We start from the raw sequence: 57,671 nt of genomic DNA on the forward strand, positions 1-57,671 counted from the left end.
GAAGGTGCTCATGGAAAATCCCCTAAATGTCTTGGTGGGAATTTAGGGGATTTTGGGGAATTTTGCAAAGGTCTCAGTTTGTATTCTCAGGGCGGCGAGTGTCGCCCTTTTACTTTTCTAAAAAGTGAAGCAAATTCCGTAACAACAAATGCTTCTAAATTTAAAAATCAAAAGGCCGTCTGAAACCATGTGTCAGAAATCCTAGATTTCATTTCACACCGTTTCAGACGGCCTGATTTAATACGCTACTACTTAAAACGATACTTTCAAACTGCCGTAGAAGGCACGGCCATGCTCGTTGTAAGTTTGTGCGCCGGCAGTTGTGCGATACAGTTTTTTGTCAAACAGATTGCTGATACCGCCACGGACGGCCACGCGTTTATTCCAGTTGTAGCCGGCATTGATGCCCCAAATGCCGTAAGAGCCGACTTGCGTTTGGTTATGTTCGGAAGACAACGCTGCCACGCCTGCACGCGGATTGCCGTTTTGCTCCAAACGGTTGACTGCCACGCCGCGCGGCTTGGTGCGACCGTAGTGGGTAAAGGTCAGGTTGGCATCGAAGCGTTCGTTCGGTGTCCAAGACAATGTGCTGTTGATGGTGTGTTTCGGCACCAAAGACAATGGATTGCCTTGATAATCTTCGGATTTGTGCATGTAAGTGAAATTGTTGCTCCACTTGAGTGTGTCATGCAACGGAATCACCAAGTTGCCTTCGATACCCGAAATAGTCGCTTTCGGCGTATTTTCCCATTGCAGGAGCCAGTTGCCGATATTGCTGGTAGCAATGAGCTGGTCGCCGATCACGATTTTATTGCGGTACGCATTATGGAAATAGGTTGCAGAAGCCTGCCAGCCGTTTTTGTTGAACTCAAGGCCAATCTCTTTATTGATACTGGTTTCAGGTTTCAAATTTCCGTTGCCCATGTAGTAGCAGCGGACACTGTTCGGCGCATTGAGCGGACATCCCTGACCGCGTGTGTACAGGATAAAGTCGGGATTGGTTTGATACAGGTTTGGCGCTTTGTACGCACGGGCAACACCGCCTTTAACCAACCAGTTTTCGCCGATTTGATGCGAGAAGTTCAAAGCTGGACTCCAGTTGCTGCCGCTGTCGCTGTTGTGGTCGAAGCGGATGGCTGGAATCAAATGGGTTTTGTCGGTCAATGAAATATTGTCTTCAACGTAGGCTGCCCAGTTACGTTGCGAAGCCTTGCCGCCGCGCGTTGCGGAGATACCGTTAAACGCATCGGTTTTACCTTGGTCTTTAAATCCCTGACTATTGGAAGCAGGATCGTCCAACTTACTGTCAGTAAATTCCGCACCGACCGTCAACACATTATCAACACCAAGTTTAAACGGAATATTTGCTTCGCTGCTAAAGCGCAGGTTTTTCAGACGGCTTTGAACAAAATCCAAGCCTGTATAGCTGCCTTCCGGACCGCCTGCCAAACCTTCAGGCAAGTGGCTGTTGACTGTACGCTCATAACTGATCACGTTTTTGGTATCACCCCATTCCCATGCGCCGTCATGCGTTAAAGAATAAGCGGAACGGTATAAGCGGGCAGTTTCGGCTTTGCTGTCGGCCAAAGAATTAACCAAAGCAGAACGCGGATTGCTGTTTTGCGTATCGCCGTTGTAGATATTGCCCTGACGGCTGTAACTGCTGTCTAAAATCAATGTTTGTGCAGGGCTGATTTTCCATTGCAGACGGCCTGCAATGTCTTTATTGCGTACGCCTTCGACACCGGCCGCGCTGTCATTACCGTGTCCGGCATTAATATCAGCAGCATCTGCATCCGTTTTATTTAAATTGCCGTAAATACGGAAGCCCAAAGTATCTTGGATAATTGGACCACTCAAATTGAATCCGATACGGCGGGTTGCACCCTCTTTGCTGTCTTGCGGTTGATTGGCGTAAAGATTGACTTGGCCTTTAAATTCTTTAGACACTTTTTTGGTAACAATATTGACCACGCCGCCCATCGCACCCGAGCCATAACGTGTTGCCGCCGGACCGCGCAAAACGGTAATGGATTCAATTTCCTCAACCGGTACCCAGTTACTGTCGCCACGCGTATTGCGTTCACCGCGCATACTGATGCGTTCGGACTGGCGCGAATTAACCGGCTTGCCATCAATCAAAATCAAAGTGTTTTCAGGACCCATACCGCGCAAGTCGATTTGGCGTTTGTTGCCACGCTGACCTGTTGCCGTATTGCCGGTCAGATTGACACCGGGCATGGTGCGGACAAATTCGGAAATATCATTGGCTGCAGGGCGTTTGTCGATGTCGTCTTTAGAAATACGTGATACACCGAGCGATTGCTGCAATTGCTTCTCGGCAGTAACGTAAACGGTATCGACTTCAGCCTGTTCAACTGCTTTCTCTTCAGCTGCGTGTGAGAATGCACTAATTAACGCCAAAGGCAAAATGGCGAGTGTGAATGTTTTCATTGCATCGTTTCTCTTGGTTTTGTTTGTTTAAAATCAAAATAAAAATTACTTGAGATTTTAAATAAACTTAACAGAGTTTTCAATGCAATTAAGAGTGATTTACAATTAAAAGTTAAATTGTGCTAATAGAAATAACAAAATACCAAACAAGTAAAAAGGCCGTCTGAAACAGTATGAAACGAAATCCGAGATTCCTATCATACCGTTCAGACGGCCTTATTCAAATTTTAATTATTTGCCTGCTGCTTTTTGCAAAAGGGCATACAACTCGTCTTTGAGTTTGAGTTTGGCTTTTTTCAGCTCCTCGATTTCTTCGGCGCCGCTGGTTACCACGTTATTCACCAAACCGGTAATTTTATCGTCCAGCTCGTTGTGCTCCTCAAACAAACGGGCAAAGTGTGCATCCTCTTGTTTCAGTTTAGAAATCAGATCGCGATATTCTGGAAACATTTTGTTTTCCTCTCTTGTTAATTAAATAAAAAAGTACTGCTGCCAAAAACTAGGACGAATTAATCTTTAGCTTCATTATAACAAACACGGGCGTTTTATCCAGTCTTTTTTAAGCCGAAACTGTTTTATGTCAAAATTAATAATATCACCATTAGCCATCGTCCCAATGGAAAGAAACAGGTTTCTAGACGGTTTGCCGACTTGGGCATACAATCGGGCTTATGCGTTTACACAATGGCCGAACCACCCTATTCCGTCACATCAACGGCATGGACGGACAATTTATCCTGCTTGAAAACCATCCTTCATGGATGCCGGTCAATGATGCCGATTTCAACCATGCTGCCCCCTTGCCCGACGGTTTGGCCGTGCACGAAGAATCATTTTATCCATTTGAAAAAATAGATACCGCCGAATCGGCAGACAATATCAAAATCTTCAGCGAAGAAGCTCTACGGTTGGAGAAAGAACGATTAAATGCAGTAGCCTTGGTAGAACTGGCAAAAAATCTTAAAGCCGCCCAAGCCGAATCCGATTTGGTCGCACTTCTGGAAAAAATGGATTTTCATTTAAAACAAGATGATATTTTCAAATAAACCCTTCAATCTCAGGCCGTCTGAAACCAAACACCCGACACAATTGTTGACAATGCAAGAAAAATAGTTCATCTTGAACCAATCCGCAGCACTCCATCCTATATTTTCAGCCCATCACAAAGGAATCGAGAACATGTTTTCAAAAAGCGTTACCCTCGCACAATATGACCCCGATTTAGCAGCAGCCATCGCCCAAGAAGACCAACGCCAGCAAGACCACGTCGAGCTGATCGCCTCTGAAAACTACGTCAGCTGTGCCGTTATGGAAGCCCAAGGTTCGCAATTGACCAACAAATATGCTGAAGGCTATCCTGGCAAACGCTACTACGGTGGCTGCGAATACGTTGATATTGTCGAACAATTGGCGATTGACCGCGCTAAAGAGTTGTTTGGCGCAGAATATGTCAATGTCCAACCGCACTCCGGCTCCCAAGCCAACCAAGCCGTGTACGCTTCTGTTTTGAAACCGGGCGACACCATTTTGGGCATGTCTCTGGCACACGGCGGCCACTTGACCCACGGTGCCAGCGTCAATATTTCCGGCAAACTCTACAACGCCATTACTTATGGTTTGGATGAAAACGAAGTTCTCGATTATGCCGAAGTAGAACGCTTGGCTCTTGAACACAAACCCAAAATGATTGTGGCCGGCGCATCTGCCTACGCGTTGCAAATCGACTGGGCAAAATTCCGCGAAATCGCCGATAAAGTCGGCGCATACCTCTTTGTCGACATGGCGCACTATGCCGGTCTGATTGCCGGCGGCGAATATCCTAACCCGGTGCCATTCTGCGACTTCGTGACCACCACCACCCACAAAACCCTGCGCGGCCCTCGCGGCGGTGTGATTTTGTGCCGTGACAATACCCACGAAAAAGCGCTGAACTCTTCCATCTTCCCAAGCCTGCAAGGTGGTCCGTTGATGCACGTTATTGCTGCCAAAGCCGTAGCGTTTAAAGAAGCGTTGCAACCTGAGTTCAAACAATACGCAAAACAAGTGAAAATCAATGCTGCCGCTATGGCGGAAGAGTTGGTTAAACGCGGTTTGCGCATCGTTTCCGGCCGTACCGAAAGCCACGTTTTCCTCGTTGACCTGCAACCGATGAAAATCACCGGCAAAGCCGCTGAAGCCGCTTTGGGCAAAGCTCACATTACCGTCAACAAAAACGCCATCCCGAATGATCCGGAAAAACCATTCGTTACTTCCGGCATCCGCATCGGCTCCGCCGCCATGACTACACGCGGCTTTAACGAAGCCGATGCGCGCGTATTGGCAAACTTGGTTGCTGACGTATTGGCCAACCCTGAAGACGAAGCCAATCTCGCCAAAGTCCGCGAACAAGTAACTGCTTTGTGCGATAAATATCCGGTTTACGGCGCATAAACATTTCGCCTTGGATAAAATAACAGGCCGTCTGAAACTTCAGACGGCCTTTTTTTATTTCAACTTTTCTTTTAAATTTCAAAACTGTTTGCTTTGCTGACTTTGCGTATCATGCCTGCCGCGACAGTATGGTTAGTGGCTTCGTCAATCAAAATAAACGCGCCTTGTGCATGGTTGTCTTCGTATGCGGCAGCAGCGAGCGGCTGCTGGGTTTTGAAGCTGACGCTGCCGATGTCGTTGAGCTTGAGCGTTTCGGCGGATTCGACGCGGCTAAGGGTGTTCACGTCCCAGACGTAGGCAATTTCGCTGATTTTTACGGGCGTGGTTTGGGTAGTGTGCTTCAGCAAATATTTGCGGCGCAGATTGAGCGGAATATCGTCAAACCAGCAAAGCGCGGCTTGAAATTGTTGTTCGGGAACAATGGCACTGTCGGCTGAAACAATGCTGTTGCCGCGTGAAACATCGATGTCTGCATCCAAAACGACAGTCAACACTTCCCCTGCCTCGGCAGATTCGGTTTTACCGTTTGCATTATAGATTTCGGCAACTTTGGCAACATGGCCGCTGGGCAGGACTTTAACTTCATCGCCCACTTTCAGACGGCCCGCTTCCAATCTGCCTTGATAGCCGCGGAAGTCGTCGCTGCTGCTGCCGTCTTGGCGCGCCACACGTTGTACGGGAAAATGCGTGGCTTGGTCGGCGGCATTTTGACGGTTGACGGGCAGGCTTTCGAGCAAAGGCAGAAGCGGTAAACCTTGATACCACGGGGTTTGGCTGCTGGCATTGACGATATTGTCGCCTTTTAAAGCGCTGATGGGCAGGAAGTGGATTTGTGCTTTGAGGCCAATTTGTTCCGCCAGTTTGCGGTAGGCCTCGGTAATGGTTTGATATTTGGCTTCGTCAAAGTCGAGCAGGTCGAGTTTGTTGACGGCGACAATGATATTGGGGCAGCCCAAGAGCTTCAAAATCGCGCTGTGGCGTTTGGTTTGCGGCAGAAGGACGGGCTCGCTGCCGGAAAAATCGACGCGCGTGGCATCGACTAAAATAATGGCGGCATCCGCAGTCGATGCGCCTGTAACCATATTGCGCGTGTATTGCTCGTGTCCCGGCGTGTCGGCGATGATGAATTTGCGTTTGGGCGTGGCGAAATAACGGTAGGCCACGTCAATGGTAATGCCTTGTTCGCGCTCGGCGGCAAGGCCGTCTGTCAGGCTGGCAAAATCAGGCGTTTCGCCGTTTTCAGCGGCACGGTTGAGCTTGTCAATCTGGTCGGTCAGTAAGGTTTTGCTGTCGTAGAGCAGGCGGCCGATGAGGGTGGATTTGCCGTCATCGACACTGCCGGCGGTAATGAAGCGCAAAAGCGGAGCGGAAGCTGCGGTCATGATTCTTTCCCATTTCTCGTGATTTCTCAAACTGACTGCTACTTTAAACAGGCCGTCTGAAAATGGGAAAGAATGTTTGGTTGTTAAAAAAGCTGTTTTCGTTATATCGCAAAGCTATGGGATATTGCTTCACACCATCTGTTTTCTCCGGGTCGCCAACCAACATACAATCGATCCTAAGCACACCATTCCCGCCCCCTGCCAAAACGTCATGGACAAAGGCGCGCTGATCAAAAACGAGGACACTACCGCAGACAATACCGGAATGAAATAAGATGCGCCCGCCAATACGGTCAGATTACCGCGCGAAATACCGATATTCCACACTGCATAGCCCAACCCCATGCAAGATGCAGCGGCAACGGCATAGCCGAGCGATACGGAATCAAAACTCAACGTATCCGCGCCGCTGAGAAAATACTCTATCCACAACAGCATCGACACCAGTGCAAAGAAGAAGCCGACGCTGCTGCCCTCTGCTTTCACCCGCGCCGTCAGCGTACAATATGCCGCCCAAAACACCGCATCCGCAAATGCCATGATGTAGCCGCCGGGATTGGTGCGGACATTGTGGTAGATGCCGGAAATCGACAAACCGACATCACCGCCCAGTACAGTGGCAATCCCCAAAAATGACAGCACAAAGCCGATGACTATCCACCATTTTGACGGCTGTTTGTTGAAATATACCGCCCCGACGATGGTAAACGTCGGCCACAAATAATTGACCATGCCGATTTCCACCGCCTGTCTCGCGTTTTGCGCGAAACCGACCGATAACGACAAACACAGTTCGCAGCCGACAAAAAACACGCTTGCCCAAAACAAATAGCTGCGGTTGTAATTGCGCAAATGCGGCCGGCCGAAAATCAGCCAAATCAATACAGTGGACAGGGTGTACATCATTGCCGCGCCGCCCACTGCCCCCATATGCAGGCTCAAAGAGCGTATCAGAGAAATGACGAAGCTCCACAAGGCAACGGCAAGCAGCCCGATGGCAGTGGCTTGTTTGGAGGAGATATTTTGAGATAAGAAATGAATCATGGCGTATGTGCTGAAGATGGTTTTATTAGGTTTATCGTAGTTTGAATATATCGTTTTTACATTAATTATTTTAACGGTTTCAAGGCCGTCTGAAAATGATTGTTTCAGACGGCCTTCTATTTGCAATTAGTCCTAAACATGACTATAATCCGCATCCAATTAGTCAATATTGAGACCAATTTATGAATCAGCTCGACCAACTCGGTATGCGCATTAGCCACATAGACAGCGCATTTGACCAACGGATTAAACAGCAAAACACCAACTACAACACCTTAGCCGTTCTCTATACCTTAGCCACCGAAGGCAGCCGCACTCAAAAATACATAGGCGAAGAATGGAGCCTGCCCAAGCAAACCGTTTCCGGCACATGCAAAACGCTGGCGGAACAAGGCTTGCTGACATTCCACGAAAGCGAACAAGACAAACGCGAACGTTTATTGTCACTGACCGAGCAAGGCAAGGAATCTGCCACACCATTGGTGCAAAACATGCAGGAATTCAGCAAACGAATATTTACCGCCTTCGGTGAAAAACGTGCAGCCCGACTGTTTGCCGATTTGGACGCGTTGGCCGAATTAATGGCGCAAACCCTCAATACTAAATAAGGAGGGCAACCATGTGGAAAATGTTGAAACACATCGGTCAAACACACCGCCGCAAACTCATCACAACCTTCTCTCTCGTCGGCTTGGATAATCTGCTCTTGCTGATATATCCCGTATTTGGCGGCTGGGCGATTAATGCCGTTATGGAAGGCAAAGTCTGGCAGGCAATGTTGTATGGTGTGGTGGTTTTATTGATGTGGCTGGTCGGCGCCGCCCGCCGAGTAGCCGATACGCGTACGTTTACCCAAATCTATACCGAAATCGCCGTCCCGGTCGTTTTGGAACAGCGCAAGCGAGAAGTACCGCATTCCGCCATTACCGCACGCGTCGCCCTATCGCGCGAGTTTGTCAGTTTTTTTGAAGAACACCTGCCCATTGCTGCTACTTCGCTGGTCTCCATCTTCGGTGCATGTATGATGTTGCTGATATTGGAATTTTGGGTGGGCGTATTGGCTGTCGCGATACTTGCCCTGTTTTTATGGTTGCTGTCGCGTTTTGCCACCATCAGCGAAAACCTATATTTCCGTTTAAACAACCGGCTTGAACGCGACAACCACCTTATCCGCGACGGCAACGAGCATCAGCTCTACTGCCACTACGGCTGGGTTGCCAAACTACGCGTGCTGATTTCCAACCGCGAAGCCTTAGGCTATCTCAGTATCGGCATGGCGATGAGCGTATTGTTCGGCTTCGCCTTTATACACATGACGCTTAAAGGCTATGGCAGCGCCGGCCATATCTATTCCGTCAGCACTTATTTATGGATGTTTGCAATGAGCTTGGACGACGTACCGCGCTTGGTCGAACAATACTCCAATCTAAAAGACATCGGACAACGTGTTGAACTCTCGGAAGAAAACAATCTTTCCAAGGCCATCTGAAACCTTAACACACTATCAGGACATATTATGAGTTGGTTTTATTTAATCTTAGCCGGTATGCTGGAAATCGGCTGGCCATTGGGCTTGAAGCTGGCACAACAAGAAGGCTACCGTTGGCATGGCTTTGCCGCCGCGCTTGCCTGCATCGTCGGCAGCGGATACCTCCTTTACCTTGCCCAAAAAAGTATTCCGATGGGTACAGCCTACGCCGTCTGGACAGGCATAGGTGCGGCAGGAGCTTTTTTGGTAGGCGTTGTATTTTTCAACGATGCCGCCAACATCGGCCGCTGGCTCGGCGCATTTCTCATCATCTCCGGCGTCGTAGTGATGAAACTCTCCAGCGGCAACTGAAAATCCCGTTTCTATCCAATCCAAGGCCGTCTGAACGAGCATGTTCAGACGGCCTAATACCTTCCCGAATATAACGAAATCATCTTAAATTAAAACCAAGCATTCTTTCCTTTTTTCAGACGGCCTGTTTAAAGTGGCGACTGTCCATTATTCAAACAATCGGTTATAGCCGTCCAACAAAGGAATCCAAATGAGCCAAGCCAATCCGCTTCCACCCGAACTTTCCGCCCAACTCTCCACACTATCCCCCACCCAACTTGCCTGGCTCTCCGGCTATTGCTGGGCGCAAAGCCAAGGCATATCCGGTATAGCAACCCAACCATCTGCCCTGCAAACAGCTGCCTCGACAGTCAGCCGCCGCGTATTAGTCCTCTCCGCCTCCCAAACCGGCAATGCCTGCAGCGTTGCCGAATCCTTACATGCCAAACTTCAAGCTGCCGGCGTAGAAGCCCGCCTCAGCAGTGCAGGCGATTTCAAAAGCAAAACCCTGCCCGACGAAGACATCGTGCTTTTAGTTACCTCCACCCAAGGCGAAGGCGAACCGCCCGAAGAAGCCCTGCCCCTGTACAAATTCATCTACGGCAAAAAGAAACCTGATCTCAGCAAACTGACCTTTGCCGTCTTAGGTCTTGGCGATTCCTCCTATCCCAACTTCTGCCAAGCAGGCAAAGACTTTGATGCCAAATTTGCCGAACTGGGCGCAGGCCGTCTGAACGACTTAGGCATTTGCGACTTAGAATTCCAAGCTGATGCCGACGCATGGATTGCCGCCGTCGTACCCAAAGTAGCCAAATTAACCGCCCAAGCAGCAAGCCCAAGTCCAACCGCTACACCAAACAGCTCAGCAACACCAAGTAGCGGCACCGTCTACACCAAAGAAAAACCCTACACAGCCACCCTATCCGTGCGCCAAAAAATCACCTCGCGCGACGCAGAGAAAGACGTCGAACACATCGAAATCGACCTCAGCGGCTCAGGTCTGCATTATCAGGCAGGTGACGCACTCGGCGTATGGCCGCTGAATGCCGCCGACCTCGTTCAAGAAATCCTCGACCTCAACCAACTGAACGGCAACGAAACCGTCCAACTTTCAGACGGCCGCGAAACCGACATCCGTACCGCCCTGACCGAATCTGCAGACATTACCCAAAACACACCTGCATTCGTCCAACAATACGCCGAATTAACAAACAACGAAGAACTCAAAATCATAGCCGCAGATAAAGCCCAACTAGACGCTTATCTCGCCGCCACACCGCCCGTTGGCGTATTTGCCGCCCATCTACACCCACTGGACGCACAAACCCTATACAGCCTATTCCGCCCACAAACCCCGCGCCTTTACTCCATCGCCTCCGCACAAGACGAAGTCGGTGAAGAAGTCCACCTTACCGTAGGCGTCGTCCGTTTCAACCACCACGACCACACCTACACCGGTACAGCTTCCGGCTACTTGGGCGAACGCCTCGAAGAAGGCAGCGAAGTCCGCGTCTTTGTCGAACCCAACCCCAACTTCCGCCTACCCCAAAACGGCGATACCCCCATCATCATGATCGGCGCAGGCACAGGCGTCGCCCCATTCCGCTCCTTTATGCAACAACGCGCAGCCAATGGCGACAGCGGCAAAAATTGGCTCTTCTTCGGCAACCAACGCCTGGCCGACGACTTCCTCTACCAACTCGAATGGAGCGAATGGCGCAAAGACGGCCTCCTCACCCGCGCCGACCTCGCATGGAGCCGACAAGGCGAACACAAAGTCTACGTCCAACACAAAATCACCGAACGCGCCGCCGAAGTTTGGAACTGGCTGCAACAAGGCGCACACATCTACGTCTGCGGCGACGCCGCCCGCATGGCACGCGATGTCGAAAACGCCCTGATCGAAGTCATCGAAACCCAAGGCAAACTCAGCCGTGACGAAGCCGAAGACTACCTCAACGACCTGCGCGAAGACAAACGCTACCAACGCGACGTTTATTGATTGGATAAACAAAAATAAAGGCCGTCTGAAAGCTGAATTTCAGACGGCCTTTTTAAAGAGCCTGCTCGGATTGTTATCAATTTGCCCGGTTTTGCATTATAATTGTGCAGATTTGACTCACTCGAAAGAAAATAAATTGGAAGGATTACAACAACTTGTAGATTTATTGGTGGGTTTTGTCGATTGGATATTGAAATTACTGGCATTCTTGTTTTAAACTACGTTCCATTCTTTTATACATTAAAGACGTATTTTCATCATGCAAACCGCGCAACGCTCTGCTACTTTCTTCTATTGGTACCACACAAACGTGCGGTACTTTTTTGCGCTTGTCTAAAACAGACCAAATTGAAAATACGCAAATTAGAGCCGCCTCATTTGAGCGGCTTTTTTTATACCCACCATGGCCGCTTAAATCCACCCATTTTTAAGAAATAAGGAATACAGCCATGACTGCCTCAACTAAAATCCACAGCCAAACCCAAATGTTACACACCTGCCGCATGGTCGTTGACAGCAACAGCCACCACAGCATGCTCAACATGCACACTTTGCCTGATTCGCCTGACAGCCTCATCAGCGAAGCCCTGATTCCGCAAGTGCGCACCATCGCGACTTTGATTGCCGCAGAGCGCCACGACTTCAATCAAAGCAGCCCCAACGTTTTTACTGATGAAGCGGATTTCTTCGCAGCGCGTATTTTGGTTTTGGGCGTACGCCGTTTCCATTTAGACATTACCCTGCTGCCTATGCTCAAGACTGCCAACAAACGCGCCGAAGCTTTCGCCAAACGCCATCACATGCCCTTCTCTCCCGCTGAAATGCAAATGTCCCTGCACACCCGCCGCCCTGCCAACCTGCTGATTATCGAAACCGAACACGAAATGCCTGCACTGGGCAATCTGGCAGCCAACAGCCGCGCATTTGCAGCGCAACTTTCCAATATTATTTTGTAAAACCACTTGAAAAACAGGGAAATGGTTTAATATTAGGCGAACACACTCCGCCGAAATCTCGGCAAAGACAAACCTCTCTCAGGAAAAACAATGAAAAAACTGATTGCCTTAGCCGCCCTTTCCACTTTTGCCCTCGCTGCCTGCAAAGACAATACCCAAGCGCAGCTTGAGCAGCAACAAAAACAAATCGAAGCATTGCAACAACAGTTGGCACAACAAGCAGGCCAACAAGAAGACAATACAGTTTACCAGCTCACGCCTGAAGCCGTGAAAGACACCATTCCTGCCGAGGCACAAGCCAACGGCAACAACGGCCAACCGGTAACCGGTACAGACGGTCAACAATACATCTACGACCAATCCACCGGCAGCTGGCTGCTGCAAAGCTTGGTGGGCGCGGCAGCCGGTGCATTTATCGGCAACGCATTGGCCAACAAATTCACACAGGCGCGCAATCAAAACAGCCCGATTGCCCGTCAAGCCCGTACTAACTATTATCAAACCGCACGTCCAAACGGACGCACCAGCCAACAGCTAAATACGCGCACCCTGCGTGCCCAACAGCAAAATGCGCAACAACAAAACGCTCAACAGCAACAGCGTTACCGCGAAACCGCGCGTCAGCCTTCCAACTACCGCCGCCCAAGCATGGGGCGAGGCTTTGGCCGCCGTCGCTGATTCGGTTTATACCCCATCTTTGATATAAACTCGCACAATATAAAAGGCCGTCTGAAAATCTGATTTTCAGACGGCCTTTAGCCCTTCTCTATTTTCTTATTGCAGACTTGTTGGGTTGTCTGTATGCATTATGCCCAGAAATCGCGAGGTGCATCTAATACAGGTTTGACGATACCGGTGCGGACGGCAAAATCGCCGAAGCCTTCATCATCGAGTCGGTTTTGCGCCCAATCGGCCACCCAGCCTTCGACAATTTCAAGGATTTCAGGTTCGGTAATGTTTTCTTTAAACAGGCGCGGGATGCGGGTACCTTCGCGGTTACCGCCTGCGTAAAGGTTGTAGCGACCGACTGCTTTACCGACCAAACCGATTTCCGCCAGCATGGCGCGACCGCAACCGTTGGGACAACCGGTTACGCGCAAAACGATGTATTCGTCTTCCAAGCCATATTTGGCGAACATTTCATCAATTTTATCGGAGAATGTCGGCAGGAAGCGTTCGGCCTCCGCCATCGCCAGCGGGCAAGTCGGCAAGGCAACGCAGGCCATTGAGTTCTCACGCTGGATGGTAATCGATTTGCTGATAAGGCCATGGTCTTTGGCGATTTTATCAATCGTGTCTTTCAATTCGGGCGGTACATTGGCAACCACCAGATTTTGGTTGGCAGTCAGACGGAAGTCGCCGGGATGGATTTTGGCAATTTCGCGGATGCCTGTTTTCAACGGTCTGCCGGGATAATCGAGCAGGCGGCCGTTTTCAATAAACAAAGTCAAATGCCAGTTGCCTTCATGCCCTTGTACCCAGCCGATATGGTCGCCGCGATGGGTGAATTTGTAAGGGCGGATGGGTTCAAATTTAATGCCCATGCGTCTTTCGACTTCTTCTTTGAACACATCCACACCGACGCGTTGCAGCGTATAGCGTGTACGCGCTGCTTTACGGTCGCTGCGGTTGCCCCAGTCGCGCTGGGTGCTGACGACGGCTTCGGCGGCGTTGAGGGTGTATTCCAGCGGTACGAAACCGAATTCGTAAGAAGTGTTCGGATAAGTTTTGGTATTACCGTGTTCACTGGATAAACCGCCACCGACCAATACATTGAAGCCCACCAACTTGCCGTTTTCTGCAATCGCCACGAAACCCAAGTCGTTTGAATGAATGTCCACATCGTTATCAGGCGGAATCACAACGGCGGTTTTGAATTTGCGCGGCAAATAGGTTTTACCCAAAATCGGCTCTACATCGTCGGCAATTTCTTTATTGCGCGGCTCGGTCGGCTCGGTCGTGAACACTTTTTCACCGTCCAGCCATACATCGGCATATGCCATGGTGCGCGGCAGAAGGTGCATACTGATGCGCGCCGCCCATTCATAGGCTTCTTGATGTAAAGTGCTTTGCACAGGATTGCTGGTACACAACACATTGCGGTTGACATCGCTGGCTGTGGCAATGGAATCCAAACCAAGTTTGTGCAATGCCTGATGCGCCTGTTTTAAATCGGTTTTCAGAATACCGTGGTATTGGAAGGTTTGACGGTTGGTCAGGCGGATGGAGCCGTAAATCGTGTTTTCACCGGCAAATTTGTCAATACCCAGCCACTGCTTCGGCGTAATGATGCCGCCGGGCAGACGGCAACGCAACATCATGTTTTTTAAGGGTTCAAGTTTTTGTTCGGTACGCTCGGCACGGATATCACGGTTGTCCTGTTCGTACATGCCGTGGAAGCGGATAAGCTGAAAGTTGTCGGCGGTAAAGCCGCCGGTAAAATCGTCTTTCAACTCTTCCTTAATCGTGCCATGCAGATAATCGCTGCGCTCTTTCAAGGCTTCGTTGCCGGACAAAGGCGTCTCAGGTAGCTTGGCTCGTGGGTCGGTTGTGGTAGCAGTCATTGAAGCACTCCTTATTTTTGGTATAGGCGTTACTTTAATGAGGCCGTCTGAAAATGAGAAAGAATGGTTTGTTTGTTTTAAAGACGATTTTGTTATATCGGTAAAATGCCGCACTTACCTATAGCTAATTTGAATTTACTATATTTATGTTCTGACTGATGAGCGTTGGCAGATTAGAAATAAATTGAACAGATGACTTACATCATTAGCCTGCATCAAGCCCGATTCTAATTAAACCCACTATAATCCATTATCTTCCACGGACTTAAACCGTAAAAATACAGCAAGCAAACTTTATGCCTCACTCCCTTATACGCACCTTCGCACAAACCTTTGGTTTTCCCTATACAGAAACGTTGCAGGAACTGTCCCCACTGGAAGATAACCGTCATCTGCATTTGGGTGCATTAGCAGATTTCTACCGCCATATGGACGGTACATGGCATTCCGACAATCCACTTGCCAATTATTGGCTGGAAATGGAAACTCTGTTTTTACATTGGGTAACTTATCCCAAGTTGCCCAACAGTTGGCACGATTGGGCCTTCGGCTGGGATAGGAAGACCAAGCAATATCTGCCTACACAAGGCTGGCGTGAAGAATGGGCGATATTTGGCATAATGTTCGACGATTCAATTCTTTTTGCCGATACTGCTGCCCCCGATAGTCCTGTTTATTGGCTGATAACAGGTTACGGTACGATAGAAAATCGCTGCCTTGTCGCACCTTCCATAGCAATACTAATGCAAACCTTATTGGCAATTTATGATTTTGAGTGCGAATGGCGGAAAGCAGGCGGAGAGTTTTACGATGAAGAAAGCTGCGACATACCTTCAGCACTATATTCTGCTCTGCATGATTTACTACAACGGGAATTGCCACCAGAATGCGCGGCAGGATTTGAAAAAGCGTTTTGGGGCTGATGCTGTAATTGCAATCTAGAAAACCTATTCTCTGGCCGTCTGAAATTTCGGCTTTAGGGAACAATTATTTAAAATAATATGATTGATTCGTTTGAAATATCAGTTTGAAAATGCTTGAAGGATTGATAGGCTGCTGAGATATAAAAAGGCCGTCTGAAAATCTGATTTTCAGACGGCCTTGATATTGGATGGGACAAACCGATTAGGCTTGTTTGTTCCAACGTTCGATAGATTCTTTGATGACTTGTTTCGCTTCTTCTACATCGCCCCAAGATTCAACTTTAGTGGTACCTGCTTTTTTCAGGTCTTTGTAGTGGTTGAAGTGGAACTCGATTTGTTTGATCAGTTGTTGCGGCAAATCGGCCAAAGTTTTGTAGGCGTTGCCGTTGTTGCGGTCGTCGGCTGGAACGCAGACGATTTTGTCGTCCACTTCGCCATCGTCAACGAATTTCATCACGCCGATAACGCGTGCTTCCAGGAAAATACCGGTTGCCAAAGGCTGCTCGGTCACCAGCAATACGTCCAATTCGTCGCCGTCTTCGTCCAAAGTTTGCGGAATGAAGCCGTAGTTGGTCGGTTTGGCAAAAATTGCCGGTTCAACGCGGTCGAGTTGGAAAGCGGCCAGTTTGCGGTTCCACTCGATTTTGTGGTTGCTGCCCGCTGGGATTTCGTTGACAACGTTGATGATGCCGCCGTCCACGTCGCCCGGGGTCAGGATTTTGTTGAAGTCTGCCATGATGGTTTCCTTTGGTTTTAAAGAGAGTCAAACGGCGAAAGTATAACAAACCCAAGGCCGTCTGAAAATGTGAAACTGTCGTATTCAGACGGCCTTTTTGGCATTCAGCCTTTTGACCAATTCTAAAATTGCGCGTTTATTGGAAGGGGAAAACACTTTTTCCGCCGCTTCTTCCGTGCCAAACCAACCGTAGGCAACGTGTTCGTCCGGTTGCAGGACGATGGGCGTATCGCGCGGAATTTGGGCGGAGAAGATGTGTTCGCGGTTTTCAAACACGCCTTTGGGATAGCGATGGCGCCAGTGATGATAGATTTCATAAACGGTGCTGTCGTGCCAGTTTTCCAGCTGTCCGTCTGCAAGGCGGATACCGGTTTCTTCCAATACTTCGCGCCATGCAGTTTCTTCGATGCGCTCGCCCTCTTCCAAGCTGCCGGTAACCGACTGCCAAAAACCTTGCGGCGCCGTGCGTTCAATCAGCAGGATATTGCCGTCTTTATCATACAAAACAACCAAAGCGGAAACGGGATACTTCAAAGGCTTACCGCTCATGACTTGTCCTTGCCGGTTTGGTTGGGGAGGCTGATTTTTTGTAGTAAGTAAGCCAAAAGGTTTTCCATGTATCACTCAAAAATAGGAAATTGATATTCAGACGGCCTTTGCCGGAAATCCGCAAAGGCCGTCTGAAATTATACCTGATTTAACTGCGCCAGTTTCCAAGACACCAGCTCTGCCGCTTCTTCCGGCGAGTTGGCCTTCAATCCTGCTTCGCCAAAATACGAAATTTTAGGTAAATCACACAAAAACTTATCGACGTCTTGCGCCGTCAAAAAGCGGCCGTGCAAATCAAATCCGACATTTAAAGCACGCCCTTTGATTTCCGCAACCCTGTCATGCAAATGGCCGTATAAGTGATACCAACCCTGATAGCAGCCGTCCCATTCCTGTATCGGATAGTGAAAGAGAACCAGCGTATTCTTAATTTCCGGCAATTTGAGTTTCAAATAGGGCCGTATGGACGACAGCAGCGGATGGCCGTCATGCTTGGTTTGGCTGCGGAAAAAATCGGCATGCTGCCGAATCACATGATCATGATTGCCGTAAATCAAGTGATGTTGCCCGTTCAAACGCGACAAAACTCGCTCCATCTGCTTATAGTCTTGGACAAAGGAAAAATCTCCCAAGTTGTACACCGTATCTTCAGGCGTAACGGTTTCATTCCATGTCTGGATTAAAAATTCATCCATCTGCTCCACGTTATCGAACGGTCGAAATTGCGGGCAGAATTTGGCGATGTTTTTATGTGAGAAATGTAGGTCTGATGTGAAGTAGGTTTTGCTCATACCATGCTTTCTGCGTTGCAGGCTTGAATCGTATCACGCGCGGGCGTATGCTGAGTAATGTTTATTGTGTGCTTCAAGGAGTTTTTATGCGTTTGGTTATTGCCGCGCCGGCCAACGGCGCAATATTGAAAGATACGCTCAAAACGCATCTGCAAAACGACACGCGCGTCAGCAGCTTGGTCGATTTATCCTCGCCAGAAGGAAGCTATCCGCAACTCTCGTTTGCCGCAGCCGAAGAAGTCGCGGCAGGACGCGCCGACCGTGCGCTATTGATTTGCGGCACCGGCGTGGGCACGGCAATTGCCGCCAATAAAGTGCGCGGCATACGGGCGGCAACGGCGCATGATTTACTCACGCTCCGTGGCTCGGTGGAAAACTATGATGCGCAGGTTTTGTGTATGGGGCAAAACGTCATTGCCGCTCCGGCCGCTTGTGCATTGGTCGATATCTGGTTGGATTTGCGCCACGACACAAGCAGCGGCTATGCACCTAAAGTCGGCGAAATTGAAACATACGAGCGCGGGAAATAAATACGCGTTGCTCCATATATTTTCAGACGGCCTTGTTACGTTTCGCTTTAGCAAAACCGGTAAGGCCGTCTGAAAATATTTAAATGCTTATTTTCCTTTTTTATTGCAAGGATGTCCTGCGCTGTTGTCGCAGACGCGTAAATTGCGCAAATGCATGACGGCATTGGTCAACTCGGCCTTCGTCGGCTCGTAACGGAAAGCATATTGCTTCACGTACAAAGCTTCGTTACCCTGTACGGCTTTTATCCAAGTAAATTCAGGTTTGCTGGTTTGCGGATTGTTGGCGCAAAACAACATCACCAAAGCGAATGGATAGCCGTTTTCTTCACCTGCCGTTATTGGGTTGACACTACTTTGCGGACAGGCATTCTGCCATGAGGCTGAAAGATTGCCGAAAAACTGCTCAACACCCGGTTTCATACCTGCCATGGATTGCAGCGTGACCATTTGCGTCCAGTCTTCCACAGTCTGTTTCTGCGGCACAAGTTCTATCAATGTCACACCATTTTGCGCGGTTTGATAGCCGACTTTGAAGCCTTTAGGCGGAGCGCCGAAAGACCCAAACTCCTCAGCCTGCGCAGTTTGAACAGCTAACGGAAGCATAGCGATGGCGAGCATCAGTTTCCTAACGATACTTGTTTTTTTCATTGTTTTTCCTTATTCACTAAAAGTATGGCAGATGAAACACTCCATCCGCCAGCGCTATACTAACACAAGCATATAGCATTTTTCAGACGGCCTTACAACTGTCTCAAAAATGCCTGAATAAACGCGATTTTATCCAATTCCGACATAGCATTGAATGCTTCCTGATGCTCGTGGATGTAGTCGATTAAAGGATAAAATTCTTCATCGACGTGGCGTTTGTCGAGTTTGCGGCCGATATTCCCCTCGTTGCTTCGTCCTAAAAACTTGGAAATCAGGTAATACGGCGATTTGAGTTTGAACAGCATTTCGCCGGTTTGAGCATCAAACACCATAAAGCCTTCGTGTTCCACGTTTTTCAGACGGCCTTTCAGCTCGCCGAATGTGATGTTTTTCAGCATTTCTGGACGGCGAACGCCGTATTGTTTGCCGATTTCGTCCAATTCGGCTTCAGTAAACTGACGGCCTGTTGCCACCTCAATGCAGCCGATTAAGGTCTCGCCCAATTCTTCGCGGATGATGTGCACGTCTTTCGCGTCTGTGATTTCAAACAAAAAAGTGTGATTCGGATAAGCGCGGAACAGGGTTTCGTATTGCGCGCAGTGTGCGGCGGTCATGTCTGCAAACGCGCTATCAAGCGAGCCGGTAGTCGAATACAGCACTTTGCCGTCAAACGAAGCGCCGTGAGACGGATGGCCGTCTGAAAGCGAGACGAAAGTACAGCAACCGAGGAAGCCGTTTACTTTTACCACCGCATCCACCAATCTCTCGTCGCCGATTCGGATCGGATAACGGCTGCCTTTGGCGATACGTTCCGAATAATTGAACACTTTTTTAAACGGGCGCACGATGATTCGATTATGCGCGTCGATAATCAAACCGCGCATTTCCAGCAAAGCATCATCAAAGCGGTTGTTATAGAACACGCTGCGTGCGTATTTCAACACGCGCAATTCAGGATAGCGCTTGGATGCTTTGGCAGTAAAGTTACGGCTGCCGTGTTGCAGATAGTGATCGGTCACAAAGGTTTGCTGCGCCTCATCAAACACCAGCGGCTTATGCTCGATAGCCTGCATCTGTTCGATTTTTTCTAACTGTTCCGCATTTGCCGGCTGCACGGCCTCGATGTGGATTTCGTTTGCCACTCGGTTTTGGTTTAACTTGATATACGCCGCCAACACGTCATGCTCTTTTACGCCGTGCAGGTTGGGATAGAAATTGTGCAGTCGATAAACTTCTGTTTCAAAACCGCTTTTCTCCGCCTGATCCAATAAATGACGGCAACGCGAAGCCTTTTGGTTGGTATTGGAATTAATGATCAAAATATTCCGATTCGGATTTTGGCGTCCAAGTCTCAAGGTTTCAGTCATCAAGGCATTACCGCGCTTCTGCGCCTTATCCACCGCTTCACCCGACCAACGATATTCACCGTATTCATCGGTAATGAACAAATCGTTTTCAATATGGACAACTTCTGCATCCGGATACTGCGCTTTAAATTCGGCGGCTTTTTGTTCGGCAAACGTCGATTTTCCCGAACCTTGATGGCCGCGGATTAAGATGAATTTTTGCATTTTGTTTCCTTATTCTTTTTCTCAGCTTGCCCTGCATAAATAGGCCGTCTGAAAAATATTTCTATCCTATTTTCAGACGGCCTTAGCTTCAGTTCACAGCTGCCAACGGCGTTTTCTCAATCTCTTCTACCCAGAAATCTGTACCCATACCTCGTTCGGCAAAGGAACCAATCAGGGAGAATACTTGGTCGGAGAAGCCGCCGATGTTCAAAATATCCTGACGGTTTCGTGCTTGAGCCGTAGTGTAGGGCTGGATATCCAGACAAACGAGTTTGGCTTCTGGGCAACGGCGTTTCAGAATATCCCACTCTTTCATCAGGCTGGTTGTGGCGCCCCATTGTTGGCTGTCATCTGCCCAACTTTCGTTGTCTGACACAATGACAACCAAATCCACGTCGGCTTTTTCACGGTTCAACATGGCAAGCGGTGCGCTGCAAGCCGTTCCGCCTCCGCCGATATTGGCGAGTTTTTCGGCGTTGGTCATGATGCTGTCGCGTGGGTTGAGCTTCACGTTTACCGTGATTTGTTCAAACGGTATCACGCGAGCTTGCGGATTCGTACGCAACATGGCGGCGGACACGAGCGCGGCAATGTCGATGCAGCGGGTTTTGCTGATTGCACTGCCGCGATAGCCTGTAACCGAGCTGTGCATAGAGCCGGAAACGTCCGGACAAACCACGACTTTGCCTTGTATGACCGGTACATTTTGTACGGCGGTTTCCATCGCGTCTTGCAGCGCTTCGCAGATTTCAAACGGCATTTGATTAGATGTTGCCTGATAGGCAGTCAGCAACTGATAAGGTAGAACACGGGCGCGGGCAATGGCGGTTTCGTCACGCAGTTTTTCTGCCACCATTTTGATGTTTTTGCTTTTAGCAAACACTTCGTGGCGCAGGAAAGTGTTCAGGTTTTGACGAACCTGCTGCCATGAACCGTTACAGGCAATTTGCGCCCAGTCGCCGCTGTTCAAGTCTAAAGCTGTAAGCATTTGGAAAGGAACGTTGGGCAATTCGCCTTCTCGGCTTTGTTTGTAGTCTTCAAAAGCGCGGGTAATGGGCGGCAATGCTTCGCGGTCGTAAGGTTTGCCGATCAGCCATGCAAACCATGCGGCACGCCATGCCTCTCGCGGTTTGGGGTGCACCATTTTGACCACGTCCGCCAGCGACGGCGAATTGCCGATGGCGGCGTTCAACAGTTGTTTTTCGGTGGCGGTCAAAAGCCAAGTCTGCATCAGTTTTTTCGGACGGTTGCCGAAGGATTTTCTGCCGACTGCGCCGCTGCGGATAATTTGTGCGAAGTTACGCAACATTTTACCGTTGTCCGCCACTTGATCGAATACGCGGGTGAGCATGTTCACATCTTTTTGCGCCAACACGGCAAGCAACAGCGCAGGCATATCTTTCATAAAACCTTTTTGACGGGCATATACGGCAGTTTTGGCGATGAACTCGGCATCCAGGTTTTCCGCCAATTTCAACACTTGGTCAAGCTGACTTTGGGCGTCGGCATAGTAGGTATTGTTCAGACAACCGGTAGCGGCAAGCTGGGCCAGCTGTTGTTTGGGTGTCAGCGTGTAGGCGATGCCGCCGGCTTCATTATGGGTATCGGTTTTAGTAAAACGGTTTTTAATCGATTGAAACAAGGTAGTATTAGCCATTTTCATTTTCTTTCATATTGTTGGTTTGAGGCCGTCTGAACTTGTTTTAGCCTTGTTTTTCAGACGGCCTTGAATGGGTGGCAGTGTGGCGGCTAAAGATGAAGAGAAGCGTTTTTAACTGAAAGCTAATGTATTCTCTTCCGGGCATCCGCCTACTGCCGTAGGGCGGCTAGTTTAATTAGGATCATTCGGGTTTGTAGCAAGCAAGGAATGTAATCCTAATGGCATTCGCCCATAAGGGGTGGCACATCTGGCAACGAAGAGTGAAGAAATTTTTACGCGCTCTATCCTCTGAGCTACTCTGCCATAGTTGGCGGCAGAGACGGGATTCGAACCCGCGACCTCGCGCTTAGCAGGCTGTAATTCCTCCGGCATTTGCCGTTTGCACCGAAAACGGTTTTTATATCAGCTCGTCCGAATATTTCAGACGGCCTCGAATGAGGGCAGCGTAGCAGATAAACATGAAGAGAAACGGTTTTAACGTGAAAGGTTAATGTACTCTCTTCAAGCATCAGCCTACTGCCGTATAAAGTAATATGGCACGCAACAAGTTTTTCAGGGAAACATGCCTTCGCTCTACCAGCTGAGCTACTCTGTTATTTTGGATAACAGAGGCAGGACTCGAACCTGCGACACAAGGGTATCCATGTTGTAGTTTCCCTAGGCATTTGCCTGCCATATTGGAAAAGGGTGGGCGACTAAATAAACAAGACGTTCAACGTCTATCAGACGAGACAGGATTCGAACCTGTTAATCCAAATGTAGTCTTGTTGGCATTCGCCCTGTAACCACACAGCAACTAAATTTACGGAAAATTTTTCTCCGGTAACTGTATTTCCCGAAGCATCTGCTGTATCGTTACATTCACAACATAGCCAACAGCGTGCCAAGAATAAAATTTTTATAAAAATAATTTTTAATTAATTGAATATAAAGGAAATATATTTTAAAGTAGCTTTTATCAGCAAGAAGCGTAGAATACTAAAAAAATATATTTATAGATAGTTATATAGAAAATAAAATATACAAGGATATATGATGAGATTCGATGATTTGGACAAACGCTTGCGACAATACGAAACCGCTTATGATTTTTGCGTACCACAGGAAAATTTTATTGTTGTACGCTTAGACGGGCGCGGTTTTACACGACTAACCAAGGAAATTTGGCAGTTTGAAGCCCCGTTCGACATTCGTTTCCGCGATTTGATGGCGCACACCGTCCGTCATTTGATGAAATGCGGCTTCAATGTGGCGTACGGCTATTCGGAAAGCGATGAAATTTCACTATTGCTGCGTCGAGACGACGATACGTTCAAACGCAAAACGCGCAAAATCATTTCGGTATTGGCTGGTGAAGCCAGCGCCGCCTTTTCCGTGGCGCACGGGCAGACCGCCGCTTTTGATGCCAGAGTTTGCGTTTTGCCGAACGAAAAACTGGTGGTCGATTATTTCCGTTGGCGGCACGAAGACTCATACCGCAACGCGCTCAACGCCCACTGCTATTGGATGCTGCGCAAGAAAGGAGAAAGCGCGTCCCGCGCTACAGATGCCGTCAGCAGCCTGACACGCGCGCAGAAACATGATTTGCTGTTTGAACACAATATCAATTTTAACGAATTGCCCGCATGGCAGAAACGTGGCTTCGGTGTGTATTTTCAGACGTCCTTAAAAGAAGGCTTTAATCCGAAAACTGACGAAACTGTACAAGTAAAACGCCAAATCCTGCATACGGATTTCGAGCTGCCGTTGGGCGATGATTACGGCGCGTTTGTCCTGGAAAAAATAATTTAAAGGCCGTCTGAAACATGAATACCAATCCCAAAAAACAAGTCGCCATCAGCTTTCTCGGTACAGTGCTGGATAAAGGTTTCGGTCAAGGGCGTTGGTTGAAATGGCGGCCAAATGTCGCCATGAATCAGCGTCAAGATTTTCATCTCGACCGTATGGAGCTGTTCTATGCGGAGAAATACCGTGATTTGGCAGATCATGTAAAAGCCGATATTCAAGATGTGTCGCCGCACACTGCCGTCAATCTCGTACCTATGGAGCTGGCAAACCCGTGGGATTTTTCCGAGGTTTACACCAAGCTGCACGACTGGGCAGCGGGCTATACATTTAATATTGAAGAAGAAACCTATCTCACCCACATCACTACGGGTACACACGTTGCCCAAATCTGCCTGTTTTTATTGGTGGAATCGCGTCAAATCCCCGGCGTACTGTTACAAACCGCTCCGCCCAAAAATCAAAGACGCAGTATGGAGGACGGCAATGTCGGCAGTTATGAAATCATCGATTTAGACTTGGCTCGTTACGACGTACTGGCAGAACGCCTTGCCGCCGTACGCGATGACGCAGTGCGCTACCTGAAAAGCGGCATCTCCACCCAAAACACTGCCTTCAACCGCATGATTGCCGAAATCGAACAAGTCGCACTCAATTCCCCTTCCCCCATTCTACTTTCCGGCCCCACAGGCGCAGGAAAATCCATGCTGGCACGCAGGATTTTTGAATTGAAAAAAGCACGCCATCTGATTAAAGGCACATTTGTCGATGTAAACTGCGCCACCCTTCGCGGTGACGGCGCAGCATCTGCCCTGTTCGGCCACAAAAAAGGTGCCTTTACCGGCGCCGCAGAAAAACGTGAAGGTTATCTGAAAACTGCTGACGGCGGTGTATTGTTTTTAGATGAAATTGGCGAATTGGGCTTAGACGAACAAGCCATGTTACTCAAAGCCATTGAAGAGAAACACTTTTATCCCGTCGGCAGCGACAGCGAAGTCAAAAGCGACTTCCAACTCATCGTCGGCACCAACCGCGACCTACGCCACGAAATTCGCGCCGGACGCTTCCGCGAAGACCTGTTCGCCCGAATCAACATCTGGAATTACCCACTGCCCGCACTTGCCGACCGTCGTGAAGACATCGAGCCCAACGTCGAACACCAGCTCGCCCTAGCCTCACAAGAACTCGGCCGAACCACCCGCTTCAACAAAGAAGCCTTAGCCGCCTACCTCGATTTCGCCCACTCAGACCAAGCACCATGGCGCGGCAACTTCCGCGACCTCGCCGCCAGCATCATGCGCCTGGCCACACTCGCGCCACAAGGCAGGATACAGGTAGAACAAGTCCAAGCTGAAATCGAACGCCTAAAATGGTTATGGTCGGAAGAACCCTTTTCAGACGGCCTCCTACATAAAAGGCTGTCTGAAAAAACACAAGACTATCCCGATAAAGTCGATTGGGACACATTGGATTTGTTCGACAAACTACAACTGCAACATGTCATCGACGAATGCCGCAAACATCCCAATATGGCCGCTGCCGGCCGTGCATTGTTCAACGTCTCCCGAACAGAAAGGGCAAAAGTTAATGACAGCGACCGATTGAGAAAGTATTTGCAACGGTTTGGACTGGAATGGGGGGATATTTAAATAAAGTGGGCAAGCTAGCTCATTTTAATCGCATTATTTTTCATCATTTATAAAAAATAAAAGGCATCAATCCGATGCCTTTTATTTTCGTTAACATGAAAAATTAACGTTCATACCAACGTTTGATCGATTCACGAATCACTCTTTGGTTTACTTCAAAAATGCCGCATGATAGGCAATATGCTCACCAATAAAACTGGCGATGAAGTAATAGCTATGATCGTAGCCTTTGTGAAAGCGCACATCGGCCGGTTGATTTGCCGCACGACAGGTTTCGATAAAATCTTCGGTACGCAATTGTATCGGCAAAAACTCATCTTCTAAGCCCTGATCAATACGCATACCTTGTACTTTATAGCCTTGTTGAATGAGCGAGTTGGCATCATATTGCTGCCATTTTTCGCGATCTTTTCCTAAATAGGCAGAAAAGACTTTTTCTCCCCAAGGCACAAGGCTTGGCGACAAAATGGGCGAAAAGGCAGAAACACTTTGATAACGTTCCTGGTTTCGCAGTGCCAATACCAATGCGCCGTGTCCGCCCATTGAATGTCCCATAATGGAACGTTTGCCGTTGGTAGGAAATTTTTCCTCAATCAGACTAGGCAACTCATTCAAAATATAATCATACATTTGATAATTCGTCGCCCAAGGCTGCTCGGTCGCATTAAGATAAAAACCCGCACCCTGCCCTAAATCGTAAGCCGCATCATTCGGCACTTGCTCTCCGCGAGGGCTGGTATCAGGGGCAATCACAATCACTTGATGTTCTGCCGCATAACGCTGAAAACCTGATTTGGTAATGAAATTTTGTTCCGTACAAGTCAAGCCGGAAAGCCAATAAATCACACCAAGCGGTCGATTCTCCTGATTATCCGGCAAATAGACGGCAAATTTCATTTCGCATTGAAGCGTTTGGGCGTAGTGTGCCCAAACTTGTTGCGAACCACCAAAAATTTGATGTTGTTCAATCAGTTTCATCGCGTACCTTAGTAATGAATAACAGCGCGGATCGATTTACCTTCGTGCATTAACTCAAAGGCTTCATTGATTTGATCCAGTGTCATTGTGTGAGTCACAAATGGTTCCAACTGGATGTCGCCTTTCATTGAATCTTCCACCATTTTCGGAAGTTCAGAGCGGCCTTTCACGCCACCAAATGCCGTGCCTTTCCAAACACGACCGGTTACCAACTGGAACGGACGAGTTGAAATTTCTTGTCCTGCACCCGCTACGCCGATGATAATGGATTGTCCCCAACCACGGTGTGCACTTTCTAATGCTTGACGCATTACGTTTACGTTGCCGATACATTCAAAGGTATGGTCAATGCCCCATTTATTGATGTCTAACAACACATCTTTGATCGGTTTATCGTAATCGTTCGGGTTTAAACAGTCAGTTGCACCAAAATGTTTTGCCAACTCGAATTTTGCGGGATTGGTATCAATGACGATAATGCGACCGGCTTTGGCTTGACGCGCACCTTGTACCACCGCCAAACCAATCGCGCCCAAGCCAAACACGGCAACAGAGTCGCCTTCTTGCACTTTTGCTGTGTTATGTACCGCACCAATACCTGTGGTAACACCGCAGCCGAGCAGACATACTTGTTCGTGGTTCGCTTCTGGGTTGATTTTCGCCAGTGAAACTTCGGCAACAACAGAATATTCACTGAAAGTCGAACAGCCCATATAGTGATAGATCGGCTGACCTTGATAAGAAAAACGCGTCGTGCCATCTGGCATTAAGCCTTTACCTTGCGTATCACGCACTGAGACGCATAAGTTGGTTTTACCTGAACGACAAAACTCACATTCGCCACATTCAGCGGTATAAAGAGGAATAACGTGATCACCTGGTTTTACGCTTGACACACCTTCGCCCACAGCAACGACCACACCCGCACCTTCATGCCCAAGCACCACAGGGAATACGCCTTCAGGATCGCTTCCTGATAACGTAAATGCATCAGTATGGCACACGCCCGTGTGAGTGTTACGAATTAACACCTCGCCTTTGCGCGGCATTTCTATGTCGATTTCCACAATTTGTAAGGGTTGATTTGGGGCGAATGCCACCGCCGCACGAGATTTGATGGTTAAGTTGGTTTGTTTAATTTCCATTATTTTTGCCTTTTAATTTATTAATAAAGTTATCTAGCCTAAGTAAGATAACCACAGGTTATACTTTGGAACCCACCCTGAAGCAAGCGTTTTTGCAATTTTGGCTCCGGCGGTAGTATGATGGACTGATGAGCCGCCATGCAAACGGTGGTCAAAGGTTTCGGAATATTTCCCTAAGTCATGAAGCTGTCCCGTCTGGCAGGCAATTTCCTGTGCACCGAATACCCGAGCAAACTCCGCCGCCATTTCGCCAACATTCACAGAATGGCTTTGCAAGGTTTGCCAACGTTCGTAAGGTAAGAGATTACCGAGTTTATCTTGCGCGGAATGGGCGTAGTAAATTAGGGGTTTCATATTGAAATTCTAAAAAATTCAAATTGATACAGATGCAATGATAATATGATATTAAATTTAATATGCAAATAGAAAAAATGCCGTCTGAAACTTTTTCAGACGGCATTGTTATCGATTAACCTTTATAACTTGCTTCTAATATCCTTCACAGCTTTCACTAAAGCTTCGGAAAGCAAAGGATCAAAAGAAGAGCGGTCTGCTTGGACGATATTTGAACATACAGCCCCTCTTCCTTACTCAGACATAAGATACGGTGGCAGAGTTTCAACACCCAGCCGGCTGGTTTAGACGACCTTGTGCCACTAAATGCCTTACTTTGTTTCAACACACAGCCGCCTGAAGGCGGCTGGGCATCGCCCTCTTTCTCGCCTGCGCCCTCTTGATGTTTCAACACACAGCCGCCTGAAGGCGGCTGGGGATAAAAGTTATCACAAGTAATTCAGAAATAATCGTTTCAACACACAGCCGCCTGAAGGCGGCTGGCATTTCTTCCATCAAATGCCTATCTTCCCTGCTTGTTTCAACACACAGCCGCCTGAAGGCGGCTGGTTAGTGGCATCACTTTTAAGCATCATCGGATGCTCAGTTTCAACACACAGCCGCCTGAAGGCGGCTGGATTGAGGACATTTTGCCGAAAAATTCAGGAAATAGTTTCAACACACAGCCGCCTGAAGGCGGCTGGAATAGTTGGGTAAAAGGAAGAAACAAAATTCCTGCTGTTTCAACACACAGCCGCCTGAAGGCGGCTGGTCGATTGTTCGGATGTCTCGGCCTTTAAAAACTGGTTTCAACACACAGCCGCCTGAAGGCGGCTGGGTTGCCAAAGGCTGGCTGCAAAAAATGCGCGAAGTTTCAACACACAGCCGCCCGAAGGCGGCTGGATTTGCCCATGTATTCTGCAATCGTATCAAGCAGTTTCAACACACAGCCGCCCGAAGGCGGCTGCAGTGCCAAACAGCCACTTTTGAAAACGTACAGGCAGTTTCAACACACAGCCGCCCGAAGGCGGCTGGATTAGCAGCGGAAACCCCCCGCCCTCCCATTTGCAGTTTCAACACACAGCCGCCCGAAGGCGGCTGCAAGAGCGTGGAGGATTTGGCGCGTGTTTACGAAGTTTCAACACACAGCCGCCCGAAGGCGGCTGATCATGCCCATCAGTGGTTTTGTAACCATTTCTTGTTTCAACACACAGCCGCCCGAAGGCGGCTGGCCTATATACTCTTGTTCCTGTTAGTCTATGGGTTGTTTCAACACACAGCCGCCCGAAGGCGGCTGAGCCTCTCTCAAAAGCCTTGCTCCATCAGGTTTCACAAACCTAATCTCGCTAAGCTCCCAAGAAAAGCGCGAACGCGAGTATAACACAGCCTTTTCCGTTACACTCGCATTCATAATATCCTGATTGTTAAAGAACAATCCCAATTCACCAACCCTGCCGCATTTTCATGAGAACCGCAGGTTGGCGATTCACACAATCAACGTATCCTTAAACACATCCAACGCCGGTTTTGCGCCGTGATGTTCTACTTTGCGCCGCCATTTGCTGCCCAGATGGTAAAAGCGCAGGCTGTCGGTTTCGGGGTTGTAGATTTTCAAGAGTTTGTCCTTTAAAACAACCCACTGGTCGGGCGCAATGTCGCATTCGAACACCGAATACTGCACGCGCACGCCGTAGTCCAGACACAATTTCGCCACGCGCCGCAGCCTTGCCGGTCCTTCCGCGTCTTCCAGCGAAATATCATAAGTAATCAGCATCAGCATTTTGTATTCCCATGTGCAGGCTGCTTTAGAGGTCGTCTGAAAACATCCAACCCGTTTTCAGACGACCTGCAAACCTATCTCATCAAAAACGGCGGGTATTCCGCCAAATCCCCGCGCAAGTGCCGCGCCAACAGCATTGCCTGAATATACGGCAGCAGCCCGATTTCCACTTCTTCGCCTAAAAACGGATGAACGATTTTCTCCTGCTTTTTCGCCTGCAAGGCTTGGAACAAGAGCTTACGTGCATCGGCTTTTAAGCTTACCGCGCCGCTTGCCTCGGTAACAAAATCCTGCGGTTTGATTTGCCCGCGGTTAATCAGCGACAGCACCAGCCTGTCCGCCCACCACGCGCGGAATTCTTCCAAAATATCCTGCGCCAGACTGTCGCGCCCCGGTCGGTCGGCGTGCAGAAAACCCACCTGTGGGTCAAGCCCCACGCCTTGCAGCGCGCCGCTGATGTCCTTGCCCAGAATGCTGTACACAAACGACAACAGCGCATTCACTCCGTCTCTGGGCGGACGGCGGTTGCGCCCGTCAAAAGAAAAGCCGCTTTTTTCGCTCAAAAGCTGCCCGAACACGCCGAAATAACGCGCCGCCGCATCGCCTTCAATGCCGCGCACCACGTCCAGCTCCGCCGCCCCCTTCAACTGCCGCAGCGAAATGTTTAAAGAATCGACCGCACTTTGAATCGCTGCATTCTCGCCGTAATTGCGAATCTGCCGCTGAAGCACCCGTTTACTCGCCTGAATCTTCGCCGCAATGATATTACGCGCAATCGGCACGGGATTTTGCTCCGACACCCGATACTGCACCCGACGCAGCAGCACATTGCCGCTCTGCCGCCCCTGAAGCCGCCCCAAGAAACGTCCGTTTTCAGTAAAAAACGCTAAATTCACATTATTTTCACCGCAAAACCCCAGCAGAAACGGCGACACCAGCACATTACCAAAACAGAAAATATGCCCGATGGAATGCACCGGCAACTGCGCCACTTTCTTGCGCTCCTGCTCCACCACCAGCGTCTCCCGCTCCTTATGCAGATAGCTACCTTGGGTGGTGATGTAGAGCGTGTTTTGCAGTTTGCGCATGGGGAAACTCCTTGGGGATTGAACGTACTTTGAGTGTGATAGTTGGGTCACCTGAAAATTATTGGTAGATTGGATTAGGGTGAACGCGATAACTCAACATAGTAATCTCTACAAATAAGACGATATTTTTTCAATGATTAACTCCGCCCTCTTATCAATAAATTTCTCAAACTCTTTCTCTAACCATAAACTTTCGTCATCTGGTATAAGATGAATTTTCACATACTGCTTTTTATCTTTAACATTATCTTTATTATTAATCCAATCATTAAATGAGCTTGAATTTTTATTCCCTCTATTTGTTGAATAATCTAATAGTTGATAATTTGAAATGCTATTAATCTTATCCCAAGAGTAGTTGTAGCTTTGCAAAATAAATTTTGGCATGATGTGATCAACATCATTAATTCTCAAGCTCTCTTTACGATCATATATTAAATAATAAACAAAAGAAGAATCTAAGTTATTTAAAGATTCTTTAGAGTAATTTAGCTCAAAGTTTAAGGGATGTTGAATGTAAACATCAAATAAATCTTTCACTGGAAATTCTTCATTTTTAAAATCTTTAATCACGCTGAGCAATTTCCTAATCCCTGTTTTATAAGATACCCAACCAGCTCCTCGGCTACGAAATACACCATTTAATAAAGAATGATACAACCAGTTTTTCATTGGAATATAATCAGAATTACCAGTTTCAAAATTATTAAAATATGATTTTATTTTATCTGACTCTAATTTTTTATGAAACAAATGATATGCAATAAAAAATAGTGGTATAAACGAACGACTGCCATCTTTATAATAATCATACAATTTTGAATGTTTTAAAAATTGTTTTGTTGCATATAAAGAAGATTCAATTTTTTCTTTATTAAGAATTGCAAAATTGGCATCACTATCTTCTATGTTAGCCATTTCTTTATTATGATTATCCTGCAGAATAAATATGAGTTTAATCAAATTATCTTGTGTGAGACCAATATCATCATATTGAGATAAAATCTCTCTTAGAAAGCCCTCCATCCTCCAATCAAAGCCTTTTAAAATAGAGGCAACTAAATCAAATGAAGATAATTTTGTACCACCATCATTTAGTCTTCTAAACAATTCCACAATACGCTGTCTATTTTCAAGATCCGGTCTGGTTTTATTGATATTTACAATAGAAACACCAAGACTATCCGATGAAATAATATTTTTATAAAACGCTTTAATATTCTTTTTGATGTGATCTCTTTCTAATTCATCTTTAACATCAAAATCATCAATTAATTCATCTGCAATTTGCTCTTCATCATTGGTATCTTTTAATTTGTTTAATAATGTACCAGCCTCATACCATAAGTGTCTTGATAGGCTCCTGCCATCATCTTTAGATGATGACGGTAATGAACTTTTGTCTTTTTCAAATTTAAACTCGTATTGAGATAAATAGTTACTATATAAATCAAAATATAAATATTTTCCATTTACACTACCCATTAATCCCATATAAAAAGTTTGTAACCGCTGTTGTCCATCAATGATAAAAAATTGAGTTTGTTCTAATTTATCAATTTCTTTACTATTAACCAGTTCGCCAGTTTTGCTGAATCGACGATAATTAAATAAAGGCATCTTACCTTTTTCTTCTTTTATGGCTATCACACCACTGAAACTATCTCCTTTTAATAAGGTGTCAAATAATAATTCCATTTTTTCTTCTGTCCACACCAAAGACCTTTGAATCACAGGTAAGACATATTTACCTTCATCAATTTCATTAATCACATCAGAAATACGGTATGTTTTCCAATTTGCCATATTAATTACCTCAAAAATAAAATAAATTCAGTTATTCTCTAACTCAAACAACCCCGCCACATATCCTACGCTCCTATCCCGTTTCCCCAGCAACTCCGGCTGGCAAATCTCCACTAGCGAGCAGGCTTTGCAGCGTTTGCCGTAGTCGGGCCGCGGGGTTTGGCCGCTGTTTAGGAGTTTGTGCACGGCGGCGATGGTGGTGAGTGTTTGGGCGCGCAGGTCGTCTGAAAAGACGATGGGGACGCGGTGGCGGGTTTGCATATACCACAGCGCCCCCTCAGAGACGGTCTGCCCCGTCATTTCTTCCAAGCACAAGCCTTGGGCGCAGAGTTGAATTTCGTCCATCGAGTCGGGTTTAGGCTTGCCGCGTTTGTATTCCACGGGTTTCAGACGACCTGTTTTTGTTTCCACTTCCACCAAATCCAACACGCCGCTGATGCCCAGTTTTTCCGCAGACACGTGCACCGTCCGCTCAAAACGCACGCCTTTGCGCGTTTCTGGCTCGCCCGAATCCACCCGCTCATGTAGCGCTTTGCCCTGCGCGGTCAAATAATTCTCCGCCCACGCCTGCTCGTTGTGAATCAAGGCACATTGGCGCGGACAGAAGGCGTAGTGTTGTAGTGCGGAAAGGGGAATCAGGCGCGTGTCCTGATTTTCCCCTTGGGTTTCGGTTAAAAGTGCGGTCATCTTTTTAAGTATTTTTTAAAGTAACTCTTCCACACTCACGCCATTTAGGCCGTCTGAAACCACGCTGATTTTGTAATCACCAAAACCGCTTGCGGGCGTACCTGATTCGCCGTTTACGCGTTCGACTTTCACGGCGTCAAACAATTTATGTGCAGGCTGGCTGCCGAGCGCACTGTCGTGTTTGAAGACAATCAGTTTGCGTGCTGCCATTTCGCCACGGGCGGCGGAGTGGTCGTGTTCAAACATCAGTTGCAGGGCTTGCCAGAGTTTGGCTAAGTCGTCGTCTGAAAAACCAGTTTTAGCGGCAAGGTTGGCGGAGATAAAGCCGTGCACACGGTAGAGCGCGTAAGAGACGATGTATTTGCGCCCCATAGTGCGTTCTTTTTCCAAGTCTTTTTCGTTGGTTACCGCCATGCGGGTGATGGAAACTTCCAGCGGCACAATCGGGTCGATGGATTGGGCAAACGCCAGTTGTACCGGGCCGCGCACTTGTCCGCTATTGACTTCGGTGGTCATCACGGCGCCAAAGGTGCGGATATCGAAGAAGTTTTTGCACATCCAAGCTGTAATGTCGCGGGCTTTGGCTTCGTCTTTTGGCAGTTTTTTGGCTTCAGATTCAATACCAAGTGCTTCATAAGCGCGTTTGTTTTGCAGGTTTAACACGCTTTTTTCTTTCACGTAGATTTCGTAACCGGCTTCGTTTTCGCTGCTGATTTCTACAAAATTACGAATTTTGCGTTTCAGGCAGACGTCAGTTACCAAGCCTTTGCTGGATTCAGGATCAAGACGCGGCATATTGCCCGCATCGGGATCACCGTTGGGGTTGCCGTTGGTGACATCAAAAAAGTAAACAAATTCATAGCGGTTTTGAATGGCAGACATTTTCTGGCTCCTTAGTTTTCAATGGTTTCAGCGGTTTCTTTTTTAGCAAAATAGCTTTGTTTTTGATGGTAATAGCCGATGGCGAAGCGGCCTTGCTCGTCAATGCTCAAATGGCGCGGAAAGGTTTCGGGCAGTTTGGCAATGATTTCGCCCAAATCTTTATCTAAATTCACCGCCATGCCCGCTTTGTCTTTACGCAAGCGCGATAAATGGTGTTTTGCACCCGATAAAAGGCGCGGAAAAACCGAAAACGGCACGGCGGATGCAGAGCCGTAATAGCGGTCGGCAATGCCTGCGTTTAGTTCGCCCAGCGCCTGATATTGGATGCGCTCCAACACGGCAAACAGCCGCCCTAAAAGATAGGCGCGATTCGGGCTTTCATTGTTCAAACTCATAGGAACTCCTTCTTCGATAAAACCTTTTCTAAAACGCCGCTCTAATACGGCTTTCATCATTGCCACGCGTAGACCGTTCACGTCGCCGTCGGCGCGGATTCGGGTAATCAGTTGCGACAGCAAACTCAAGGGATACGGCGTGCCGCAAATCACGGCGCGGGTCATTTCACCAGCCAATACGGGCGAGATGTTTTCGCTTTTGCCCAATACAGCAGTTTGCAATAAGAGTCGCCAAATAGACGGCGGCGTTTTCCACGCGCACGGCTTAAGGGCTAAATCTTGCCAATGCTGCGCCAAATTTTTCGCCAGCTGCCCAAACGTGGTATCCAGCCAAAACCGAACAGAAATCCGCGCGGCATTAGGGGCAAGCCCTAAGATATAAAAACGGGTATTGGCAGAAAGTTCGGGCGCAATTTCTTGCAGCGGACGACCTTTGCCGATCTGTTCCAATACGTTGAAAACTTTGGCGCTTTCTTGTTCGTCATCCGGCGGCGTGAACACTTGCGCGAAGAAGCCTTCGGCAGCTTGCGCGGTCGCGTTATCGTCCGCTTCCGCCCAAAAGACCGTGCTGGCGTCACCAATGGTCAAGCAGTGATTGTTTTCGCGGCGCAACAGATAATTCAGCGCGGTGGTGTAAGCAAACGCGGATTGTTCTGAAACGGGCGCATTTGCGCCTTGCTCTTTACCAAAAGAGGCAAAGGCTTCTTTATTGAACGAAATAATCGAACCGCCGGAGCTTTGCCCACCAAACACGCCTTTAATTGCAGGATGCAGCCGCGCAATCGGGGCGGTGTCGCCGCTAATCAAGCACAAGCCTTCGAGCGCTTCGTCGCTTTTCAGGCAGCCTGCCCACAAGGTTTGCGCGGCTTCGCGTTTATGGATAAGTGCGGTCGGTTTTTCAAGAGAAAATGCGATATTGGCATCTAGCATTTCGGCAGGCAGATTTTCGGCAGCAAAATGTGCAGGCTGCCAGTTTTGCAGAAAATGGCACAAGGCTTGCAAGCCTTCATCGTCGCTGTTTTGCAGTAAATCGAGATGGTATTGCTTAAAGGCGTCAAAGGTTTTTTCAGACGACGTAAACGGTTTTTCTTTTGCTGCAGCTTTGTTTTTATTGGCTTCCACGCCAAGCGAATAAGAAGTTTTATCCCACAGAAAAAATGGCTTGGGTGTAGTACCAGGGCGTTTGAAGGATTGAGGCACGCTCATCAGCTTCGGCTGCGGCTTTTTATCGGCAGTCAGATTCGGCACAGCAGTTTTCAGACGGCCTTCTTTATCCAACACCAAAATCCAGCCGATTTTTTCCTCGCTAAAGCCATAAGGCGGCACTTTCGGGTTGCCCATTTCATCGGTTTTCGCTGCCAAACGGCGGTAATAACGGGCCAGGGACGCAAGAATCATGCTTTCACCTCCTCGGCGTAAAACGGTGGCACATCAATCACGCCGTCTTTCATTTGTGCGCGGAAAAAATGCGGCGTGTTGCCGTGGTCAAAATCAATATCATGCAGCATCCAGCCCAAATCACGGTTTGCCTCGCTTGCCAATAAATCGGACGGCGGCAGCGACTCGCCTTCGTCAATCAACGCAAAATCGGCAGGAAATTCGCGCACGCCCAAACAAGGCTGCTGGAAACATTGCCCCTTTTTCGCACGGCGTTTGAACATCTCAACATGCTTGGTAACGGTCTCATCCGCTCCCGCTTTTGCAGTCAGCACCGCATGGGCTTCAATCACATACGCCACGTCTTTAAGCACCGTCGCCGCGCGCTGCTGGCGGTCGTCTTCAATCAGCGTATATAAATCGGCAACGCTCTTGCGCTTCATCGCCCCGCTGACCTTACCCGCCGAAATCTTGCCGCCCAACTCATTGCGTCGCACCGACTCAAACCGAATCGGCTTTAACACATAAATCCGGTCAATCACCCACCGAATCGCCGGCTTCCAATGCACCGCCGCCAAAATCCCGCGCGCCGCCGACGGTGTGATGACATCATAAGACACCCGCTCCACCTTCATCTCCGGACGGGTAAAACAGGCATAATCGCCCCAAATGTGTAGGCGGATTTGGTTCATTTGATTCTCCTTGTGGTTGGAAAGTGCGGTTTCAGACGACGTTTTATGGATTTTCATGTTCGTCTCAATTCTTTTGGAAGAAATTTATCTATCTCCTCAACAGAAAATGTCATATCTTCCATGTTTTTAAGGGCATCCTGTGCTTTTTTATAAGCTTTAAAATTTGTACTCGGTGCGCCGGAATAAATACTATGCAAATCTTCTAATAATTTATCCCTTTGTAAGCAAATTTCATCAAGTGATTGCTGCTTCATGTGAAGGGCAGTTAAAAGTGTCAGATATTTTTCACGAATAAGCCAAATTTCTGCGGCTACTTGACGATGTTTTTGTGCAATTGCTCCCAAGTCATAATCTTTTGTATAAGAATTAAGAACAAGTAGGATAGTGGATATTATTGCTACAATAACTTCGGCAAGTTTTTTATATTCAGGGCAAAATTCAAAAAGCATGGTAATTACTCCACCAGCAATAATTGCTGAAAGAATAATCTGTCCCCATTTTATACAAGAATTTTTTTTGATTAGAGCATCCGCATGCTTTTCATGTGTTTTATGAGTGTAAACTACTCGCCCATAACATTCTCGTAACTGCCCTTCTAAAATTTTTTCTTCATTAGTCATAATCACTTCCATCCGTAACAATTGGAACATGGATTCTATCTTTAGCTACAACCACGCCATTTTTAACGCAGTAGCATTCAACGATATGATCACCATAAAAATCTGTTTGTTCTTTTCTTTGTTTATACCCTTCATCTTTAAAGATTTGCCCTCGAATACAATCTCTTCTTTTAGCTTCTTCTCCTCTATTTAATACTTTCCAATAAATATCATAAGGTTCAGAAACTGAACATTCCACTATATGAAATAATAAGTTCTTTCTAGATTTTAGAGGAATTCTATGCAGCAAAGCATATCTGAGTAAAAATTTGCGAAAACCGTTTTGTTTTACTTCACAGTCAATCTTTAGATATTCACGAATATCAATCGGAAATTTATCTTCAATAAATTCTTCCGTATTCTTCCAACCCTGAGAATAACTTTTAGAAAGAGACTCCATTGCCATTTCAGTTTTTTTGGCAGGAAATGGTCGCCCATAAATTTTTTTCCATTTATCATTTCCACTGCTTTGATTTTCGGCATCAATAGCCTTCAAGCACAAGTCATAGGCTTTTTTTGCTTTCTTCTGAAATTTTTTCTTTACCTTGACTCTTTGTTTGCTACCCAATGCAGCATATTCTGTTTGTTCTGGTAATTCAGACAAGTATTTAAAAAAGTCTCTACTGAGCCAATCATAATAAGAAAAACTTTTATCATCATAATCATCTGTTGATTTCAAAAAATTATAAGCTAGCGTATCAATAAGTAGTCCTCCCATTGCTATACCATGTTTATTTTTCCAAGCTCGTGCCATTTTGCACAAACGCCGTAAATTCTGATTTTTATCTTTATCAGCAGAAGAAATTTCATCTATTTCTTCTCGTGGTTTGGTAATTTTCCAACTTCCTCCATTTTTAGTATCAGGATATTTAAAACTTCCATCCTCCTGCTCAAAAACAGGCTGAACCTCAATATAAAAGTTAGAAAAAGTTACAGTAACAACCAACCTATCAACACTAACATCCGTGCGTGAATAACGGTTTAATATAGCCTCTTTTGTATCAGAAAGTAGTTTGTATTGCCCATTTTGAGCATTGTTATAAGTATCCCAACTAGACTTGGGCATGATATACAACATATCTAAGTCAGAAATTCCATTAATACCTGTTTTCCGTCCAAACGATCCTACTTGTAAAGTATTCGCCGTTTCAGAATCTGAATCACGGAACTGTTTATTTAATGTTTTAGTTAATTCTGCATAACGATCACTTATTGTCTGTTTATTAGAAATCGCCAGGTTATCGATAAATTCTTCAAACATCTGTGAAATACTCATTTTGTTTCCTTTATGGTTAATATAATTTTATTAATATCTCAAAATACTGAATTTTCAGCTTTGATAAAAACGTTATCTTCCCAAGAAAGCCCAGCCACTTCATCATACAAATCCAGCCCAATCAGCGTATAAAACTGTTTGCCGAAGTTTTTCTCGTTAATCGGTTCGATACGCCCTGCTTTATACAAAGCAACGAGGGCTTTTTCGGGGATTTGGACGGTGTAGGGTTGCAGTTTGCGTAAGAGTCCGCCGATGTGGTCGGCGTGGTGCAGGCTGCTAATGAGGTTTTCGGCCTCGTTGTCAAACGGAATAATCAGCGGCTGCATATGGCTTTCGATCATGCGGAATTTGTCGGCGATGGTTTGGAATGGGAAATCGAGGCTTTGCCCTGTATCATTGTGCATTTTCAGAATTTTTTTATTGTCCAGTTCGCTGCCTTTTAATTGATAAAGCTCGGCGAAGTAGGCGGCGACGGCTTGGGTGGATAAGAGGTCGTCTGAAAACTCATCGGCAGTCAAGCGCATAACGGCGGCTTGGGTGGCAAGTTCAGGCGGGGCTTTCCATTGTTCTTCGGGCGCGAATATCCAGACAAAGCTGTTTTCAGACGGCCTTTTGCCTTCGCGGTTGCAGCGTCCTGCGGCTTGGGCAACACTGTCTAAACCTGCTTCGGCGCGCATCACCAGCGGGAAATCCACATCAACGCCGGCTTCAATTAAGGAGGTGGCGATGACGCGGCAAGGTTCGCCGTTTTTCAGACGGCCTCGGATCTCATCAAGCTTTTGGCTGCGGTGTTTGGCGCACATTAAGGTGGTCAGGTGGAATGTGCCGTCAAGGTGTTTGGCTTGGTCGTACAGGCTGCGGGCATGGCGGCGGTTATTGACGATAACGAGCATTTGCGGGTGTTCGGCAAATTTAGCGAGCAGGTCGGCGTCGGTTTGTGTGCCGATGTGTTGCACGGTGGTACGGCGTAGTTTATCGAAAAGTGCGGTCGGTTTTGGGGATATTTCGCGCACGTTTTCAAAGCCGCGATAGAAGCCGTTTTCGGCTTGCACGGCTGGCTGGGTGGCGGTGCACATGACGACGCTGCAGCGGTAGTTTTGCGCCAATTCTTTGATGGCTTGCATGATGGGTAGCAAAAGATTGAGCGGCAGCATTTGCGCTTCGTCGAGGATGATGACGGAGCCTGCGATGTTGTGCAGCTTGCGGCAGCGCGAGGAGCGGTCGGCAAAGAGGGATTCGAAGAATTGCACGGCGGTGGTCACGACAATCGGTGCATCCCAGTTTTCCGAGGCAAGGCGCAGTTTGTCTTTGGTGGCCTCATTTTGCAGTTTGCCGTCGTCGAAGGTGCTGTGGTGTTCCAACACGGCTTGTTCGCCCAATTCGCCAAAGGCTTTGCGGAATTCGGCGGCGTTTTGTTCGATGATGCTGGTGAACGGGATGACGTAAATTACGCGCCGCATTCCGTGTCGTTTGGCGTGTTCCAGCGCAAATGCCATGGAAGTGAAGGTTTTGCCGCCACCGGTCGGCACGGTGAGCGTGAACAGCCCTTGCGGTTGTGCCGCTTGTTCTACGGCGTAATCGAGAATTTCGCTGCGCAGGCGGTTTAAGGCAGCATTACGTTTTTCGGCTTCAGTTTGCTCCGAAGCTTGGGCGATACGCCGTCTGAAATCGTTGATAAATTGATTGAAATTGTGTTGTAAAGCGTTTAAATCAGGATAACCACCGCGCTCGCTGGCTTTGTTTTCTAGCTTTAGATAAAAGGCTTCGGTGTCGAGATAATCAGCATCCACCAAGCAAGAATAAAGCATTCGGGTGAAGAAGGCGTAGGAGAAAAAAGGATGATGTGCGTCGGCTTTGAGTGGCGGTGCGGAAAGGTTTTGAGGGAGTTTGATTTCTTGTTGCCACAGGTTATCGAGAGCGGGAATATCTGCGCCGAATTGCAAAGCTAGACGCTGCTTTAACGTACGGCGGTTATCGCCTTCACCACTCCCATTTGCCAGCCCTGCATGATGCCCCGCAATGCAAAATGCCATTAGCTTGCCAATCACATTTCCCCAGCGTTCGACTGCAATTTTGGCGCCGGCAGTAGCATGATCAACTGAAGGGCCACCATGTAATCGGCGGTTAAAGGCTTCCGAATATTTCCCTAAGTCATGAAGCTGCCCCGTCTGGCAGGCAATTTCCTGCGCACCGAATACCCGAGCAAACTCCGCCGCCATTTCCCCAACATTGACCGAATGGCTTTGTAAGGTTTGCCAATATTCGTAAGGCAAGAGATTACCGAGTTTATCTTGGGCGGAATGGGCGTAGTAAATTAGAGGTTTCATATTGAAATTCTAAAAAAATTCAAACTGATATCATGCAATGATAATATGATATTAAATTTAATATGTAAATAGAAAAAATGCCGTCTGAAACTTTTTCAGACGGCATTTTTTTTACTTATTAACCTTTATAACTTACTTCTAATATCCTCCACAGCTTTTACCAAAGCTTCGGAAAGCGAAGGATCAAAAGACGAGTGTCCTGCTTGGACGATTCTCAATTCTGCTTCAGGGAAGGCTTGCGAGAATTCCCACGCGCTTTGCATTGGGGTGCACAGATCGTAGCGGCCTTGGACGATGATGGTTGGGATATGGCGGATTTTGTCGATGTTTGCCAAGATGGCTTTATCACCCTGCAACCAGCCTTCGTTCACGAAGTAATGGTTTTCCATTCTTGCGATGGCAAGGGAGGCTTGCGGGTCTTCATCTACATCTTTAGGTTCAAACTGAATAAGGTAGCTTTCCCAGTCTGCCCATGATTTGGCCGCTTTTAAGCGCGTGGCTTCATCTTCGCTGAACAGCATTTCATGGTAGGCTTTAATTAGGGCTTGGCGTTTGTTTTCGGCTACAGGGGCAATGAATTTTTGCCATTGAGCCGGATAAATTTGGCTTACGCCGCCTGCTTCGTTCAGCCATGCCATTTCAGACGGCCTGCACAGGAAAATACCGCGCAAAACTAAGCCGCTGACGCGCTCGGGATGGGTTTCGGCATAAGTCAGCGACAAGGTGCTGCCCCATGAGCCGCCGAAAACCAGCCATTTTTGAATGCTGAGCATTTCGCGTACTTTTTCAATATCGGCAACCAAATCCCATGTGGTATTGTCTTCGATACAGGCATACGGTTTGGAGCGTCCGCAACCGCGTTGGTCGATAATAACGATGCGGAAATACTCTGGGTTGAAAAAGCCTCGACAGGCCGGTGATGCGCCTGCTCCGGGGCCGCCATGCAGGAAAATCACGGGATGGCCATCAGGATTTCCTGATTCTTCCCAGTAGATTTCGTGAATGTCGGATACGCGCAAAAGGCCGCTATTTCGTGGTTCTTGAATCGGATGCATGAGCTTTCTCCTTTGTCTGATGAATATATTGATTGTAACACTTTGCCTCCTGATTTTTCAGACGGCCTACATAGGTTTATCGCCACAAATGGCGTAAAATAGCACTTTTTTGACAGGATTATTTATGGCTGACAACAAACAAACACATGCTGCACCTGAAGGACAACTTTTATTGCGTACGGTAGCCATGCCGCGCGATACCAACCCTAATCAGGATATCTTCGGCGGCTGGATTATGTCACAAATGGATCTGGGCGGCGGTATTTTGGCGGCAGAAATCGCACAGGGACGCATTGTAACCGTGGCCGTTCAAGAAATGAATTTCATCAGACCGGTAAAGGTCGGCAACGTCGTGTGCTGCTACGGTCATTGCGTCCGCGTAGGCAATACTTCTTTGCAACTGAAAATCGAAGTATGGGTGAAGACTTTAATGAACGATATGGTAACGGAAGACCGCCAACTGGTCACCGAAGCCGTGTTCACTTACGTCGCCATCGATTCACAAGGCAATCCGCGCCCTATTCCTCGCGAAGGCAATGCAAAGCTGGCTCATTTGTAAGTTTAAAAATCAAAACAAGGCCGTCTGAAACCTCAACGTTCAGACGGCCTTTTTTCATACAGAAGCAAAATGTAATAATATTTCTTTTGAGCTAAAGCAAGGCGAAGTATCTGTTTTTTAGGTTTAATTCAGGCTGATTGATAAGACAAAGACCGTACACCGGCTCCCTATAGCACTGCCCTACCGCGACAGTTTGCGCCACTTTTGAAACGGCGTTTCCTCCTCAATCCACTTTAAGGAACATCATGGCTTCGCGCGATTTATACCCACAGGAAATTTTACAGGTTGTTCTCGATAAAAGCTGCGCCAAAGCACAATCCAGCATCCCCACACTGGCAATCTTGAGCGTTTTGGCCGGCGGATACATCGGCTTCGGTTATCTTGCCTATTTAAAAGTAGTCAGCGGCATTCCGCACGAATGGGGCGGTGTTGCCACTTTACTCGGCGCCGCCGTGTTCCCAATCGCCTTGATTTGCATCCTGCTTGGCGGAGGCGAGCTGGTAACCAGCAACATGATGATCATGTCTTTAGGCAAATTGGCCGGACGGATTTCCTCTAAAATGCTGCTGCGCAACTGGGTTATCGTCTGCATGGGCAATTTGGTGGGCACGCTGGCAATGGCGTTTTTCCTCGGATACTATGTCGGTATGATTGAAGGCAGCGTCGCAGAAAAAACCATTGCCGTAGCGGAAGCAAAAGTCCATATGGATTTCGGCCGCGCTTTTGTATCGGCAGTCGCATGTAACTGGATGGTCTGCATGGGCGCGTGGCTGCACTTTGCCGCTAAAAACACAACCGGACGAATGCTGGCCATTTGGTTCCCCGTCATGATTTTCGTATTAAACGGCTTCCAACACCTTGTCGCCAATATGTTCGTTATCCCAGCAGGTATTTTGGCAGGTGCAAACATCACTTGGGGACAGTTTTTCTTCAACATGATTCCCGTATTCCTGGGCAATGTCGTCGGTGGCGCATCCTTTGTCGGCGCATCGTATCTTTATACTTATAAAGACACACTGAAAGATAGTACCGAATAGCCCTGCTTTGAAAACAACAAAACCTGCTTTGAAAAAGCAGGTTTTATTTCAGACGGTATTGGTATTAAGTTTTAAAATCCATTCGGACACATTATCCAGATAAATCATCCAAACGAAAAAAGAGCCGTTTTTAAAACGGCTCTTTCCAATTCTTTGGTCGGAGTGAAAGGATTCGAACCTTCGACCCCTTGCACCCCATGCAAGTGCGCTACCAGACTGCGCCACACTCCGACTCGATAAGCCGTGAATTTTAGTTTCAAACGCTGATTTTGACAAGTGCTTTTTAAAAAGGGAAATTTACTCGTTTGAAAACATTTAAATTATTTGTAAGCAAAAAAAGGCCGTCTGAAATCGTTCAGACGGCCTCTGATTATTCAGTCAAATATCAAGCTTCAACCGGAATAATACCGATTTTTGCCTGCCATTGTTTTGGCGCAATGGCGTGAACCGATTCGCCGTTGCTATCCACCGCAACGGTAACAGGCATGTCTTTGACTTCAAATTCGTAAATCGCTTCCATACCCAATTCTGGGAACGCTAAGACTTTAGACGCTTTAATGGCTTTGGCAACCAGATATGCCGCGCCGCCGACAGCCATCAGGTAAACGGCTTTATTATCGGCTATGGCTTGACAAGTTGCTGCGCCGCGTTCGGATTTACCGATCATACCCAAGAGGCCGGTTTGTTCCAGCATTTGGCGGGTAAATTTATCCATACGGGTGGAAGTAGTCGGACCGGCCGGACCAACAACTTCGTCACGGACTGGATCAACCGGGCCGACGTAGTAAATCAGTTTGTTGGTGAAATCTACCGGCAATTCTTCGCCTTTGTTGAGCATATCAACCAAACGTTTGTGCGCGGCATCGCGGCCGGTCAGGATTTTACCGTTCAGCAACAATACGTCGCCGGTTTTCCATGTAGCCACTTCTTCTTTGGTCAGATTGTTGACATCGACACGTTTGCCGTTGTCAGGGCTGTAAGTCAGATCCGGCCAGTCTTCCAAAGACGGGGCTTCCAGTTTGGCCGGGCCTGAGCCGTCCAATTCAAATTCAATGTGGCGGGTAGCCGCGCAGTTTGGAATCATAGCAATCGGTTTGGAAGCCGCGTGGGTTGGGTAGTCAAGGATTTTGACATCTAGTACGGTACTCAAACCGCCCAAACCTTGTGCGCCGATGCCCAAGGCATTTACTTTTTTGTAGAGTTCCAAGCGCAGGGCTTCGGTTGTAGACAATTCTGCACCGGAATCGGCTTTTTCTTTGAGTTCCTGAATATCGATATGGCTCATCAGGCTTTCTTTGGCCATCAACACTGCTTTTTCAGGCGTACCGCCGATGCCGATACCCAAGATGCCCGGAGGACACCAGCCTGCACCCATTTGAGGAACAGTTTTCAATACCCAATCAACGATATTGTCTGAAGGGTTGAGCATGGCAACTTTGGTTTTGTTTTCAGAACCGCCGCCTTTGGCTGCGCAAGTGACTTCGACTTTGTCGCCTTTTACAATTTCCATATGTACAACGGCAGGGGTGTTGTCTTTGGTATTTTGACGTTTACCAGCCGGGTCGGCCAATACGGAGGCACGCAGTTTGTTGTCAGGATAGGTATATGCACGGCGTACGCCTTCGTTAACCATTTCCTGTACGCTCATCTCGGCATCCCACTGTACATCCATGCCCACTTTCAAGAATACGGTCGCAATACCGGTATCCTGACAAATCGGACGATGGCCTTCGGCACACATACGGCTATTGACCAAAATCTGCGCCATCGCATCTTTGGCGGCAGGGTTTTCTTCTTTTTGATAAGCCTTGTACAAAGCCTGAATGTAGTCTTTAGGATGGTAGTAGCTGATGAATTGGAAAGCATCGAAAATACTTTGGATAAAGTCTTCTTGCTTGATGACGGTCATGATTGTGTTCCTTTTCGGAGTCATGGTAGGGAGGGTTTGTTTATTTCTTAAGAGACCGATTTTTTCAGACGGCCTTCAATAGTGTAATAGTGCTTTCAAATGAATGACCCAGACAATATCATTTTCATACCTAATTGATTTAAATGAAATTTAATATCGCATTAAATCACTTGGTTATTGATAATCTATATCCACTGACCACTCACTTGCATAGAAATAAAATTACATTATTTTTAAATGATAATCTTATTCCAAGGCCGTCTGAAAATGCTTGCCTTAAGTATCTGAGAAAAATTTAGTATCCTGTATTTAAAAGGAAACTATCTAAATTTCAGACGGCCTTTTTTATTCTCCAATACAATACACAATTGTAAAATCCGTGTCATTTCCTCTCTCAATCTTCTTGACTGATATCAAACTTGTTTGATTTTCTGAAATTTTATAACAGTCTTTTCACTTGCTTGCCTATCAGAACATTATTCAATATATACAACAATCTATGCAAAATTAGCTGATATATAATAATGATTTTTACTAGTAAATATACGAATATTTTAAAATTTATAATAAAAAAGTAATTTTATTTTACTTTTAAAATCAAATTTTTGTAATAAATTTGTCTAAATAATAGACATATTTTGTTTGCAATCCTCCTTCTGTAAAACCTTAGGTTACCCCTATCATCAAAACCACTAAATTCTGATACACTTCGCCTTATATAGATAAACATTGATTTTAAAAGAATTTCTGAGCAAATCACTTGGATATTTTCCTCATACGCAATAAATGTAATAAAAATACAATTAATCAAATTACCCACTATTCCAACTTCCAATTTCACAGGAACAAACCATGAGTGAAAATTTGTTAACCCTGACCATAGACGGCCATGAAGTCAAAGCTTCCGCCGACTCGTCAATCATCCAAGCCTATGCCCGTTCAGGCAATGCGATTACTGCCAATGTCGGCTGTATGGGTCAAGGCGTATGCGGTTCCTGCCGCTGCATGATTCGTAAAGAAGGCGAGCGCGAAGTCACCACTGCACTGGCATGCGAGACCAAAGTCGAAGAAGGCATGCAGGTCAGCTTCTTGGACTACTTCATTCCCGAGCATATCCAATATTACGACGTGAGCGAGGTCGGCGACGGCTGGAACTGGCTGGACGACACCGCCAAAACCTTCCCTGAAGCGCAAAACTGCCGTCATTGCGGCGGCTGCAATCGCGCCTGTCCTAAAGGTTTGCAAGTGGAAAACGGCGTAGCGCAGGTAGTTTCCGGCGATTTCGGCGCGGCTGCGCTGACCTTCGACCAATGTGTGATGTGCAACCTCTGCACCCTCTCCTGCCCTGAACACATCCGTCCGAACCACTTGGGCTTGTTTGCCCGCCGTATGAAAGCGGCGCGTACGTTGCGCCCTGTGGATTTGATGCGCCGCCTGCGCGAAATCGACAGCGGCAAAATGAAAGTCGAATTTGAAGAGGAGTCAGTGTAATGGTTAACAAAATCCAAGGCATAGACTACGAAACCGCCCTTGCCAACCTGCGTGCGTCCTCATTGGAGTTGCGCGGCGATTTACCTGAAAAAAACGAATTACTGAGCCAATTTCATCCTGACTATCAGGCAAATGCGCGTGTAAAACTGCCTATCGGTCCAAACCAAGGCGATTACTGCCATCCTGATTTGGCCAAACTCTTAATCAGTCAGCCTCTGATTGACGACTATGATTTGTCAGGCGCTGAACATTTGAACACCGACGTGCTGGTTATCGGCGGCGGCGGTGCAGGTGCGGCAGCGGCGTTATCTGCGACCGAAGCAGGCGCGCGCGTGATTATGGCGAACAAGCTGCGTATCGGCGACAGCAATACCGTAATGGCAGAAGGCGGCATTCAGGCTGCTGTCGGCGCGGAAGACAGCTTGCAGCAGCACTTTGACGACACCATCAAAGGCGGCCACAACGCAGGCAAGAAAGAATTGGTGGCGCAAATGGTTACCGACGCGCCGTCCGCCATCCGCTGGCTGATCGGTTTGGGCATGACTTTCGACCTTGCCAAAGGCGCGGACAGCAACGGCATGTTGAGCCGCAAACGCGCAGGCGGTACGACCGTGCCGCGTATTTTGAGCTACCGCGACTTTACCGGCCTCGAAATGATGCGCGTACTGCGCGAGGCGGTCGAACTCGACGAAAACATCACCCAGCTCAACCGCCACCCAGCCATCGAATTATTGTCGGACGAACACGGCCGCTGCGTCGGTGCGATTTTGTACGATTTGGAAAAACGCTCTTTGGTGTTAGTTCACGCCAAAGCCGTGGTCTTGGCAACTGGCGGCAGCGGACGCCTGCATTTACAGGGTTTCGCCACTTCCAACCACTATGGTGCGACTGCAGACGGCCTAGTCATGGCTTACCGTATTGGCGCCAAACTGCGCGATGTTGATTCTTTCCAATACCACCCGACCGGCGTTGCCCATCCGCCACACTTAGCAGGTGCACTGATTTCCGAAGCCGTACGCTCTGCAGGCACCAAACTGGTCAACGGTTTGGGCGAACGTTTCGTTGACGAATTGCAACCGCGCGACGTTGTTGCCGCTGCGATTCTACGCGAATGCCGCGAAGGCCGCGGCGTGGTACGCGACGGACAAGTCGGCGTATTCCTCGACACCCCACGCCTGATTGCTAACGACCCTGACGTATTGAACCGTCTAGTAACACTCGGCCACGTTGCCCACAAATGCGGCATTGACCCTGCCGTTGAGCCGGTCATGATTCATCCGACCCTGCACTATCAAAACGGCGGTATCGAAATCAACGGTGACGGCGCAACCTGCGTCGAAGGCCTCTATTGCGCCGGCGAAGTAACCGGCGGTATTCACGGCCGCAACCGCCTGATGGGCAATGCACTTTTGGACATCATCAGCTTCGGCCGCCGTGTCGGTAAAGCCGCGGCAAATTGCGGACTGCCGCTGAAAAAAGTTCGCGGCGGTGTCGGACACGTCCACGACCTGCAACGCGAAATGACCCGCGCCGGTCTGACCAGCAACATCAAAGCCCCCGTTTTATATCCCGACTACGGCAAATTCGATTTGCGTGAACACGCCGGTTTGCAGGAGCAACAATCATGAATCAAGCCAATCAAAACTTACTGCATCCTTCCCGCCAAGTCGGCGCAGATTTAGCCGCTTGGCGCAAAGTCGGCGGCGGCGAAGGCCTGCTGGCTGCGCTTGCCGATCCTCAAAGCATCGTTTCCAAGCTGCAAGACGCCAATCTTTGCGGTATGGGCGGTGCAGGTTTCCCAACTTGGCTCAAATGGGAAGCCGCCGTTGCCGCACAAAGCAAAAATGGCGACAAATACGTCGTCTGCAATGCCAACGAAGACGAACCGGGTACGTTCAAAGACCGCGTACTGCTGGCAAATACGCCGCACCAAGTCATTGAAGGCGTCCTGATTGCCGCCGTTGCCTGCCGTGCCAATAAAGCGATTTTGTACGTCAACCCGCATCAAACCGAATCCATCGCTTCCATCACACCGGCCATCGAGCAATGGAAAAACAGCGATTTGTTTATCCGTATCGAAAACTACTTGGGCAAACCTTTGGACTTGCAACTGGTTGAAACTTCAGGCCGTTATATCGGTGGCGAAGAAACTGCCGTGATTTCATGGCTGGAAGGCGGTTTCCCCTTCCCCCGCCGCAAGCCGCCTTTCCCTGCCGAAAGCGGTGTCAACGGTGAGCCGACCCTTATCAACAACACCGAAACCTTCGCCAATATTCCGCAAATCCTTGCCAAAGGCGCGGAATGGTACAAATCTTTGGGTTTGGGCGATGCGGCCGGTACAAAACTCTACTCGCTCTCCGGCGACGTATTAAATCCGGGCCTTTACGAACTGCCGATGGGTACGACCCTGCAATCACTGATTTACGATCACGGCGGCGGTATGCTCGAAGGCCGTACGTTTAAAGCCGTATTTACCGGCGGCCCGTCCAATACGCTTTTGACCGTAAAAGATTTGGATGTGCCTTTGGACTTCGTGTCCGTACGCGAACGCAAATCCAGCCTCGGTACCGGCGCGATGATTGTGATTTCCGAAGGCACCAGCGTGGTGCGCAAAGTAGCCGAATATGTGGAATTTTTTGCGTCCAACTCATGCGGTCAATGTCCGCCGTGCAAAGGCGGCACGTTCCAACTTTCACGCCTGCTCAACCGCGTGGACACCGGCATCGGCACTTCAGACGACCTGCGTGCCTTGCAAAGCCTGTGCCAACTGCTGCCACGAAGCGGCCGTTGCGGTTTGATTGACGGCGCGGTTACCGTGTTGCAAAGCTCGCTGCGCACCTTCCCTGAAGAGTACGGCCTGCCGCAAGAACAGGAGTAAAACGGCATTGTTTTCAGACGGCCTGTTACTGTAAAGGCCGTCTGAAAAACGATACCTAACTCCCTTTCTCTTCTTTTAAGATTGAAGAGAAACCCAATAAGAAAAATACCTTCCGAACCTACCAAAATACGTTCAGACAGGCTTCAGCAACACTCAGGCCGTCTGAAAACAGATTTCCCAATACTTTAATCCTCAAATTAGGAGATTCGACATGGGCTTCAAGCCAATTCCTGCTGCGGTCGCACTTGTGCTGACGCTGCTTATCTGGTTCGTTATCCCCGTTCCTCAAGGCGTATCGCCTGACGCATGGCATCTTTTGGCATTGTTTGTCGGCATCATTGCCGGCATCATCGGCAAAGCCATGCCTATCGGCGCAATGGCGATTTTGGGCATTACCTTGGTTGCACTGACCGGCGTGACCAACGAAAAAGCTGCCGACGCAACCAAAGACGCTTTGAGCAGCCTCAACAACTCACTTATCTGGATGATCGGTATCGCCATCATCATCTCGCGCGGCCTGTTGAAAACTGGCTTGGGTATGCGTATCGGCTACCTTTTGATTTCCCTCTTCGGCAAACGCACGCTGGGCGTAGGTTACAGCTTGGCACTGGCCGACTTGGTCATCGGTCCGGTAACGCCAAGTAATACCGCGCGCGGCGGTGCAATCGTGCATCCGATTATGAAATCCATTGCCTTGAGCTTCGACTCCGACCCTGAAAAGGGTACGGAAGGCAAAATCGGTAAATACCTTTCACTGGTCAACTTCCACTCCAACGTAATTACCTGTCTGATTTTTATCACTGCCACCGCACCTAATCCACTGGTGGTCGAATTGGTTGCCAAAGCCACCAATGCACAAATCCAACTCTCTTGGGGCACTTGGTTCTTGGCAATGGTCGTACCCGGCCTGCTTGCTATGCTGCTGATGCCGCTGGTGCTGTACTTCCTGTATCCGCCTGAAATCAAACAAACCCCTAACGCCACTGCATTGGCAAAAGAGCATTTGGCTGCCATGGGGCCGATGAAGCGTGAAGAAAAAATCATGCTCGGGATTTTCCTGGTTCTGCTGCTGTTGTGGGCGGGTATTCCTGAAATGCTGTTCGGCGTGAAAGTTGACGCTACCGCCACCACCTTCCTCGGCTTGAGCCTGTGCCTGTTGACCGGCGTACTGACTTGGGACGACGCGCTGAAAGAAAAAAGCGCGTGGGATACCATTGTTTGGTTTGCTGCCTTGGTGATGATGGCAAACTTCCTCAACAAACTGGGCCTCATCAGCTGGTTGTCCGACTCCATGCAAAGCGGTATCGCCCACATGGGTTTGGGTTGGGAAGCCGGTTGCGCCCTGTTGATGCTGGCCTACCTCTACGCCCACTACGTTTTCGCCAGCGGTACGGCACACGTTACCGCCATGTTCGGCGCATTCTACGGCGCAGGCTTGGCCTTGGGCGCACCACCGATGCTGTTTGCCCTAGTTATGGCATCCGCTACCGGCATCATGATGTCGCTGACCCACTACGCCACCGGTTCTGCACCTGTCATTTACGGCTCAAACTACGTCAACATGACCGAATGGTGGAAAGCCGGCTTCATCATGAGCGTGGTCGAAATCCTGATTTTCAGCACTGTCGGCATCTTGTGGTGGAAAGCCTTGGGCTATTGGTAATTCTTTAGCCGATTGAAAAATCAGGCCGTCTGAAACTCCAATTTCAGACAGCCTTTTGTTACAATTTCATTTTTACCGAACACACTCGATTACCGTGAAAATACTTATTCTCGGCAGCGGCCAAGTCGGCTCGACCGTCGCCCAAAACCTCGCCTCCGTTCCCAGCAACGACGTTACCATCATCGACATCGACGAAAAAGCACTCAACCGCATCAGCAGCCGCCTCGATGTCCAAACCATCGTTGGCAACGGCGCATCGCCCTTTACCCTCGAACAGGCAGGTGCGGCGGACTCCGACCTCCTGCTTGCCCTGACCCGCAGTGACGAAACCAACATCGTTGCCTCCAAAATCGCCGCCGACCTATTCAACATCCCCGGCCGTATTGCACGCGTACGCTCAAGCGAATACCTCGAATATCCGGTTGCCGGCAGCGACAAACCCGAAGAAGGCAGCCTCAACATCTTCGGCATTACCGAAACCATCAGCCCCGAACAACTGGTTACCGAACAACTTGTCGGCCTGCTCAGCTACACCAGCGCATTGCAAGTACTCAGCTTTGCCAACGACCAAGTCCGCATGGTGATTGTTCAAGCTCGCAAAGGCGGTTTGCTGATCGACCGTGAAATTGCCGACATCAACCAACATCTCCCCGAAGGCGCGGACTGCCAAATCTGTGCCATATACCGCAACAACCGCCTTATTGTCCCCACGCCGCAAACCGTCATCATCGAAGGTGACGAGGTACTTTTTACCGCCGACATCAGCAGCGTTGAAGCCATCATGCGCGAATTGCGTCCGAAAGAAGCGCGTACCCGCCGCATCATGATCGCCGGTGGCGGCAACATCGGCTACCGCCTTGCCAAGCAGCTCGAGTCCAAATACGACATCAAAATCATCGAATACAAACCCCAGCGCGCCGAATGGCTGGCCGAAAATCTGGACAACACCCTCGTCCTGCAAGGTTCTGCCACCGACGAAACTCTGCTGGACGAAGAATACATCGACGAAATCGACGTCTTCTGCGCGTTGACCAACGACGACGAAAACAACATCATGTCCAGCCTGTTGGCGAAAAATCTTGGTGCCAAACGCGTAATCACCATCGTCAACCGCTCAAGCTACGTCGATTTGCTCGAAGGCAACAAAATCGATATCGTTGTTTCCCCTCATCTGATCACCATCGGCTCCATCCTCGCCCATATCCGCCGCGGCGACGTCGTTGCCGTCCATCCTTTGCGCCGCGGTACGGCCGAAGCCATTGAAGTGGTGGTACACGGCGATAAAAACACTTCCGCCATCGTCGGCCGCCGCATCAGCGGCATCAAATGGCCAAGCGACTGCTACATCGCCGCCATCGTCCGCGGCGCAACCGGCGAAGTCATCATGGGACACCACACCGAAACCATCTTGCAAGACGGCGACCACATTATCTTCTTCGTCTCACGCCGCCGCGTCCTGCCGGAGCTGGAAAAACTCATTCAAGTCAAAATGGGCTTTTTCGGTTAAACCCAAAATCCGTTTGCTTGAAGTCATAAAAAGGCCGTCTGAAAACCTTTTCAGACGGCCTTTATTTATTGTTTTATTTATGCTTTAGCAACGCTGTTTTTACGACCAAACCAAACAAAACCAATCGCACCCAATACAATCATCGGTACGCTCAACCATTGACCCATGGACAAACCCAAGGTCAACAGTCCGAGATAGTCGTCAGGCTGGCGGGCAAATTCGGCAATAAAGCGGAACAAACCGTAACCGCCCAAGAACAATGCCGCTGTTTGACCGGCCGGACGCGTTTTTTTCGAGAAAATCCAAACAATGATAAACAGGCAAATGCCTTCAAGGGCAAACTGGTAAAGCTGAGACGGATGGCGCGGCAGCATGCCGTATTGTTGCAGCCATTCGGCCCACAAAGGATTGTGCGCCGCAGCTTCCGCATCTTCGTAACGCGCTTGCGGGAAACCCATCGCCCAGAAAGCATTGAGTTCGGTCACGCGTCCCCAAAGTTCGCCGTTGATAAAGTTGCCGATACGGCCGGAAGCCAAGCCCAGCGGTACGAGCGGCGCAACGGTATCCATCAATTTCAAGATACTGATGTTGTGCTTGCGGCCAAACAGCCACATGGCAACGACCACGCCCAAGAAGCCGCCGTGAAACGACATACCGCCTTCCCATACTTTGAAAATATCCAACGGGTTGGCCAGATAGTCGGAAAATTTATAAAACAAAACGTAGCCGATACGGCCGCCCAAGATCACACCCAAGATACCCCAAGTCAGGAAATCGTCGAGTGTTTCTTTGGTAAACACAGAATTGCCCTGCGCGATACGGCGGCGGCCCAAAATCGTAAACAGGATAAAGCCGACAATATAGCTCAAGGCATACCAGCGGATGGCAAGCGGGCCGATGCTGATCAGCACCGGATCAAACTGGGGATGTATCATCATAATGTGTGTTCCTTATCTCAAAGGCCGTCTAAAAGCCTGAACTTTCAGACGGCCTGTATGCGGTGTCGGATGGTTTAACGCAAATCGTCAACCACATTCAAAATAGCAGACAACATTGCCTCGCCCAAGCGCAGCGAGCGTTGCCCGTTCCAGCCGAAATCGTCGTCCGGCAGGTTGGCATTGTCTTTAAACGGCATTTCCAAAGTATAGGCAAGGCAGTTGAAATGATTGCCGACCCAGTTGGTCGCCAAAGTCATGTTTGCCTGACCCGGCGCATCTTTGTCATAGCCGTAATCGTCTTGGAAATCGGGGCTGGCATTGAGCAACGCCAGTTTGAATTGATCTTCCAAGGCTTCGATGCGTTCGTTGTAATTCGGCACGCCTTCGGTACCGGCCACAAAGACAAACGGCAGGCCTTCATCGCCGTGAATATCCAAGAACAAATCCACGCCGGTTTCCATCATTTTTTCACGGACGGTAAAGACTTCGGGGCTTAGCTCCAAAGTCGGGTTTTCCCATTCGCGGTTGAGGTTGGCGCCGGCGGCATTGGTGCGCAGGTTGCCCAATACCGAACCGTCCGGATTCATATTCGGCACAATGTAGAAAGTCGCACGGTCAAGCAGCATGCGCGCGGTCGGATCTTGCGGATCAAGCAGACGGCCCAGCAAACCTTCGACAAACCATTCCGCCATGGTTTCGCCCGGATGTTGACGGGCGATAATCCAGACTTTCATGTCGCTTTCGACTTGGTTGCCGATGGTCAGAAGATTGATGTCGCGGCCTTGAACAGTGCTGCCCAAGTCGTCGATACGGCACAAACCGCTGCCCTGAGCATCGCCCAAAAGGTTCAAATGCTGCTCGTTGGAATAAGGCTCGAAATAAGCGTAGTAAACGCTGTTGGACAAAGGCGTATGATTGATGGTCAACACGCCGCTTTCGTAGCTGGTCGGCACGCGGAACCAATTTTGACGGTCGTAAGAAGCGCAAGCCTGATAGTCCTCCCAGCCCAAAGGATACGCAGCGTCCGCCGCATTTTCAAAATGCATCACGCAGTTTTGATAGGCCGCACCCTGCAAACGGAAGTAAAACCATTGGGCAAACTCCGAAGCATTGTCGGGACGCAGGGCGAGGCGGATATCGGCAGGGTTGCTCAAGTCTTTGACAACGACCGAACCGGCATCGAATTGGGTGCTGATTTTCATCATGGGTATCCTTAGTAATCGGCAAAGAGGCCGAAGCAAACCGTCATTTTACCGTTTGCATGAGGCTGGTTTCAACCATTTAACTGATTTAACAGGATTTCAAGCGTCTGGAAATATTGTTTCAGACGGCCTTTGGGATTAAGATAAAGGCCGAAATCATGAAACAAGGTTGAAACCATGACTCAGCAACAATCTGTCTCCTCTGCGATCAAAGCGCGCGTCCTTGCCGAATCTTTACCTTATATCCGCCGTTTTTCCGGCTCCATCATCGTCATCAAATACGGCGGCAACGCCATGACCGAACCTGCCTTAAAAGAGGGTTTCGCACGCGATGTCGTCCTGCTCAAACTGATCGGCCTGCATCCCGTCATCGTTCACGGCGGCGGCCCGCAAATCAATGAAATGTTGGAAAAAGTCGGCAAAAAAGGAGAGTTTGTTCAAGGCATGCGCGTGACCGACAGCGAAACCATGGACATTGTGGAAATGGTTTTGGGCGGACACGTCAATAAAGAAATCGTTTCCATGATTACCACCTTCGGCGGTCGCGCCGTCGGCATTACCGGCCGCGACAACCACTTCATCAAAGCGGAAAAACTCCTAATCGACACGCCCGAACAAAAAGGCGTGGACATCGGCCAAGTCGGCACAGTGGCCGATATCGACACCCGTTTGGTGGAAGGCTTGGTCGAACGCGGCTGCATTCCGGTCATCGCACCCATCGGCGTAGGTCAAAACGGCGAAGCGTTCAACATCAATGCTGACTTGGTTGCCGGCAAACTGGCGGAAAAACTTCAAGCCGAAAAACTGCTGATGATGACCAATATCCCCGGCGTACTGGATAAAGAAGGCAAATTATTGACCACCCTGACGCCAAGCCGCATTGACGAACTGATTGAAGACGGTACTCTGTACGGCGGTATGCTGCCTAAAATTGCCTCTGCCGTCGAAGCCGCCAAAAGCGGTGTCAAAGCCACACATATCATAGACGGCCGCGTTCCAAACGCCCTGCTCTTGGAAGTGCTGACCGATGACGGCGTAGGCTCGATGATTTTGGGAGCAGGCTAATCCGCTTTTCAGACGGCCTTATGCCTTATTTAATCAGCTTTTCACCCTAAAAAGGGTAAAAAATGTTACACTATACGACTTATGTTTGTTTGAGCGATATTGACGTGAAACAAACTTACAGTCGGTTTCATACCGACTCCGATGCCATACTTGGCAAAGACGGTATAATGTCTGCATTCATCAGACTTTGGCAATCATCCTTAAGGCCGTCTGAAGCGTAACAAAGCTACTTTTCTTTTACCATCCTATTTGGAGATATTCATGAGCGCAATCGTTGATATTTTTGCACGCGAAATTTTGGACTCCCGCGGCAACCCTACCGTAGAGTGTGACGTATTGTTGGAATCCGGCGTCATGGGACGCGCAGCCGTACCAAGCGGCGCATCAACCGGCCAAAAAGAAGCTTTGGAACTGCGTGACGGCGACAAATCCCGTTACTTGGGCAAAGGCGTATTGAAAGCCGTTGACCACGTCAACAACCAAATCGCGCAAGCCCTCATCGGTATCGATGCCAACGAACAATCTTATATCGACCAAATCATGATCGAATTGGACGGTACTGAAAACAAAGGCAACTTGGGCGCCAACGCCACTTTGGCCGTTTCTATGGCCGTAGCACGCGCGGCCGCTGAAGATTCAGGCCTGCCGCTGTACCGTTACTTGGGCGGCGCAGGCCCAATGGCTCTGCCGGTTCCGATGATGAACGTTATCAACGGCGGCGAACATGCCAACAACAGCCTGAACATCCAAGAATTCATGATCATGCCTGTCGGCGCAAAATCTTTCCGCGAAGCTCTGCGTTGCGGTGCCGAAATTTTCCACGCACTGAAAAAACTGTGTGACGGCAAAGGCTTCCCAACTACCGTTGGCGACGAAGGTGGTTTCGCACCCAACCTGAACAGCCACAAAGAAGCCCTGCAACTGATGGTGGAAGCCACAGAAGCCGCCGGCTACAAAGCAGGTGAAGACGTATTGTTCGCTCTGGACTGCGCATCCAGCGAATTCTACAAAGACGGCAAATACCACTTGGAAGCCGAAGGCCGCTCTTACACCAGCGCAGAATTTGCCGAATACTTGGAAGGCCTGGTTAACGAATTCCCAATCATTTCCATCGAAGACGGCATGGACGAAAACGACTGGGAAGGCTGGAAACTGCTGACCGAAAAATTGGGCAAAAAAGTTCAATTGGTCGGCGACGACTTGTTCGTAACCAATCCAAAAATCTTGGCTGAAGGCATCGAAAAAGGCGTGGCAAACGCATTGCTGGTTAAAGTCAACCAAATCGGTACATTGAGCGAAACCCTGCAAGCCGTCGACTTGGCCAAACGCAACCGCTACGCCAGCGTAATGAGCCACCGTTCCGGTGAAACCGAAGACAGCACCATTGCCGACTTGGCCGTTGCCACCAACTGCATGCAAATCAAAACCGGCTCCCTGTCCCGTTCTGAC

At 48.5% G+C, this 57,671-nt stretch carries 50 protein-coding genes, 1 tRNA gene, 1 pseudogene and 1 CRISPR repeat array (1 of these 53 running past the window's edge); of the genes and pseudogenes, 23 read left to right on the forward strand and 29 right to left on the reverse strand.

The genetic code is table 11. The annotated features are described in order from the left end of the window. On the forward strand, positions 1-183 hold a 183-nt coding region (locus ACTHS4_RS08170), incomplete at its 5' end, for a hypothetical protein (protein WP_440365698.1). Positions 184-252: 69 nt separating this feature from the next. Here the strand turns inward: ACTHS4_RS08170 and ACTHS4_RS08175 are convergent. Together ACTHS4_RS08175 and ACTHS4_RS08180 are read right to left on the reverse strand one after the other, a co-directional pair. Next, positions 253-2,454, reverse strand: a complete 2,202-nt coding sequence (locus ACTHS4_RS08175; protein ID WP_293198050.1) for a FepA family TonB-dependent siderophore receptor — start codon at positions 2,452-2,454, stop codon at positions 253-255. 231 nt (positions 2,455-2,685) lie between these two features. Next, entirely contained in the window at positions 2,686-2,904 is a 219-nt protein-coding gene (locus ACTHS4_RS08180) for a YdcH family protein (protein WP_003746288.1), read from the reverse strand. Between the two features lie 221 nt (positions 2,905-3,125). On the opposite strand from ACTHS4_RS08180, the gene ACTHS4_RS08185 reads away from it, so the two are divergent. After that, the gene (locus ACTHS4_RS08185; RefSeq protein WP_440365699.1) at positions 3,126-3,500 is read left to right on the forward strand and encodes a hypothetical protein; all 375 of its coding nucleotides are present in this window, start codon (positions 3,126-3,128) and stop codon (positions 3,498-3,500) included. Positions 3,501-3,633: 133 nt separating this feature from the next. Further along, entirely contained in the window at positions 3,634-4,884 is a 1,251-nt protein-coding gene (gene glyA, locus ACTHS4_RS08190; RefSeq protein ID WP_314512834.1) for a serine hydroxymethyltransferase, read from the forward strand. A 71-nt stretch (positions 4,885-4,955) separates the two neighbouring features. On the opposite strand, the gene ACTHS4_RS08195 is transcribed toward glyA, so the two are convergent. Then, positions 4,956-6,266: a sulfate adenylyltransferase subunit 1 gene (locus ACTHS4_RS08195; protein WP_440365700.1), complete on the reverse strand. Its 1,311-nt coding sequence runs from the start codon at positions 6,264-6,266 to the stop codon at positions 4,956-4,958. 129 nt (positions 6,267-6,395) lie between these two features. After that, positions 6,396-7,310 carry an aromatic amino acid DMT transporter YddG gene (gene yddG, locus ACTHS4_RS08200; protein WP_070827037.1) on the reverse strand — a complete coding sequence of 305 codons (915 nt, stop codon included), beginning with the start codon at positions 7,308-7,310 and terminating at the stop codon, positions 6,396-6,398. A gap of 182 nt (positions 7,311-7,492) precedes the next feature. On the opposite strand from yddG, the gene ACTHS4_RS08205 reads away from it, so the two are divergent. The 6 genes from ACTHS4_RS08205 (at position 7,493) to ACTHS4_RS08230 (ending at position 12,765) form a co-directional block, all read left to right on the forward strand. Beyond that, positions 7,493-7,918, forward strand: a complete 426-nt coding sequence (locus tag ACTHS4_RS08205) for a MarR family winged helix-turn-helix transcriptional regulator (RefSeq protein ID WP_440365701.1) — start codon at positions 7,493-7,495, stop codon at positions 7,916-7,918. A gap of 11 nt (positions 7,919-7,929) precedes the next feature. Further along, complete coding sequence (locus ACTHS4_RS08210; protein WP_070826887.1) at positions 7,930-8,799, forward strand: ABC transporter six-transmembrane domain-containing protein; 870 nt, start codon at positions 7,930-7,932, stop codon at positions 8,797-8,799. 27 nt (positions 8,800-8,826) lie between these two features. Beyond that, positions 8,827-9,150: a DMT family transporter gene (locus ACTHS4_RS08215; protein ID WP_070826885.1), complete on the forward strand. Its 324-nt coding sequence runs from the start codon at positions 8,827-8,829 to the stop codon at positions 9,148-9,150. Positions 9,151-9,340: 190 nt separating this feature from the next. After that, a complete protein-coding gene (locus ACTHS4_RS08220) occupies positions 9,341-11,131 on the forward strand; it encodes an assimilatory sulfite reductase (NADPH) flavoprotein subunit (RefSeq protein ID WP_070826884.1) in 1,791 nt (596 codons plus the stop codon). A gap of 449 nt (positions 11,132-11,580) precedes the next feature. Then, on the forward strand, positions 11,581-12,087 hold the full coding sequence (locus ACTHS4_RS08225; protein ID WP_003685697.1) for a hypothetical protein: 507 nt from the start codon (positions 11,581-11,583) through the stop codon (positions 12,085-12,087). Between the two features lie 90 nt (positions 12,088-12,177). Further along, positions 12,178-12,765, forward strand: a complete 588-nt coding sequence (locus tag ACTHS4_RS08230; protein WP_070826882.1) for a hypothetical protein — start codon at positions 12,178-12,180, stop codon at positions 12,763-12,765. Between the two features lie 128 nt (positions 12,766-12,893). Here ACTHS4_RS08230 and cysI read toward each other — a convergent pair whose 3' ends face one another. Further along, positions 12,894-14,651: an assimilatory sulfite reductase (NADPH) hemoprotein subunit gene (cysI, locus tag ACTHS4_RS08235; RefSeq protein ID WP_070826880.1), complete on the reverse strand. Its 1,758-nt coding sequence runs from the start codon at positions 14,649-14,651 to the stop codon at positions 12,894-12,896. 296 nt (positions 14,652-14,947) lie between these two features. On the opposite strand from cysI, the gene ACTHS4_RS08240 reads away from it, so the two are divergent. Then, a complete protein-coding gene (locus ACTHS4_RS08240) occupies positions 14,948-15,574 on the forward strand; it encodes a hypothetical protein (RefSeq protein WP_070826878.1) in 627 nt (208 codons plus the stop codon). A gap of 202 nt (positions 15,575-15,776) precedes the next feature. Here the strand turns inward: ACTHS4_RS08240 and ACTHS4_RS08245 are convergent, their stop codons facing one another. From ACTHS4_RS08245 to ACTHS4_RS08255, 3 genes are all read right to left on the reverse strand, one after another. Further along, on the reverse strand, positions 15,777-16,310 hold the full coding sequence (locus tag ACTHS4_RS08245) for an inorganic diphosphatase (protein WP_003678634.1): 534 nt from the start codon (positions 16,308-16,310) through the stop codon (positions 15,777-15,779). A gap of 84 nt (positions 16,311-16,394) precedes the next feature. Continuing rightward, complete coding sequence (gene nudB, locus ACTHS4_RS08250; protein ID WP_371460091.1) at positions 16,395-16,859, reverse strand: dihydroneopterin triphosphate diphosphatase; 465 nt, start codon at positions 16,857-16,859, stop codon at positions 16,395-16,397. A gap of 137 nt (positions 16,860-16,996) precedes the next feature. Continuing rightward, a complete protein-coding gene (locus ACTHS4_RS08255) occupies positions 16,997-17,650 on the reverse strand; it encodes a phosphoesterase (RefSeq protein WP_371460092.1) in 654 nt (217 codons plus the stop codon). An 86-nt stretch (positions 17,651-17,736) separates the two neighbouring features. Between ACTHS4_RS08255 and ACTHS4_RS08260 the strand changes: the two genes are divergently transcribed. Next, the gene (locus ACTHS4_RS08260) at positions 17,737-18,180 is read left to right on the forward strand and encodes an RpiB/LacA/LacB family sugar-phosphate isomerase (protein ID WP_371460093.1); all 444 of its coding nucleotides are present in this window, start codon (positions 17,737-17,739) and stop codon (positions 18,178-18,180) included. An 87-nt stretch (positions 18,181-18,267) separates the two neighbouring features. Here the strand turns inward: ACTHS4_RS08260 and ACTHS4_RS08265 are convergent, their stop codons facing one another. The 3 genes from ACTHS4_RS08265 to ACTHS4_RS08275 all read right to left on the reverse strand — a co-directional run bounded on the left by ACTHS4_RS08265 (position 18,268) and on the right by ACTHS4_RS08275 (position 22,062). Beyond that, the gene (locus ACTHS4_RS08265) at positions 18,268-18,828 is read right to left on the reverse strand and encodes a hypothetical protein (RefSeq protein ID WP_003746257.1); all 561 of its coding nucleotides are present in this window, start codon (positions 18,826-18,828) and stop codon (positions 18,268-18,270) included. Positions 18,829-18,920: 92 nt separating this feature from the next. After that, complete coding sequence (locus tag ACTHS4_RS08270; protein ID WP_440365702.1) at positions 18,921-20,399, reverse strand: RNA ligase; 1,479 nt, start codon at positions 20,397-20,399, stop codon at positions 18,921-18,923. A gap of 88 nt (positions 20,400-20,487) precedes the next feature. Further along, positions 20,488-22,062 (reverse strand): vWA domain-containing protein, encoded by a 1,575-nt coding sequence (locus ACTHS4_RS08275; RefSeq protein WP_440365703.1) that lies wholly within the window; start codon positions 22,060-22,062, stop codon positions 20,488-20,490. A gap of 1,032 nt (positions 22,063-23,094) precedes the next feature. Here ACTHS4_RS08275 and ACTHS4_RS08280 point away from each other — a divergent pair. Further along, a complete protein-coding gene (locus ACTHS4_RS08280; protein ID WP_440365721.1) occupies positions 23,095-23,850 on the forward strand; it encodes a tRNA(His) guanylyltransferase Thg1 family protein in 756 nt (251 codons plus the stop codon). Between the two features lie 14 nt (positions 23,851-23,864). After that, a complete protein-coding gene (gene rtcR / locus ACTHS4_RS08285) occupies positions 23,865-25,493 on the forward strand; it encodes an RNA repair transcriptional activator RtcR (protein WP_070826864.1) in 1,629 nt (542 codons plus the stop codon). Positions 25,494-25,643: 150 nt separating this feature from the next. Here rtcR and fghA read toward each other — a convergent pair whose 3' ends face one another. From fghA to pip, 14 genes and pseudogenes are all read right to left on the reverse strand, one after another. Next, positions 25,644-26,471: an S-formylglutathione hydrolase gene (fghA, locus tag ACTHS4_RS08290; protein ID WP_070826862.1), complete on the reverse strand. Its 828-nt coding sequence runs from the start codon at positions 26,469-26,471 to the stop codon at positions 25,644-25,646. A gap of 8 nt (positions 26,472-26,479) precedes the next feature. Further along, positions 26,480-27,616, reverse strand: a complete 1,137-nt coding sequence (locus ACTHS4_RS08295; RefSeq protein ID WP_070826860.1) for an S-(hydroxymethyl)glutathione dehydrogenase/class III alcohol dehydrogenase — start codon at positions 27,614-27,616, stop codon at positions 26,480-26,482. A 93-nt stretch (positions 27,617-27,709) separates the two neighbouring features. Then, positions 27,710-27,970, reverse strand: a pseudogene (locus ACTHS4_RS08300) (HDIG domain-containing metalloprotein); the annotation flags it as partial. A 318-nt stretch (positions 27,971-28,288) separates the two neighbouring features. Beyond that, a CRISPR array of direct repeats spans positions 28,289-29,247; the repeat unit is 32 nt; unit sequence GTTTCAACACACAGCCGCCTGAAGGCGGCTGG. A gap of 188 nt (positions 29,248-29,435) precedes the next feature. Beyond that, positions 29,436-29,729 (reverse strand): CRISPR-associated endonuclease Cas2, encoded by a 294-nt coding sequence (gene cas2, locus ACTHS4_RS08305; RefSeq protein WP_440365704.1) that lies wholly within the window; start codon positions 29,727-29,729, stop codon positions 29,436-29,438. Between the two features lie 74 nt (positions 29,730-29,803). Further along, entirely contained in the window at positions 29,804-30,817 is a 1,014-nt protein-coding gene (gene cas1c, locus ACTHS4_RS08310) for a type I-C CRISPR-associated endonuclease Cas1c (protein WP_440365705.1), read from the reverse strand. A gap of 108 nt (positions 30,818-30,925) precedes the next feature. Continuing rightward, positions 30,926-32,623 carry a DUF262 domain-containing protein gene (locus ACTHS4_RS08315; RefSeq protein ID WP_440365706.1) on the reverse strand — a complete coding sequence of 566 codons (1,698 nt, stop codon included), beginning with the start codon at positions 32,621-32,623 and terminating at the stop codon, positions 30,926-30,928. A gap of 27 nt (positions 32,624-32,650) precedes the next feature. Then, positions 32,651-33,310: a CRISPR-associated protein Cas4 gene (gene cas4 / locus ACTHS4_RS08320; protein ID WP_440365707.1), complete on the reverse strand. Its 660-nt coding sequence runs from the start codon at positions 33,308-33,310 to the stop codon at positions 32,651-32,653. 15 nt (positions 33,311-33,325) lie between these two features. Then, positions 33,326-34,192, reverse strand: coding sequence for a type I-C CRISPR-associated protein Cas7/Csd2 (gene cas7c / locus ACTHS4_RS08325; protein ID WP_440365708.1), 867 nt, complete (start codon positions 34,190-34,192; stop codon positions 33,326-33,328). An 11-nt stretch (positions 34,193-34,203) separates the two neighbouring features. Further along, positions 34,204-35,985: a type I-C CRISPR-associated protein Cas8c/Csd1 gene (gene cas8c, locus ACTHS4_RS08330; protein WP_440365709.1), complete on the reverse strand. Its 1,782-nt coding sequence runs from the start codon at positions 35,983-35,985 to the stop codon at positions 34,204-34,206. Continuing rightward, positions 35,982-36,656: a type I-C CRISPR-associated protein Cas5c gene (gene cas5c, locus ACTHS4_RS08335; protein WP_440365722.1), complete on the reverse strand. Its 675-nt coding sequence runs from the start codon at positions 36,654-36,656 to the stop codon at positions 35,982-35,984. The genes cas8c and cas5c overlap by 4 nt, the downstream gene beginning before the upstream one ends. Before the next feature lie 53 nt (positions 36,657-36,709). Beyond that, positions 36,710-37,276 (reverse strand): SLATT domain-containing protein, encoded by a 567-nt coding sequence (locus tag ACTHS4_RS08340; protein ID WP_440365710.1) that lies wholly within the window; start codon positions 37,274-37,276, stop codon positions 36,710-36,712. Beyond that, positions 37,269-38,591 carry a nucleotide-binding domain-containing protein gene (locus ACTHS4_RS08345; RefSeq protein ID WP_440365711.1) on the reverse strand — a complete coding sequence of 441 codons (1,323 nt, stop codon included), beginning with the start codon at positions 38,589-38,591 and terminating at the stop codon, positions 37,269-37,271. The genes ACTHS4_RS08340 and ACTHS4_RS08345 overlap by 8 nt, the downstream gene beginning before the upstream one ends. A gap of 38 nt (positions 38,592-38,629) precedes the next feature. Continuing rightward, positions 38,630-40,918 (reverse strand): CRISPR-associated helicase Cas3', encoded by a 2,289-nt coding sequence (gene cas3 / locus ACTHS4_RS08350; protein ID WP_440365712.1) that lies wholly within the window; start codon positions 40,916-40,918, stop codon positions 38,630-38,632. A gap of 125 nt (positions 40,919-41,043) precedes the next feature. Continuing rightward, positions 41,044-41,973, reverse strand: a complete 930-nt coding sequence (pip, locus tag ACTHS4_RS08355) for a prolyl aminopeptidase (protein ID WP_440365713.1) — start codon at positions 41,971-41,973, stop codon at positions 41,044-41,046. A gap of 124 nt (positions 41,974-42,097) precedes the next feature. Between pip and yciA the strand changes: the two genes are divergently transcribed. After that, entirely contained in the window at positions 42,098-42,532 is a 435-nt protein-coding gene (gene yciA / locus ACTHS4_RS08360; protein ID WP_063076484.1) for an acyl-CoA thioester hydrolase YciA, read from the forward strand. Between the two features lie 245 nt (positions 42,533-42,777). Next, entirely contained in the window at positions 42,778-43,569 is a 792-nt protein-coding gene (locus ACTHS4_RS08365) for a formate/nitrite transporter family protein (protein WP_070826846.1), read from the forward strand. Between the two features lie 154 nt (positions 43,570-43,723). Here the strand turns inward: ACTHS4_RS08365 and ACTHS4_RS08370 are convergent. Further along, positions 43,724-43,800, reverse strand: a tRNA-Pro gene (locus ACTHS4_RS08370). A gap of 154 nt (positions 43,801-43,954) precedes the next feature. After that, positions 43,955-45,478 (reverse strand): fumarate hydratase, encoded by a 1,524-nt coding sequence (locus ACTHS4_RS08375; protein WP_003746217.1) that lies wholly within the window; start codon positions 45,476-45,478, stop codon positions 43,955-43,957. Between the two features lie 852 nt (positions 45,479-46,330). On the opposite strand from ACTHS4_RS08375, the gene ACTHS4_RS08380 reads away from it, so the two are divergent. The 5 genes from ACTHS4_RS08380 (at position 46,331) to trkA (ending at position 53,017) form a co-directional block, all read left to right on the forward strand. Continuing rightward, a complete protein-coding gene (locus tag ACTHS4_RS08380; protein ID WP_254346839.1) occupies positions 46,331-46,969 on the forward strand; it encodes a 2Fe-2S iron-sulfur cluster-binding protein in 639 nt (212 codons plus the stop codon). Continuing rightward, on the forward strand, positions 46,969-48,597 hold the full coding sequence (locus tag ACTHS4_RS08385) for an FAD-binding protein (protein ID WP_440365714.1): 1,629 nt from the start codon (positions 46,969-46,971) through the stop codon (positions 48,595-48,597). The genes ACTHS4_RS08380 and ACTHS4_RS08385 overlap by 1 nt, the downstream gene beginning before the upstream one ends. Next, entirely contained in the window at positions 48,594-49,847 is a 1,254-nt protein-coding gene (locus tag ACTHS4_RS08390) for a complex I 51 kDa subunit family protein (protein ID WP_440365715.1), read from the forward strand. The genes ACTHS4_RS08385 and ACTHS4_RS08390 overlap by 4 nt, the downstream gene beginning before the upstream one ends. A gap of 211 nt (positions 49,848-50,058) precedes the next feature. Further along, positions 50,059-51,510 carry a DASS family sodium-coupled anion symporter gene (locus ACTHS4_RS08395; RefSeq protein WP_440365716.1) on the forward strand — a complete coding sequence of 484 codons (1,452 nt, stop codon included), beginning with the start codon at positions 50,059-50,061 and terminating at the stop codon, positions 51,508-51,510. Between the two features lie 94 nt (positions 51,511-51,604). Then, complete coding sequence (gene trkA / locus ACTHS4_RS08400) at positions 51,605-53,017, forward strand: Trk system potassium transporter TrkA (RefSeq protein WP_440365717.1); 1,413 nt, start codon at positions 51,605-51,607, stop codon at positions 53,015-53,017. A 77-nt stretch (positions 53,018-53,094) separates the two neighbouring features. On the opposite strand, the gene lgt is transcribed toward trkA, so the two are convergent. Then, on the reverse strand, positions 53,095-53,955 hold the full coding sequence (lgt, locus tag ACTHS4_RS08405) for a prolipoprotein diacylglyceryl transferase (RefSeq protein WP_371460107.1): 861 nt from the start codon (positions 53,953-53,955) through the stop codon (positions 53,095-53,097). A gap of 74 nt (positions 53,956-54,029) precedes the next feature. Further along, positions 54,030-55,160, reverse strand: coding sequence for a M14 family metallopeptidase (locus ACTHS4_RS08410; RefSeq protein WP_070826833.1), 1,131 nt, complete (start codon positions 55,158-55,160; stop codon positions 54,030-54,032). A 174-nt stretch (positions 55,161-55,334) separates the two neighbouring features. On the opposite strand from ACTHS4_RS08410, the gene argB reads away from it, so the two are divergent. The 3 genes from argB to eno form a co-directional block, all read left to right on the forward strand. Continuing rightward, on the forward strand, positions 55,335-56,222 hold the full coding sequence (gene argB / locus ACTHS4_RS08415; RefSeq protein WP_070826831.1) for an acetylglutamate kinase: 888 nt from the start codon (positions 55,335-55,337) through the stop codon (positions 56,220-56,222). Positions 56,223-56,284: 62 nt separating this feature from the next. Next, positions 56,285-56,443 carry a hypothetical protein gene (locus ACTHS4_RS08420; RefSeq protein WP_440365718.1) on the forward strand — a complete coding sequence of 53 codons (159 nt, stop codon included), beginning with the start codon at positions 56,285-56,287 and terminating at the stop codon, positions 56,441-56,443. Between the two features lie 40 nt (positions 56,444-56,483). Then, on the forward strand, positions 56,484-57,671 hold the 5' portion of the coding sequence (eno, locus tag ACTHS4_RS08425; RefSeq protein ID WP_070826829.1) for a phosphopyruvate hydratase. It continues 99 nt past the right edge of the window; 1,188 of the gene's 1,287 nt are visible here — the first part of the coding sequence; it begins with the start codon at positions 56,484-56,486; the stop codon falls past the right edge of the window.

The sequence above is a fragment of the Neisseria sp. P0014.S009 genome, from assembly GCF_051958155.1.
Taxonomy (GTDB): domain Bacteria; phylum Pseudomonadota; class Gammaproteobacteria; order Burkholderiales; family Neisseriaceae; genus Neisseria; species Neisseria flavescens_C.

Bases quoted from the DNA above. Each gene is read 5' to 3' on its own strand.
- ACTHS4_RS08380 (WP_254346839.1), top strand. From the start codon at position 46,331: ATGAGTGAAAATTTGTTAACCCTGACCATAGACGGCCATGAAGTCAAA.
- cas7c (WP_440365708.1), bottom strand. From the start codon at position 34,192: ATGTCTGCCATTCAAAACCGCTATGAATTTGTTTACTTTTTTGATGTC.
- nudB (WP_371460091.1), bottom strand. From the start codon at position 16,859: ATGAGCGGTAAGCCTTTGAAGTATCCCGTTTCCGCTTTGGTTGTTTTG.
- rtcR (WP_070826864.1), top strand. From the start codon at position 23,865: ATGAATACCAATCCCAAAAAACAAGTCGCCATCAGCTTTCTCGGTACA.
- ACTHS4_RS08225 (WP_003685697.1), top strand. From the start codon at position 11,581: ATGACTGCCTCAACTAAAATCCACAGCCAAACCCAAATGTTACACACC.
- ACTHS4_RS08185 (WP_440365699.1), top strand. From the start codon at position 3,126: ATGCGTTTACACAATGGCCGAACCACCCTATTCCGTCACATCAACGGC.
- ACTHS4_RS08210 (WP_070826887.1), top strand. From the start codon at position 7,930: ATGTGGAAAATGTTGAAACACATCGGTCAAACACACCGCCGCAAACTC.
- ACTHS4_RS08340 (WP_440365710.1), bottom strand. From the start codon at position 37,276: ATGACTAATGAAGAAAAAATTTTAGAAGGGCAGTTACGAGAATGTTAT.
- ACTHS4_RS08385 (WP_440365714.1), top strand. From the start codon at position 46,969: ATGGTTAACAAAATCCAAGGCATAGACTACGAAACCGCCCTTGCCAAC.
- lgt (WP_371460107.1), bottom strand. From the start codon at position 53,955: ATGATGATACATCCCCAGTTTGATCCGGTGCTGATCAGCATCGGCCCG.
- cas1c (WP_440365705.1), bottom strand. From the start codon at position 30,817: ATGCGCAAACTGCAAAACACGCTCTACATCACCACCCAAGGTAGCTAT.
- argB (WP_070826831.1), top strand. From the start codon at position 55,335: ATGACTCAGCAACAATCTGTCTCCTCTGCGATCAAAGCGCGCGTCCTT.
- pip (WP_440365713.1), bottom strand. From the start codon at position 41,973: ATGCATCCGATTCAAGAACCACGAAATAGCGGCCTTTTGCGCGTATCC.
- cas4 (WP_440365707.1), bottom strand. From the start codon at position 33,310: ATGACCGCACTTTTAACCGAAACCCAAGGGGAAAATCAGGACACGCGC.
- ACTHS4_RS08395 (WP_440365716.1), top strand. From the start codon at position 50,059: ATGGGCTTCAAGCCAATTCCTGCTGCGGTCGCACTTGTGCTGACGCTG.
- ACTHS4_RS08270 (WP_440365702.1), bottom strand. From the start codon at position 20,399: ATGCAAAAATTCATCTTAATCCGCGGCCATCAAGGTTCGGGAAAATCG.
- ACTHS4_RS08295 (WP_070826860.1), bottom strand. From the start codon at position 27,616: ATGGAAATTAAACAAACCAACTTAACCATCAAATCTCGTGCGGCGGTG.
- ACTHS4_RS08195 (WP_440365700.1), bottom strand. From the start codon at position 6,266: ATGACCGCAGCTTCCGCTCCGCTTTTGCGCTTCATTACCGCCGGCAGT.
- ACTHS4_RS08345 (WP_440365711.1), bottom strand. From the start codon at position 38,591: ATGAGTATTTCACAGATGTTTGAAGAATTTATCGATAACCTGGCGATT.
- cas8c (WP_440365709.1), bottom strand. From the start codon at position 35,985: ATGATTCTTGCGTCCCTGGCCCGTTATTACCGCCGTTTGGCAGCGAAA.
- cas5c (WP_440365722.1), bottom strand. From the start codon at position 36,656: ATGAACCAAATCCGCCTACACATTTGGGGCGATTATGCCTGTTTTACC.
- ACTHS4_RS08315 (WP_440365706.1), bottom strand. From the start codon at position 32,623: ATGGCAAATTGGAAAACATACCGTATTTCTGATGTGATTAATGAAATT.
- ACTHS4_RS08275 (WP_440365703.1), bottom strand. From the start codon at position 22,062: ATGAAAATGGCTAATACTACCTTGTTTCAATCGATTAAAAACCGTTTT.
- ACTHS4_RS08375 (WP_003746217.1), bottom strand. From the start codon at position 45,478: ATGACCGTCATCAAGCAAGAAGACTTTATCCAAAGTATTTTCGATGCT.
- yddG (WP_070827037.1), bottom strand. From the start codon at position 7,310: ATGATTCATTTCTTATCTCAAAATATCTCCTCCAAACAAGCCACTGCC.
- cysI (WP_070826880.1), bottom strand. From the start codon at position 14,651: ATGACTGCTACCACAACCGACCCACGAGCCAAGCTACCTGAGACGCCT.
- ACTHS4_RS08410 (WP_070826833.1), bottom strand. From the start codon at position 55,160: ATGATGAAAATCAGCACCCAATTCGATGCCGGTTCGGTCGTTGTCAAA.
- ACTHS4_RS08280 (WP_440365721.1), top strand. From the start codon at position 23,095: ATGAGATTCGATGATTTGGACAAACGCTTGCGACAATACGAAACCGCT.
- ACTHS4_RS08255 (WP_371460092.1), bottom strand. From the start codon at position 17,650: ATGAGCAAAACCTACTTCACATCAGACCTACATTTCTCACATAAAAAC.
- ACTHS4_RS08230 (WP_070826882.1), top strand. From the start codon at position 12,178: ATGAAAAAACTGATTGCCTTAGCCGCCCTTTCCACTTTTGCCCTCGCT.
- ACTHS4_RS08240 (WP_070826878.1), top strand. From the start codon at position 14,948: ATGCCTCACTCCCTTATACGCACCTTCGCACAAACCTTTGGTTTTCCC.
- ACTHS4_RS08365 (WP_070826846.1), top strand. From the start codon at position 42,778: ATGGCTTCGCGCGATTTATACCCACAGGAAATTTTACAGGTTGTTCTC.
- ACTHS4_RS08220 (WP_070826884.1), top strand. From the start codon at position 9,341: ATGAGCCAAGCCAATCCGCTTCCACCCGAACTTTCCGCCCAACTCTCC.
- ACTHS4_RS08180 (WP_003746288.1), bottom strand. From the start codon at position 2,904: ATGTTTCCAGAATATCGCGATCTGATTTCTAAACTGAAACAAGAGGAT.
- ACTHS4_RS08175 (WP_293198050.1), bottom strand. From the start codon at position 2,454: ATGAAAACATTCACACTCGCCATTTTGCCTTTGGCGTTAATTAGTGCA.
- cas2 (WP_440365704.1), bottom strand. From the start codon at position 29,729: ATGCTGATGCTGATTACTTATGATATTTCGCTGGAAGACGCGGAAGGA.
- glyA (WP_314512834.1), top strand. From the start codon at position 3,634: ATGTTTTCAAAAAGCGTTACCCTCGCACAATATGACCCCGATTTAGCA.
- ACTHS4_RS08390 (WP_440365715.1), top strand. From the start codon at position 48,594: ATGAATCAAGCCAATCAAAACTTACTGCATCCTTCCCGCCAAGTCGGC.
- ACTHS4_RS08260 (WP_371460093.1), top strand. From the start codon at position 17,737: ATGCGTTTGGTTATTGCCGCGCCGGCCAACGGCGCAATATTGAAAGAT.
- cas3 (WP_440365712.1), bottom strand. From the start codon at position 40,918: ATGAAACCTCTAATTTACTACGCCCATTCCGCCCAAGATAAACTCGGT.
- yciA (WP_063076484.1), top strand. From the start codon at position 42,098: ATGGCTGACAACAAACAAACACATGCTGCACCTGAAGGACAACTTTTA.
- ACTHS4_RS08265 (WP_003746257.1), bottom strand. From the start codon at position 18,828: ATGAAAAAAACAAGTATCGTTAGGAAACTGATGCTCGCCATCGCTATG.
- fghA (WP_070826862.1), bottom strand. From the start codon at position 26,471: ATGAAACTGATTGAACAACATCAAATTTTTGGTGGTTCGCAACAAGTT.
- ACTHS4_RS08215 (WP_070826885.1), top strand. From the start codon at position 8,827: ATGAGTTGGTTTTATTTAATCTTAGCCGGTATGCTGGAAATCGGCTGG.
- ACTHS4_RS08420 (WP_440365718.1), top strand. From the start codon at position 56,285: ATGTTACACTATACGACTTATGTTTGTTTGAGCGATATTGACGTGAAA.
- ACTHS4_RS08245 (WP_003678634.1), bottom strand. From the start codon at position 16,310: ATGGCAGACTTCAACAAAATCCTGACCCCGGGCGACGTGGACGGCGGC.
- ACTHS4_RS08205 (WP_440365701.1), top strand. From the start codon at position 7,493: ATGAATCAGCTCGACCAACTCGGTATGCGCATTAGCCACATAGACAGC.